Source organism: Levilactobacillus fujinensis (assembly GCF_003946335.1).
Classification (GTDB): Bacteria; Bacillota; Bacilli; order Lactobacillales; family Lactobacillaceae; genus Levilactobacillus; species Levilactobacillus fujinensis.
This window is the reverse complement of sequence record NZ_RHNX01000028.1, coordinates 1-40,918: the sequence shown is the minus strand read 5'-3', so window position 1 is coordinate 40,918 and position 40,918 is coordinate 1. Positions and strand designations below refer to the sequence as shown.

General features: G+C 47.9%; 35 protein-coding genes, 8 tRNA genes and 1 riboswitch. Of the genes, 35 read left to right on the top strand and 8 right to left on the bottom strand.

The genetic code is table 11. The annotated features are described in order from the left end of the window. The first annotated feature begins 227 nt into the window (after positions 1-227). From EKM89_RS10245 to EKM89_RS14315, 4 genes are all read left to right on the top strand, one after another. Entirely contained in the window at positions 228-791 is a 564-nt protein-coding gene (locus EKM89_RS10245; RefSeq protein ID WP_125688261.1) for a sugar O-acetyltransferase, read from the top strand. A 330-nt stretch (positions 792-1,121) separates the two neighbouring features. After that, positions 1,122-2,525: a sugar porter family MFS transporter gene (locus EKM89_RS10240; protein ID WP_125688259.1), complete on the top strand. Its 1,404-nt coding sequence runs from the start codon at positions 1,122-1,124 to the stop codon at positions 2,523-2,525. A 522-nt stretch (positions 2,526-3,047) separates the two neighbouring features. After that, on the top strand, positions 3,048-3,923 hold the full coding sequence (locus EKM89_RS14320) for a DUF2207 domain-containing protein (protein WP_164510566.1): 876 nt from the start codon (positions 3,048-3,050) through the stop codon (positions 3,921-3,923). Between the two features lie 70 nt (positions 3,924-3,993). Continuing rightward, entirely contained in the window at positions 3,994-4,905 is a 912-nt protein-coding gene (locus EKM89_RS14315) for a DUF2207 domain-containing protein (RefSeq protein ID WP_449811571.1), read from the top strand. A gap of 249 nt (positions 4,906-5,154) precedes the next feature. Here the strand turns inward: EKM89_RS14315 and EKM89_RS10225 are convergent, their stop codons facing one another. Next, positions 5,155-6,093, bottom strand: coding sequence for a helix-turn-helix transcriptional regulator (locus tag EKM89_RS10225; protein ID WP_125688253.1), 939 nt, complete (start codon positions 6,091-6,093; stop codon positions 5,155-5,157). Positions 6,094-6,423: 330 nt separating this feature from the next. Between EKM89_RS10225 and EKM89_RS10220 the strand changes: the two genes are divergently transcribed. From EKM89_RS10220 to EKM89_RS10205, 4 genes are all read left to right on the top strand, one after another. Further along, entirely contained in the window at positions 6,424-8,526 is a 2,103-nt protein-coding gene (locus EKM89_RS10220) for an alpha-galactosidase (RefSeq protein WP_125688251.1), read from the top strand. Positions 8,527-9,102: 576 nt separating this feature from the next. Further along, a complete protein-coding gene (locus tag EKM89_RS10215; RefSeq protein ID WP_125688249.1) occupies positions 9,103-10,377 on the top strand; it encodes a glycoside hydrolase family 27 protein in 1,275 nt (424 codons plus the stop codon). Between the two features lie 28 nt (positions 10,378-10,405). Beyond that, positions 10,406-11,767 (top strand): MFS transporter, encoded by a 1,362-nt coding sequence (locus tag EKM89_RS10210; protein WP_125688247.1) that lies wholly within the window; start codon positions 10,406-10,408, stop codon positions 11,765-11,767. A 208-nt stretch (positions 11,768-11,975) separates the two neighbouring features. Continuing rightward, a complete protein-coding gene (locus EKM89_RS10205) occupies positions 11,976-14,177 on the top strand; it encodes an alpha-galactosidase (protein ID WP_125688245.1) in 2,202 nt (733 codons plus the stop codon). An 80-nt stretch (positions 14,178-14,257) separates the two neighbouring features. On the opposite strand, the gene EKM89_RS10200 is transcribed toward EKM89_RS10205, so the two are convergent. Then, on the bottom strand, positions 14,258-14,443 hold the full coding sequence (locus EKM89_RS10200; protein WP_125688243.1) for a hypothetical protein: 186 nt from the start codon (positions 14,441-14,443) through the stop codon (positions 14,258-14,260). A gap of 324 nt (positions 14,444-14,767) precedes the next feature. After that, positions 14,768-14,992: a hypothetical protein gene (locus EKM89_RS10195; protein WP_125688241.1), complete on the bottom strand. Its 225-nt coding sequence runs from the start codon at positions 14,990-14,992 to the stop codon at positions 14,768-14,770. A 239-nt stretch (positions 14,993-15,231) separates the two neighbouring features. Here EKM89_RS10195 and EKM89_RS10190 point away from each other — a divergent pair, with 239 nt between their 5' ends. The 7 genes from EKM89_RS10190 (at position 15,232) to EKM89_RS10160 (ending at position 21,551) form a co-directional block, all read left to right on the top strand. After that, entirely contained in the window at positions 15,232-15,549 is a 318-nt protein-coding gene (locus EKM89_RS10190; protein ID WP_125688239.1) for a glycine cleavage system H protein (lipoate-binding), read from the top strand. A 24-nt stretch (positions 15,550-15,573) separates the two neighbouring features. After that, positions 15,574-16,461, top strand: a complete 888-nt coding sequence (locus EKM89_RS10185) for an RluA family pseudouridine synthase (RefSeq protein ID WP_125688237.1) — start codon at positions 15,574-15,576, stop codon at positions 16,459-16,461. Positions 16,462-16,466: 5 nt separating this feature from the next. After that, positions 16,467-17,222: a DUF1003 domain-containing protein gene (locus tag EKM89_RS10180; RefSeq protein ID WP_125688235.1), complete on the top strand. Its 756-nt coding sequence runs from the start codon at positions 16,467-16,469 to the stop codon at positions 17,220-17,222. Between the two features lie 217 nt (positions 17,223-17,439). Next, positions 17,440-17,976 carry a GNAT family N-acetyltransferase gene (locus EKM89_RS10175; RefSeq protein WP_164510567.1) on the top strand — a complete coding sequence of 179 codons (537 nt, stop codon included), beginning with the start codon at positions 17,440-17,442 and terminating at the stop codon, positions 17,974-17,976. A 417-nt stretch (positions 17,977-18,393) separates the two neighbouring features. Next, entirely contained in the window at positions 18,394-18,801 is a 408-nt protein-coding gene (locus EKM89_RS10170) for a hypothetical protein (protein WP_125688231.1), read from the top strand. Positions 18,802-18,832: 31 nt separating this feature from the next. Then, the gene (locus tag EKM89_RS10165) at positions 18,833-20,041 is read left to right on the top strand and encodes an MFS transporter (protein ID WP_125688229.1); all 1,209 of its coding nucleotides are present in this window, start codon (positions 18,833-18,835) and stop codon (positions 20,039-20,041) included. Positions 20,042-20,276: 235 nt separating this feature from the next. After that, the gene (locus EKM89_RS10160; protein WP_125688227.1) at positions 20,277-21,551 is read left to right on the top strand and encodes a uracil-xanthine permease family protein; all 1,275 of its coding nucleotides are present in this window, start codon (positions 20,277-20,279) and stop codon (positions 21,549-21,551) included. Positions 21,552-22,349: 798 nt separating this feature from the next. Here EKM89_RS10160 and EKM89_RS10155 read toward each other — a convergent pair. Together EKM89_RS10155 and EKM89_RS10150 are read right to left on the bottom strand one after the other, a co-directional pair. After that, positions 22,350-22,682 (bottom strand): AzlD domain-containing protein, encoded by a 333-nt coding sequence (locus tag EKM89_RS10155; protein ID WP_125688225.1) that lies wholly within the window; start codon positions 22,680-22,682, stop codon positions 22,350-22,352. Further along, complete coding sequence (locus EKM89_RS10150; RefSeq protein ID WP_125688223.1) at positions 22,673-23,377, bottom strand: AzlC family ABC transporter permease; 705 nt, start codon at positions 23,375-23,377, stop codon at positions 22,673-22,675. The genes EKM89_RS10155 and EKM89_RS10150 overlap by 10 nt, the downstream gene beginning before the upstream one ends. Positions 23,378-23,564: 187 nt before the next feature. Between EKM89_RS10150 and EKM89_RS10145 the strand changes: the two genes are divergently transcribed. Next, positions 23,565-23,804 carry a MerR family transcriptional regulator gene (locus EKM89_RS10145; protein WP_125688221.1) on the top strand — a complete coding sequence of 80 codons (240 nt, stop codon included), beginning with the start codon at positions 23,565-23,567 and terminating at the stop codon, positions 23,802-23,804. Between the two features lie 260 nt (positions 23,805-24,064). On the opposite strand, the gene EKM89_RS10140 is transcribed toward EKM89_RS10145, so the two are convergent. Beyond that, positions 24,065-24,787 (bottom strand): DUF4811 domain-containing protein, encoded by a 723-nt coding sequence (locus EKM89_RS10140; RefSeq protein ID WP_125688219.1) that lies wholly within the window; start codon positions 24,785-24,787, stop codon positions 24,065-24,067. Continuing rightward, entirely contained in the window at positions 24,787-26,286 is a 1,500-nt protein-coding gene (locus EKM89_RS10135) for an MDR family MFS transporter (protein ID WP_125688217.1), read from the bottom strand. Before EKM89_RS10135 ends, EKM89_RS10140 begins: the two co-directional genes overlap by 1 nt. Positions 26,287-26,507: 221 nt before the next feature. On the opposite strand from EKM89_RS10135, the gene EKM89_RS10130 reads away from it, so the two are divergent. The 7 genes from EKM89_RS10130 to EKM89_RS10100 all read left to right on the top strand — a co-directional run bounded on the left by EKM89_RS10130 (position 26,508) and on the right by EKM89_RS10100 (position 33,180). Next, positions 26,508-26,948, top strand: coding sequence for a MerR family transcriptional regulator (locus EKM89_RS10130; RefSeq protein WP_125688215.1), 441 nt, complete (start codon positions 26,508-26,510; stop codon positions 26,946-26,948). 958 nt (positions 26,949-27,906) lie between these two features. Beyond that, on the top strand, positions 27,907-28,470 hold the full coding sequence (locus EKM89_RS10125; protein WP_125688213.1) for a GNAT family N-acetyltransferase: 564 nt from the start codon (positions 27,907-27,909) through the stop codon (positions 28,468-28,470). Positions 28,471-28,691: 221 nt separating this feature from the next. Next, on the top strand, positions 28,692-29,588 hold the full coding sequence (locus EKM89_RS10120) for a cation diffusion facilitator family transporter (RefSeq protein WP_125688211.1): 897 nt from the start codon (positions 28,692-28,694) through the stop codon (positions 29,586-29,588). Between the two features lie 172 nt (positions 29,589-29,760). After that, positions 29,761-30,408 carry a metal-dependent transcriptional regulator gene (locus EKM89_RS10115; RefSeq protein ID WP_125688209.1) on the top strand — a complete coding sequence of 216 codons (648 nt, stop codon included), beginning with the start codon at positions 29,761-29,763 and terminating at the stop codon, positions 30,406-30,408. A 776-nt stretch (positions 30,409-31,184) separates the two neighbouring features. Continuing rightward, complete coding sequence (locus tag EKM89_RS10110) at positions 31,185-31,940, top strand: threonine/serine exporter family protein (protein ID WP_125688207.1); 756 nt, start codon at positions 31,185-31,187, stop codon at positions 31,938-31,940. A gap of 13 nt (positions 31,941-31,953) precedes the next feature. Then, positions 31,954-32,403 carry a threonine/serine exporter family protein gene (locus EKM89_RS10105; RefSeq protein WP_125688205.1) on the top strand — a complete coding sequence of 150 codons (450 nt, stop codon included), beginning with the start codon at positions 31,954-31,956 and terminating at the stop codon, positions 32,401-32,403. A gap of 108 nt (positions 32,404-32,511) precedes the next feature. After that, positions 32,512-33,180, top strand: coding sequence for a phosphatase PAP2 family protein (locus EKM89_RS10100; protein ID WP_125688203.1), 669 nt, complete (start codon positions 32,512-32,514; stop codon positions 33,178-33,180). Between the two features lie 224 nt (positions 33,181-33,404). Here the strand turns inward: EKM89_RS10100 and EKM89_RS10095 are convergent, their stop codons facing one another. Further along, complete coding sequence (locus EKM89_RS10095) at positions 33,405-34,199, bottom strand: alpha/beta hydrolase (RefSeq protein WP_125688201.1); 795 nt, start codon at positions 34,197-34,199, stop codon at positions 33,405-33,407. A 107-nt stretch (positions 34,200-34,306) separates the two neighbouring features. Here EKM89_RS10095 and EKM89_RS10090 point away from each other — a divergent pair, with 107 nt between their 5' ends. From EKM89_RS10090 to EKM89_RS10035, 12 genes are all read left to right on the top strand, one after another. Continuing rightward, a complete protein-coding gene (locus EKM89_RS10090; protein ID WP_125688199.1) occupies positions 34,307-34,837 on the top strand; it encodes a GNAT family N-acetyltransferase in 531 nt (176 codons plus the stop codon). Between the two features lie 166 nt (positions 34,838-35,003). Then, positions 35,004-35,184: riboswitch (Lysine riboswitch) on the top strand. Between the two features lie 119 nt (positions 35,185-35,303). Further along, the gene (locus EKM89_RS10085; RefSeq protein WP_191988763.1) at positions 35,304-36,809 is read left to right on the top strand and encodes an amino acid permease; all 1,506 of its coding nucleotides are present in this window, start codon (positions 35,304-35,306) and stop codon (positions 36,807-36,809) included. Positions 36,810-37,102: 293 nt separating this feature from the next. Continuing rightward, complete coding sequence (locus EKM89_RS10080) at positions 37,103-37,735, top strand: deoxynucleoside kinase (RefSeq protein WP_125688196.1); 633 nt, start codon at positions 37,103-37,105, stop codon at positions 37,733-37,735. A gap of 286 nt (positions 37,736-38,021) precedes the next feature. Then, positions 38,022-39,293 carry a serine--tRNA ligase gene (gene serS, locus EKM89_RS10075; RefSeq protein ID WP_125688194.1) on the top strand — a complete coding sequence of 424 codons (1,272 nt, stop codon included), beginning with the start codon at positions 38,022-38,024 and terminating at the stop codon, positions 39,291-39,293. A 594-nt stretch (positions 39,294-39,887) separates the two neighbouring features. Next, positions 39,888-39,960: transfer RNA gene (locus EKM89_RS10070), tRNA-Val, on the top strand. 37 nt (positions 39,961-39,997) lie between these two features. Further along, a tRNA-Leu gene (locus EKM89_RS10065) sits at positions 39,998-40,079 on the top strand. A gap of 36 nt (positions 40,080-40,115) precedes the next feature. Then, positions 40,116-40,188, top strand: a tRNA-Thr gene (locus EKM89_RS10060). A gap of 28 nt (positions 40,189-40,216) precedes the next feature. Next, positions 40,217-40,288, top strand: a tRNA-Gly gene (locus EKM89_RS10055). A gap of 11 nt (positions 40,289-40,299) precedes the next feature. Further along, positions 40,300-40,385, top strand: a tRNA-Leu gene (locus EKM89_RS10050). A 20-nt stretch (positions 40,386-40,405) separates the two neighbouring features. Continuing rightward, positions 40,406-40,479: transfer RNA gene (locus EKM89_RS10045), tRNA-Arg, on the top strand. 36 nt (positions 40,480-40,515) lie between these two features. Then, positions 40,516-40,589: transfer RNA gene (locus EKM89_RS10040), tRNA-Pro, on the top strand. A 34-nt stretch (positions 40,590-40,623) separates the two neighbouring features. Then, positions 40,624-40,697, top strand: a tRNA-Pro gene (locus EKM89_RS10035). Positions 40,698-40,918: the final 221 nt, after the last annotated feature.

Genomic DNA, 40,918 nt, shown 5'->3' with positions numbered 1-40,918 from the left:
CTTTAATTCATGGTGGTTTAACCCCAGTCGAGTATTGTCAGAAGATGCTAGTTGCCTAGGTTAGAAAAGTGTCTAACGTTTTGCTTGCACTTCATTCTTCCCGGTTTACATCGTGGACCTGAGAGGCTGGGAGCTTTCAGGCTCGCCTGAGGAGTCGACACGTCCTTACACATAGTGCAGTTAAGTTTAGAAAATACAAAAGACAATCAAGAAATGGAGTGATCGGCATGGTAAAGAGTGAAAAGGAAAAGATGATTACCGGTGAGCTCTTCAACGTTTACGATGAGGCGCTGGTGGCCGAACGGGGCGTTGCACGCGACAAGGTAGAGGCCTTTAATGCGCTGGGAGAGAAACATCCCGAACAGAGCCAGCAACTGATCAAAGAGATGTTCGGTGCGACTGGTAAGGCTGTTGAAGTCCACGCGACCTTTCGCTGCGACTATGGATATAATATTTATGTTGGTGAGGATTTCTTTGCCAATTACGACTGTGTGATGTTGGACGTCGCGCCTATCCGGATTGGGAAGCATTGTCTGTTAGGGCCGAAAGTACAAATCTATTCAGTCAACCATCCGGCCGATCCTCAACTGAGACGCAATGGTGCCATGGGCATCGGCAAGCCCGTGACGCTGGGCGACGACGTCTGGGTCGGTGGGGGCGCCATCATCTGTCCGGGTGTGACCCTTGGTAATAACGTGATCGTTGCTGCGGGCGCCGTAGTGACGAGGTCGTTTGGTAATGATGTTGTTATCGGTGGCAATCCCGCCCGGATTGTTAAGAATTTGAAGTAAACATTGTGTTTAAAAGCACAATCTTCGTGGACGACTTTACGGAGGTTGTGCTTTTTTAGCACTGTTTATAAATGAATACGCTTACATTTGAAATTTAAAACAAAAGAAAACGTTTTAGAAAAGTAATACGAATGAAACAATAAACGGTTGATTTATCCGTATAAATAGTCTAAAATAACATTATTGCATTTGTGAAAACGGTTTACTTCAAAGCTATAATTACCGATATCACAATCATCATAAGAGAGAGTCTTAGTTATCACACCTATTCCCTCGGCAGGGACGGGCGTGCGTCGACAGAGAGAGCAAGAGACATTGGGAGGGAACGTTTTGACAAGCACGAAGAAAATTTCAAGCGGTTTCATTTACTTTTTTGGGTCCTTTGGTGGGATCCTGTTCGGTTATGACATTGGTGTAATGACTGGCGCACTACCATTTCTAGAACATGACTGGGCGTTAACAAACGCCGGCGTGATTGGCTGGATTACATCGGCCGTCATGTTTGGGGCTATCTTTGGTGGGGCGATTTCAGGTCAGCTATCCGATAAACTTGGCCGCCGCAAGATGATTCTGATTTCGGCACTGATCTTTGCTTTGGGGTCCTTACTTTCCGGGATGGCTCCTAACCAGGGAGCCATCTACCTGATTGCCGTCCGTATCTTCTTAGGACTGGCCGTCGGGGCATCGTCGGCACTGGTACCAGCCTACATGTCAGAAATGTCCCCAGCCCGGTTGCGGGGACGTTTAACGGGAATCAACCAGACGATGATTGTTTCCGGCATGCTGATTTCCTACGTGGTCGACTACCTCTTAAAGGGATTACCAGAACTCTTTGCTTGGCGGTTGATGCTGGGTTCGGCGGCAGTACCAGCCATCATTTTATTTGCCGGCGTCTTGCGCTTGCCAGAGTCTCCGCGATTCTTAGTTAAAAATGGCGACTTGGTGGGCGCTCGACAGGTGCTGAGCTTTATCCGACCTGCTGACGAGATCGACGCTGAATTAGCCGATATTCAAACGGCGGCTACGGATGAAGCAACCGTTGCTCAAAATACGTCTTGGGGCACGTTGTTCTCAGGCAAGTACCGTTACTTAGTTATCGCTGGGGTTGGTGTAGCGGCATTTCAACAGTTTCAAGGCGCCAACGCCATCTTCTATTACATCCCCTTGATCGTTCAACAAGCTACGGGTGGTGCGGCTAGTTCTGCGCTGATGTGGCCAATTATTCAAGGCATCATCTTGGTCATTGGGTCGCTGGTCTTCTTGGTGATTGCCGATAAATTTAATCGGCGAACACTGTTGACGTTAGGTGGCGTAGTCATGGGCTTGTCCTTCATCTTGCCGGCCATCCTAAACGTGGTCAACTTGAACAAGAATCCCATGCTGATTGTGCTATTCTTATCGATCTACGTGGCATTTTATTCCTTCACGTGGGCGCCACTGACCTGGGTACTGATTGGGGAAGTCTTCCCCTTGGCCGTTCGTGGACGGGCTTCAGGATTGGCTTCATCCTTTAACTGGATCGGCTCGTTTGCCGTGGGTTTACTGTTCCCAATCATGACGCAGTCGATGTCCCAAGACGCCGTATTCGCGATCTTTGGCCTCATCTGTCTGTTGGGGGTCGCCTTCATTCGACTGTTCGTTCCAGAAACGAAGGGACGGACGTTGGAAGAGATTGAACAACAAGGCACGCAGACCAAAAAGGTTTACGAAACGTCTGAATCGCGGAATCATTAAGTGAACCGTTAGAGAAAACTCAAATGATTCACATAACTTTTGTAATAGTAGGAACTTTCGCTGCTAAATTAGCGAAAAAAGTTGTCCGTAATAGGTATTTTGAAACTTGCAACCTTAAATTGAATAGGACGATTAACGGTTAGTCCAATTTCATGTAAAATTTTATGACCATACTTATATCCGGATTATTCATCAAAGGACTAGAATGCTTTGACTGTTTCTACGGTCTCAAGCATTTCTAGTCCCTTTTTGATTTTATTCGTTGGGTGTAGCCCCCCAAAAACCTCCCATTGTTATTGTGAAGTTGCAAAACTAAAGAGCCAGCAAGACCGCAATGCAACCAGATGGTCGACAGGTTGATTAGTAAGCCGAAATAACGATAATGCTATTGACCGGTTTAAGACAGAAATCTTGCAACTCGTAAGTTAATCATTAAAATGATGGTGATTTTGAAACTAACGTCAGGCTTGAAGCTACCGTTGCAGAATTAATATGACTAGTTCTAGTGAAGGGGGGAGGATTATGAATAAACGTTGGGCAAAGTGGGGGCTTATTCTTTTATTGATTTTTTGGGGTGGCATTTTAAACCACGTAACGGCTAAAGCGGCGGATAATTACACGATTTCTCCCTTTCAGATAAATGCTAAAATTCTGCGAAATGGGGATGCCGATGTCACGGAAACGATGACCTACCACTTTGAGGCTGATTATTATGGCGCCTATAATATCCAAGACATTCGCGGTATTCAAGGTGGAGCTTTAACCGCTGTAAGCTATCAGCTGAATAAAGGCCGCCTTATTACGGCACATGTCTCAAAAACAGAAGCCATAGGGACGTATTTAGTCAGTCAGACAAAAAAACGAATCAAAGTGAAACTCTACCGGCCGGTAAATGTTGATGACCGACTAAAGGTTATCTATCGGTTTCACTTACATGGCGTTGTAAAAAATTATCGCGATACGGCCGAATTAAACTGGAAAATGATTGGTAAGGCTTGGGAAGTACCACTAAATAACGTCAAACTAACCATTCAATTACCTGAAAGAAACATTCGTGGTCTGCAAGCATGGACGCATGGCCCCTTATCTGGATACACTTACGTTAACCGAAGTGCGGGACGGATAACAATGAAAGTGGCCACCAATCCGGCCAATGGTTTTGTTGAGAGCCATCTTCTTTTCCCTAAACAGGTTACGCCATTAAATCAGAATTACAGTAACCAGCTGCGTAAGAAAGCAGCACAGCAACAAGAAGCAAAGTTGGCTGCCGTGGCAAATGAGCAACGCACCCAAAAAAAGGTTACGCGAACTAATCGGGTATTGGGGGTTACTTCTTCTCGTAATCGTTTCGACCATCGCCTCTTGGTGGTGGCTAAAACGACATCCCGCCAGGTATAATCCTGAACCCATTCCTTTAAATCATTTCTTTGAAGTTCCTGACATTTCTCCAGGACAATCAGAAGCTCTTTTGGATTCTCGCGTCCCTAGTTCTGATGCTTTAACCGGCGATATTATGATTGCTGCTGGTCGTCATGAAATGACAATAACGACTCATCAAAGCGACCATAATCAGAATGAAGTAGTCAGATTCACTCAAGTAAAGCCCATTGATAATATCTTTTTACGACAATGTTTTGCGACGTTGGGGAATCAAAATAATAGTTTTACGCTAACGGATCTCGAAGACTTTGCCGAAAATGATAAGAAGGGGCATGTGGGTGATTGGTTCCAAAAGTGGCAGAATCAAACGATTTCATCTGTGAGACAATACCAGGCCAGCGCAAATATTCTTTATCGTCAACGGATGTGGTGGTTTGCGATTTCCATAACTGTTTTGACCGCGTTCTGGCTGATCTTTGCCTTGGTTATTGGCCATACCGAATTAATCTATGCAATCGCTGTAGGTGTCTTATTATTGTCTGCAGTTTGGGGGTACGTATTCACACATAAAAATGTACAAAGATATAATAAGCGTGGGTTACAGCTTGCCAATGAAGTCCGAGGCTTTCAGCGAATGCTCAAGGATATCGGGCACTTTAACACAGCCAAAATTGGTGATCTTCTTTTATGGGAACAAATTCTTCCTTACGCAGTAGCATTCGGTCTATCTAAGCAAGTCACCGAACAACTATCTTTTGATTTTGGACGCGAGACAATTCGTACAAACATGGCCGATTTTTATCCCATCTACTATGCGGCCACTTTAGGCCAACCATTAGCCAATACCATAGGCCATAGTTTAGGCAGTTCAATCCAAACGGCGGATAGCTCCTCATTTGCATCGTCAGCTAGCGGTCGTTCAGGTGGCTTCTCAGGTGGCGGTGGTTTTGGTGGTGGATCTGGTGGCTTCGGTGGCGGATCAGGTGGTGGCGCGTTCTGATTTAGGCCTTTAGCTAGAGCCAATGCATAACACATCAAAGAGCAACTCTGGGCACTTTTTCCTATTCTCAAGAAGCTAATCAGAAAGCCCGCCAAGACCATATTTGTCGGCCGGTAAGGCGATGGTTGGACAATGTTGCCTAATTTTAGACCCAGTATCGTTGTGGCAACGATTATAATGAGTGTTTTGGGACTTTCAGTAATAAAAAAGTTTTGGCGGCCATGGTCGTCAAAACTTTTTTTGATAGCGTTATTCATCACGTTGCTCGTTTTTCGGATCAAGGACTAAAGGGACCTCCGGGTCGAAGTTACTACTATCCAGGAACTTTTTGGTGTAGGTGTGGCGGAACTCGGTAGGTGTGAGGTAGTAGCGCGCCTTGAAGGCTTTCATGAAGCGTTTTTCATCCGAGAAGAAGACGGTGCTGGCGATTCGTTTGATGGGGAAATTAGTCTGTAGCAGAAGTTCTGCAGCCTGCTGCAACTTGAGCTGATTGATGTATTGAATGACGGTCTGACTGGTCTGCTCCTTGAAAATACGAACGAGGTAGTGCGGATTCAGATCAAAGTGATCGGCAACGTCACTAGCCTTGAGGTCGGCACTGAGGTTGGCCCGGATCCATTCCTTGATGCCGTCGATCCTGGCCTCGGCACCGGTTGAATTTTCACCGGATAGGGAGGTATAGAAGTCCTCAGCAATTTCGATCAGTAGGGCAGTTAGGAGATAGTCAACGGACATTGACGTGAAGTAATGGGTCTTCGCCACGTCCAGAACTTGGTAAATGATAATGAGAATCTTTTCTAGGCTGAGCGCACGGTACTGTAGCGGAAGGACGACTTGATTCTTCTTGAACAGTGCGGCAACGGATTGACCGTCGTGACTGTCGACATGGAGGGAGCGCATGGCGTTCTTTTGCGTGAAGAAATGAAACCAGAAATACTGGGTGTCTTCCGGGGACTCCTTGTAACCGTGGAGATGATGAAACGGCGGCAAGGAAAAGATATCGCCCGCAGTGATAACGTAATAATTGTTGTCTACCTGTAAGTAGAGGGTCCCCTTGGTGACAATAATAATTTCAAAGTTGCCATCGTGATACATCGGTTTATGTTTCCAGTGCGGGCCCGCCGTGAACTTGCCAGATGAGAAGTGTAAAACGGGCTCACTAATATCGATACAGGTTACGGTTCGCATGATTATGAACTCCTCTCGTTAGGGAATGACTGCAACGGTGTCCGATGAGCGTGTCAAGAATGATTTCAAACGAGTTAGTTGCCGTTAGGTCTATTTTCTCCTGAATCGCGTAGGTCGTCCATAGAGAAAAGGTGATAAGTGAGAAAAGAACACCAAATAGCAAAGCGATAGTTATAAATAAACACCTTTCCTACAAAATACACCATTTTTAATCATAATGAAACCGTTTACAATAAAGGGCGTAGAAGATAATTATTGCGGAACGCCTAGTTGCTTGGACGTTCTTCAATTCTAACCAAGTTTTGCTTTATTTAGGAAGGGAAGATGATCATGGAAAGTTTTGACGTTAGAACCGCGCAAGCACATCTGGGCTTTGAAATTAATCAGGGGAAAGTTGCCTTGACGGTCATGAATTCAAACGACCTCAGTGCCGCTGACGATGACCTAAAGCAGCATTTACAAATCGCAGAGGTTCAAGTGACTGGCCGGAATTTCCATCACAAGGGAGTTGGGTTCGTCGACACCAATCCAGGACGCGATTTACGTTACGTGCGGCATGAGGTCCACGATGAAACCGATGGTAAACTGTTAACAATCGTTCAAGAAGATGCTGAACGGACACTTCAAGTTAGCAGCTTTTATCGTCTGTATGATGGGTCAGCGGTGGTTAGAAGCTGGACGAAAATTGAAAACATTGGTCAAAAAGACTTGGGTATCGAATATGTTTCTTCATTTGCCTTGAGTGGTATCAATCAAGCCAATGACCTTGATGGCAACTACGCCGAGGACAACGTGGTCTACATTCCGAATAACGACTGGACTGCCGAAGCTCAGTGGAAGGCCAATACCGTAAAGGATGCCGGTCTGGACTACTGGGTCGATGGCGACTTGGCCCAAGCGTCTACTAAACGGATCAGTGTGACCAACAACTCATCCTGGTCCTGCTCAGAATATTCGCCGAACGGTATCTTGACGAATACGAAGACCGGGCAGACGGCTATTTGGCAAATTGAAAACAATGGGGCTTGGCACTATGAGTTAAAGGATATTGGCCGCGGCAACCTCTTGGCTATCAGACTGTCTGGTCCAGAGGAATTCGATAATCAGTGGTGGAAGAACCTGCAGCCGGGGGCAACCTTTACCACGGTACCCGTCGCCTTTGGTCAGTTGATGGGCGATTATGAGGACGGCATTGGTGAAATGACTAAGTACCGGCGCTTGATTCGTCGGGAAAATGAAGACAATAAACAATTGGCCGTCATCTTCAACGATTACATGAACGGTTTGTCGGGGGACCCAACGACCGAAAAAGAAATTCCCCTGATCAATGCGGCCAAGAAGGTCGGTTGCGAATACTTCGTGATCGACTGTGGCTGGTATGCTCCTGGGTACTGGTGGGACAGTGTCGGTGAATGGCAACCTTCTCAGGAACGCTTCCCAGAGGGCATTGAGAAGCTGATCCAGTACATTCGGGATCAAGGAATGACACCAGGGCTCTGGCTGGAACTTGAAGTCGTCGGCATTAAGAGTCCGCTGGCCGATAAATTACCCGACAGCTGGTTTTTCATGCGTCATGGTCAGCGAGTCATTGACGCCGATCGTTACCACTTAGACTTTACGAACCCCGAAGTCCGCGAGTTTGCGGACGGCGTTGTTAAGCGGCTGGTTGAACAATATGGCGTTGGGTACATCAAGATGGATTACAACATTACGACCGGTATCGGGACAGAACAGAATTCAGACAGTTTCGGGGATGGCCTCCTAAAGCATAACCGAGCCTACCTGAATTGGTTGGACGCGGTCTTCGCCCGTTATCCGGATCTAGTTATCGAAAATTGTGGTTCTGGTGGGATGCGGCACGACTATGCCATGCTCCAGCGGCACAGTATTCAGTCGATGACCGATCAGACCAATTACGTACGAAATGGAAATATTGCGGCGGTCGGGGCATCCGTTGTGACGCCAGAGCAGTGTGCCATTTGGTCGTACCCCTTACAAGACGGGGACGATGAAGAGGTCATCTTTAATATGGTCAACGCGATGCTCCTGCGGATTCATCAGAGTGGTTATCTCAATAAGGTCAAGGGTCACCGGCTAGACTTGGTTGCCGAAGGCATTGCGACGTACAAGACCTACCGCGAGAAAATTGCGACGGGGCTACCCATTTGGCCAGAAGGACTTAGCCAATTGGACGACGCTTGGTTTAGCTATGGCTTTAAGCAGGGCCAAGACATCTACCTGGCCGTTTGGCGGGGAGTCGGTCAAGCGACTGACCATACCATTTCACTGGCCAAGTATGGGGAAATCGCTGCCGTTGAACAACTGTATCCGAACAAGGTCGGTGGGGCAACGGTTACCCATGATCGTCGTGACCTGAAGCTAGACTTTACGAAAGAAAAGATGGCACGGCTGTACCATATCCAATTGAAATAGAATCAAGGATTGGGAATCTGAGGTTGAAAGTTTCCCAATACACATGATGACGGTTGGCACAACGATATGGCGCCTAAAATTGGGCCACGTCGGCTAATGATTACCTTGCCGACGACAGATATAGGCTGGAACGAGGCGAACACAGAAAGTACCGAGTCGCCAATCATCGCCTTATTTGGATGTTCTGAGCCCGAGACAGCATGGATTATGCGTCTAGAAACTGATTTGCCAGAAATTGGCAGGTCAGTTTTTTTGCTTGGCCGTGCGCTGCCCGTGGCGGTATCGTTCAGAGCTCACGACAGGCTAGTCGAAGGGGCGTGATCAATTTGAGAGTTGCGCGTGATTTATAAAATTCTACGGCAAAAAAGTGCGGTTAGTGACCACAAAATCGGCTAATGTGAGTTTTAAACACCAAATCGCACTGGCACAGTTACTTTATACCACTAAATCTACAGTTTCACTTGTTGAAAGCGTTTTCTTAGATGCTATGATAATCATGTACATAAGGATATCCAAACGAAATTGTTTTTGACCGACCGGTGGTCAAAAACGGCTAACTCAGAAAGGACAGCAATTATGACTAAGAAATTTAGAACATTTGCTCAGGTCCCGCCTAAGGGGTGGAATAGTTGGGATAGTTACGGTGCTTCGGTTCGGGAGAACGAGGTCAAACGTAATGCCGACTACTTAAGCCAACATTTAAAACAATTCGGCTGGCAATACGTGACCGTCGATATTCAATGGTATGAGCCAACGGCGGACTCTTCTCAGTACCATAATTTTACGCCGCTACTGATGGATGACTATTCACGGTTGATTCCAGACCCAAAACGGTTCCCATCGGCTGCTAATGGGAATGGGTTCAAGCCATTAGGGGATTACATTCACGGCTTAGGATTGAAATTTGGAATTCACATCATGCGGGGCATTCCCCGGCAGGCCGTGCACAATGCGACGCCGATCAAGGGAACGACCAAGACGGCCAGAGACATTGCGGAAAACAATATTTGTCCGTGGAATGCCGATATGTATGGCGTCAATGTCGATATGCCAGAAGGTCAGGGTTACTACAATTCCTTGATGGATCTGTATGCTTCCTGGGGAGTGGACTTCATCAAATGCGACGACATTGCAAATTCAGTCATCTATAACGGTACCCTCAAAAAGGAAGTCGTCGCACTGAGAAAGGCCATCGATCAAACTGGCCGTGAGATGGTCCTCTCCTTGTCACCAGGACCAGCGCCCGTTGAGAATGGGGCGTTTCTCCAGCGGAATGCCAATATGTGGCGCATCACGGATGATTTCTGGGATGAATGGTCATTGCTCCTGAACATGTTTGATTGCGCCGAAAAGTGGTCACCGATTTCACGTCCAGGGAACTGGCCAGATTGTGACATGTTGCCATTAGGGCACATTGGGATTCGTTCAGTAGATGGTCCCGGCGGTAACCGGCAAACACGCTTTACGCGCTCTGAGCAGAAGACCATGATGAGTTTATGGAGTCTAATGCAGTCGCCACTGATCATGGGGGGTGAGTTGCCCGACCTCGACGAATGGACAACGCGTTTGCTGACGAATCAGGACTTGCTCGAAATGGACGATCACGTGACCGAAAAGTATCAGGTCTCACGTGATGAACAGAAGATCACGTGGTACGCCAAAAGTCCAAACCATACTTACTACGCCGTGTTTAATATTTCCGACCAACCGTTAACGTTAACGGGCAAGGAACTTTCTGAGTTGGAAATTCCGTTGGCGGGGCACGACATTTGGCAGAATAGAGACGTTACTTTAGCGGCCAATCAGACCGTTGAAATTGATTCCCATGATGTTTACTTATTAAAAGTTTAGGTCTTAATAGCTAAAGGAGCTGAAAATTATGGAAGAAAAGGCTACTGCCAAACCCAAACGCCAAATCGTCCCTGGGTTGGAGAAACTGAGTTATGCGCAATTAGACTTTGCTGGTCAATTGGTGGCCACCGTTGTCGGAAGTTATCTGATGTACTTCTTCACCGACGTTGTGCTCTTACCCGCCGCAGCTGCCGGGCTGATCTTACTGATTGCTCGGGTGGTTGATGCCGTTGGGGCCCCAGTCTGGGGAACCTTGATCGATATGACCCATACGAAATATGGGAAAGCGCGGCCATACTTCTTGTGGCTGGCATTTCCATATGCGGCCATGGGGGTACTGTTGTTCTGGGCACCACAGTTAAGCGTCACCGGTAAGATTTGGTATTGTGGGATTACCTACATCATTTACGGGATTCTTTATTTAGGAATTAATGCACCAATTACAACCATGTTGCCATTGATCACGTCCGATCCTAAAGAACGGGTCGTCCTCAATTCATGGCGGATGGTTGGGTCGAACTTAGGGGTTTTCGTGGTTAACTCATTGACCTTGCCATTGGTTGCCTTCTTCGGCCGCGGCAATGACGTCAAGGGGTTCCGCATCTTCATTGTGATCTTTGCTATTCTTAACGTGACATTGACATTATTCTCATTCTCACATACTAAGGAACGGGTTTCTTCTAAAAACAGTGAACGGGTAACGTTGAAGCAAGGGGTCCACGCCATGAACAAGAACTGGCCATGGCTCATCTTAGTTGCCGGAAACTTCTTATTCTGGGTTGCCCAACAAAACCGGCAACAAGGGATGGTCTACTACTTCACGTATTATTTCAAGAACAAAGATTTAGTGACGCTATTTAATTCGATTGGTTTAATTCAAGTCATTGGGGTCATTGCAATCCCACTGATGAACAAGCGGATGTCAAAGAGTCATATCTGGGCATTAGGCTTCGTTGTTGCTGTATTGGGTCAGTTGATTATTGCACTGTCCGGTCTCAACATTGCCGGTGCCATCATCGGCTGGTTGATCGCCTTAGTTGGTTCTGGGATTGCCGTTTCCATGCCATTTGCCATGTTAGGTTCCGCTGTTGACTTTGGTGAATGGAAGAATGGTATCAACGCGGCCGGGTTACTGACCACGATTGGGGCGGCGTTCTGTATGTCGATGGGTCAAGGACTTGCCGGCTGGTTAAACGGGACGTTCTTATCTTCCTTTGGCTATGTCGCTAACCAAGTACAATCGGCCCATGCCTTGACCGGGATTAGTATTGACTTTAACTGGATGACGATGCTGTTATACGGCGCCGCAATTATTCCAGCATTGATGTACCAAAAGTACGAAAATATGGAAGATCAAATTACGTCGGAATTAGCTAAGACGCGTGATTAGATTTAAATGATTTTATCTGACCATCAAGCTTGCTTGTGGCAATGAAAACGGACGCCATCGAGCAGAATCGAAGGCGTCCGTTTTGTGAGTCAAGGCGATGATTGGACAATGTTGCCTAGTCTCAGTATTGCTGTTCCAACGGTCATGCTAGGTGTTTTGGACCCTTCAACCTCAGTTAGTTTTGAAAAGAAAGGATAAGTGATCACTAATGGCAGGAACAATTGATCCCGCAAACGTGGTATCAGTTCAAACGCAACGGGCACAGTTAAACTTTATCGTGGACTCTGGCGGGCAGGCAAAACTGCTGTATGTCGGAAGTTTACGAGATGTGGGCGATTGGGTGCAGCGACTTAAGCCAGTTGAGGATGCGTTCAGCCTCACTGAGCTGCAAGTTGCTGGCGGTGATTTTAAACACAAAGGGGCGAAGCATGCGTCAACCTCCGAGTCCTATGAGCTGACGTATGCTGAGCATACTGTGCAAGATTTGGAGAATGGCAAGCTCTTAACGATTCATGAAATCGATGAAACATGTGATTTGGACGTGTACAGTTATTTTCGCCTATACGACAATACAACGGCCATTCGCTCCTGGAAAAAGGTAAGGAATCACGGAACAGGTCCGGTTACGGTCGAATACCTATCCTCATTCAACTATTCGGGCTTACTTCAGCAGGACGATTACCCCGGGAACTACGCCACCCACGATGACATGTACATCGCTCATAACTCATGGACAACCGAGTTACAGTGGCAAAAGGATACCATCCAGCACTTGGGGATGCCCTACTTTGGTCAAGACTACGAAGTGGATGTCAGTGACGATGATACTCAGGACAGCGGTGAACCCCACATGGGCGTGTACTTATCCGGTTCAAGTTCGAAGCGAATCGGGGTCACGAACAACTCGTCTTGGTCCTGCTCGGAGTATTCTCCGAATGGGGGACTCCACAACCGAGCGACGAATCAATCTGCATTTTGGCAGATCGAAAATAATGGTGCCTGGCACTATGAGATTGAGAATCACTATGACGGCTCCATTTTAAATCTTGAACTCTCTGGACCCGAAGAATATGACAATCAATTCTGGACGACGTTACAGCCAGATGATGAGTTTACGACCGTTACGGCAGCCTTTGTACAGATGAACGGACCGTTAGAAACTGCAATTGATGAAATGACAGTTTACCGGCGAAATATTCGACGGGTCAACGCGGACAATCAGAAATTACCAGTGATCTTCAACGATTATATGAATTGCTTGATGGGTGATCCGACATCCGCCAAGGAATTTCCACTGATCGATGCGGCGGCTAAGGCTGGTTGCGAGTATTTCGTGGTCGACTGTGGCTGGTATGATGACGGCTATTGGTGGGATACGGTTGGTGAATGGCAACCATCCAAGAAACGTTTTCCGAATGGCATTGAAGAAGTGACGGCCTATATTGCCTCGAAGGGGATGGTTCCCGGACTATGGCTGGAACCCGAAGTCATGGGAATTCGCAGTGACTTTGCCAATACATTACCCGATGACTGGTTCTTCCTTCGTAACGGGAAACGAATCGTTGATATCGACCGGTACTTGCTGGACTTTAGAAATCCAGCAGTTGTGGATTACGTGACTAAGGTGGTCGATCGCCTAGTCAATGAGTATCACGTCGGTTACATCAAGATGGACTACAACGTGACGACCGGTGTGGGGACGGATTACCATGCTGAAAATCGCGGGAAAGCCTTATTAGACCATAACAGAGCAGTTCTTGCTTGGCGGGATAGTCTCTATCAAAAGTATCCGGACCTGGTTATTGAAAACTGTAGCAGTGGGGGAATGCGTCACGACTATGGTATGTTAAGTAAAGACAGTATTCAGTCCGTTAGTGACCAAACGGATTACACGTTAAACGCCGCAATTTCCGGTGTCGCAGCGACGGCGATCACTCCGGAACAGTCGGCAATTTGGTCCTATCCCTTGCCGAAGGGTGATCAGGAAGAGACCATTTACAACATGTGTAATGCGTTGCTGTGTCGGATTCACCAGAGTGGCTATCTGAATAAGCTCTCGGCGGAACGATTAGCCTACGTAGCCGAGGGGATTACGACCTATAAACAAGAGATTCGGCAGCATATACCACACGCCGTTCCGGTTTGGCCAAAGGGCTTCCCCCATGTTTATGACGATGAAATCGTTTATGGGATTCGAGATGGCCAGACGCTGTACTTGGGGGTTTGGAACAACCTTAAAGCCAACAATCAGATTAAAGTCGATTTGTCAGCATATGGCGAGGTGACTAGTCTGACTCAGGTCTATCCCGGGCCAAAAGATGCCATTCAGGCCACAATGACGAATAACATCGGTTTATTTACATTTCCACAAGCTAAAATGGCTAGAATTTTTAAGGTAACATTGAAGTAGTATACGCGCAACATAAAAGCTTCACGGCAAGTTTAAGCCGTGAAGCTTTTATCGATAAATAAGTTAATGTAGTCAAGCAACTAGCCCTTCAAGCTGACCCAGCTGCCCATAGCCACTAAGAACACGCCAACAAGCACGAAAACGGTCAAGAGTGCCTTGGTGTCCGTATCGTGTTTGGTCTTGGGAATCAGCTTAGTAAACAGTAGAATGAGTAGTGCTAGTCCTGATAATAAAATGAATACCCCGGTAGTTAAATTTTGTGTCATTATAATCTCCCCTTACGGACTTGATTATACCGATAATTGAGTGAACTTACTTACTTATTACGATTTATTAAGAGAAAAATTGAAATAATGACGGTGAATTGGCCAAGTTGGATGTCAACGCATTCAGATCGAGTTGATTATCGGCAAGGCGAATTACCTGAAGATTGTAAGTGTCAAAGTACCTATTAGGACGGGGGAAAACGATGTTGAGACTAAAATTAGGCCGTGTCGGTACTGGATGGTAGGTATGGGCTGGGAGACAGAAAACGAGTCTGGGAGTTCTGTCCCAGACTCGTTGCAGGTTGGTTTCAATTGAAGTTGCACTTACAGCCAGCACCCCATGGCGCTACTGAAGTGGCCCAGTCCCATCAGGCTGACCCAGCCGCCCATGCCGACTAAGAATACAGCAATAACTACAAAAACGGTTAAAAGTGTTGCTGTGTCTGTATCATGTTTCGTTTTGGGAATTAACTTAACGAACAGAAAAATGAGTAGTGCGATCCCCGACACTAGAATAAATGACCCGGTCAATAGGTTTGCCGTCATCATAAGAATCTCCCCCCTTTATTCAACTAATTATACTGATTTGCTAGCGGAAAGGGTGAAATGACTCCCGTGAATTTAGGCCCTATGTTAAAATGATGGTTAGAGACAGTTGCTGGTAGTTTGTAAGTTGCCGGAACAATTTCGGCAAGGGATGCGACGGGTTTAGAACGTATGTTATAGCATACGTGTGAGTGGGTCGCCAGAAGAACCAGCAAACAAATTAGACGATAGGGGTGACGAGCATGATTGATCGAATTGAAGCGAGTGCGGATGCCTTATGGTTAACACCTAATGCAGAAGGTGTCGTCCGTATCGGTTTTGCGGACGATGGGCGTGAACTAGTGGGGCCGGTGACGAAAATTACGTGGCAAAAAACCAGTGGTCAAGTCAGATTGGGAACACCGTTAGTGATTGTGCACGGTGAAAAAGAAGAAATCACATTACGTTCTCCGTTTGCAGGACGGATTGCCGCTGTGAATACGGACCTCGTTGCCCACCCGGAACGTCTGAATAATCGCAATGACAATCTTGACTGGATGATTGATTTGGTCGATGACTAATTGGTTGAAAAGGAGCAAGTCGGTATGGAATTGACCTGGCAGGTAACGCAGCCGGTAACGAGTCTTAAAAAGTTTCTCAACGCACAGGGAGTCAGCCATCGCGTCTTTAGTGACTTGAAGCGCGATGGTACGATTCGGGTCAACGGGACGGTGGTCACCCCAGCAGTCGCCTTGCAGGTCAATGACCAGGTGGTGGTGACATTACCGGCAGAGGCTGCGGATGATGCTGTCGCCGTTAGCCATGGCCCCTTAACCGTGCTATTTGAAAATCGTGACTGGTTGATCGTGGATAAGCCGGCGGGGCTCAACGTGGTTCCTGGTCCCGCGAATCGGACGGATACGCTTGTGAATCGCGTCAAAGGGTCTTGGCTGGATGAAGACGCTGAGAACTTAGTGCCCCATATTATCACGCGTCTCGACCGCTTCACTAACGGTGTCGTGTGGATTGCCCGTCACCGGTTGGCGAACAGTCTGGCCAGTCAAATGCAAGCTGCCCACCAGGTCCAGAAACGTTATTTAGCTGTGGTCAGCGGCCAACTTAAGGCCGACCATGGCATCATTGACCAACCATTGGCGAGTGATCCCGCTGGATTTAACCAGATGGTCTCCCCGGCAGGAAAATCGGCCAAGACAGAGTACTGGGTGCAGCAGCGTTGGTCAAACGCCACGTTAGTTGAGGTCCAGTTACATACTGGGCGGACACACCAGATTCGCGCCCACTTTGCATATTTAGGTCATCCGCTGGTGGGGGATGCGTTGTACGGTGGTCCGCAACTGGGGGGAATGACGCGACAGGCGTTACAGGCCCACACGTTAGCCTTTGAAGACCCTTTTACGCATGATCAGCGAAGTTTCACCAGTACCGTTCCTGCTGATTGGCAGGCAATGATTCAAACCTTGAATGAGGAGTGAGCACAGTGGCAGACGAGGAACAGCTAGGTTGTTTGGTGGACGGTCAGCCCATTTCACTTGAGACCAGTCTCCAGTTGGCCGAGTTAGACGTGGGCTTGCGCAACCGAATTAAGCGTGATTATCCGCAGAGTAAGTCTAGCGATTATATTTGCGGGCACCACCTGTTAAAATATCGGCTGGATCACGTTGATGCGATGATCAATGCCGATTTAAAACAAACGAAAAAAATCAATCATAAACTGACGAAGGCCTTACAGAGTGACGACTACGACATTATCGACGTCAACGACAGTTTGAAGGAGAGCCTGACGTTTGGTCAAAAGGTGTCGGATGATGTTGCGCGTTTTGGCGGCTCGTGGGGGTTTATCTTAGTTTTTATGTTTGTCTTGATTAGCTGGATGATTGTCAATGGTCTTCATTTATTTGGAATCAACTTTGACAACTATCCCTTCATTCTGTTAAATTTAGTATTGAGCTGTGTGGCAGCGATTCAGGCGCCTATCATCATGATGAGTCAGAACCGCTCCGCAGATCGCGACCGAATGATGGCCGAAAACGACTATCACGTGAATCTGAAGGCCGAACACGAGCTGCGTTTGCTACACGCTAAGGTCGATCACTTGGCGCAGAATCAGGTGCCCCATACCATGGAGATCGAACGGTTTCAGTTAGAAATTTTAGGTGAAATTCGTCAAGAACTCGCCGAACTACGGGAAGTAAAATCTCCGGAGTCGACGTCACGAAGGGAGCCTCATCAATGAGAACTTGGATAACTGCCGGCGTTTTGTTTATTGTTGGTCTAGTTTTTGGTCAACGCGCCGCGGGTAGGGTCACCCACTAAGGTTACACGGGTGAACCGGCAAATCCTTTGACAAACTTGCAATCCTCCGTTACTCTAGTGAAAGTACTAGAAATGGAGGATTTTTTGTGATAATTCGTGAAGCTCGACCAACGGATGCCCCTCAGATAGCACCGTTGATGAACTTGATTTACGACGAGATGGAATTGACCGACCTCGAGGACGTTCCCGGCCCCGACTTATTGAAGGTCATCACGGCGGCGTACCGTACCCGGACTTACTTGTCCGGTGCGGCAACCACGGTGGTGGCCGAGGCCAATGGCCAAGTTGTTGGGGTTGCGTTCGGCTACCCCGGCGAAAAAGAAGACATCGTGGAAGATGTAATTACCCGGCTAACCGCCAAGAGTGCGGCATTCGATGAACCGTTAGAGGCTGATTCAGAAACCGCACCGGGCGAGTGGTATTTGGACTCGTTAGCCGTCTCACCAAATCAGCAGGGCAAGGGGATCGGCCGTCAGCTATTGCGGGCCTTACCCGTTTATGCTCAGCGTGACCGCCAGTCGGTCATTGGGTTAAACGTCGACTTCGAGAATCCCGGCGCGATGAAGCTTTACGAGCGCATGGGCTATGAAGTTACTGGCACCCAAATGATTGGTGACCACAATTACTACCACATGCAACTTGAGATTGGGCAACCAATCCGCATCGCAAATTAAACTGAACTGAAATGGTGTGCCCAGGAACGATTCGTTGTTCCGGGCACACTTTTTGATTACCTTCTGAAGGTTGAAAGTTAAAATGTTCGCGTTAGTTTTGCGAACCGAATTATCATGGCTAAATTAGTGAAAACAGCCACACTCCGGCCGCCAGGGATTCCGTCTGCTGTGGGGAACGCCTGCAGCCAGCGGACGGGCTTCCAGTTCGGCTGAAGAGGTCGACCAACTGGCCTGGTACCCCCAGCGTGGCGATCACAATGTTGCGGCTAATTGGGGACGGACACACAACGTGATTTAATTTTGGAGAAGACGCTGGTATAATAGTTTTTAACGTTTGTGTTGCGTCACTGAGGTCTTTTGACCACTAGTCGCGTGACGCCAATTCCAATAACGGAATTATTTTAGGAGGATTAACCGATGAAGGACGACATACAATTAGGCGACAACGAATTTGCCAAGATGATGCTGGTGCTCAAGTCGCCAGTGACCCAAGCCAACCACAAGGAATTCAAGTTTCTTGACGGGACTGAAACCGGTGAGATGCAAGAGATTGCGCCGGATATTTGGGCAATGCCTGCCTATATGCAGGAAGATGATGACTTCACGATGTTCTTCCTAACGACGCAGATTGAATCTGGTGAGACCGTGATGGCCTTTGCGACCGGGGAAACCGATGATGGCAACTTCCGGTTGAGTGTCCCGCTGGTGACGGGTGCGGGGCTGAATCTGTTAAATAGCCAACAGCCGAACCGGGCGAAGCGAGTCTTGAAATTTTTGAATGATATTTCCAAAGCGGATGAAGGTAGCTGGCGGATGGTCGATTAACCGCGAATGATGGCGAAATGGAGGTGGTCGGATGCAACGAGCGACCAAGGCGTTTAACCTACCACTCTTACTGGCTCCTTTCATTTCGCGACTCGGAAGCACACTCTATCTCTTTGGTCTAAACTGGTTCGTGGTACAAGCCACGGGAAATGCGGCGCTGCTGGGGGTGATTCAAGCCATCGGCGGGGTCGTTTTATTTTCTGGTGATCTCCTCTGTGGGGTGGTCGTGGATAATTTCAACCGAAAACGAATCGTGGTCAGTGCTGAATTGCTCAGCGTTTTGGGGTGCTTGGCCTGTGCTTGGTGGCTGGATCCGCTACACATTACGGCGGCACCACTGGTCACACTGACGGTCATTTTGGATGTGGGGCTGGCCTTCAGTCTGCCCGCAGCCAAGGCCATGATTCCAGAACTGATTACCCTGGCCGGACGGCAACGGTTTAACGCCGTCAGCAACACCCTGATTGATTTAGCGGATATCTGTGCACCGTTGCTGGGTGGGGGCTTACTCGCCTTACACTGGCTAAACCTCCGGGGATTCTTACTGTTAAATGGCACCTCATTTCTCTTGTCATTTCTACTATACCTCAGCATTCGTTATCAAAGACCGACTGGGGAATCGTCACAACTGGGCGTGAAGGAGAGCCTACTAACGGGCTGGCATTATGTTTGGCAACGGCCGAAGTTGATCGAGGTTATCGTGCTCGGTGGTCTGATCAATGTCCTGTACGCAGCGGTTCGGCTGGTCTTGCCCTATGATGTCAACCATTTGTACGGTGGTGATTCGGCCCGCTATAGTTATTTACTGGTCATGCTAGCACTAGGTGGTATCCTTGGCGGGGTCCGGTTAACACTGGCGCGTCAAGAACCGCACCGCCGACAGAATTACGCTGACCTGACCTTGGCGGCGGGCGCGTTGCTGGTTGCCGGGCTTTGGGCCAACTACTGGGTCCTCCTGGTGGCGAGTGGCCTTTTCGGTTTCTGTTATTCGTGTTTTGAAATTCGTGCGATTACAATTACCCAAAATTTGACTGCCCCGGATTACTTGGGGCGGATGTTTGGTATTCTCTTTCTGGCAATCGACGCTTTTCAGCCACTGGGGAGTTTCGTCTTTGGCTTCGTGACGGACTGGGTCGCCAACCGGACACTGGTCATTATAGGGGGCCTCTTGGTTTTGGGATTAGCTTTAATTAATCATTGGTATCAACGATTAATCCAATCGAGACGATTAACGAAATAAGCGTTGACAGAGGTGTGAACGGGTCCGTATAATAGTTAAAAATAACGTTTGGCGCTGGTGAATTTTAGCCGACGTCAGACGATAAATAGGTTCCTTTAACGTTGTCCCGTGAGGCAACTAAGGGTGCCCCCTCCGGCAGATGCTGGGCCAAGTCTAGACTTGAAGTGGGCGCGCACGTTTTCTTACGGGAGAACGGGCGCGCTTTTTCTATCTCATGACTTGGAGGTCTTTGTTTATGAAAGAAGCACCATCACGCTACCGCAATCCAGATGCCCTGATCGACATCTGGGAACGACCGAGCTGGGGAAAATGGTTCGGGTTATCGCTCCAACATTTATTTTCGATGTTTGGGTCAACGGTGTTAGTTCCCATCTTGGTGGGCTTAAATCCCGGCATCGCGCTGTTTAGTTCTGGTGTCGGAACATTGATGTACATACTGATTACGCGCGGAAAGATTCCAGCCTACATGGGATCGAGTTTTTCCTTTATCGTGCCCATGGTTGCCTTGATGAAGACGACCGGGTATCCGGGAATCGCGCAAGGAACGTTGGCGGTTGGGTCGGTGTATCTCATTGTGGCCTTGATTGTCGCAATGGTTGGGTCGGACTGGATCAATAAGGCCTTACCACCAATCGTCGTAGGGCCAATGGTCATGGTGATCGGTCTTTCTCTGGCTGGCAGTGCGGCGCAGAAAGCCACGGTGGATAGTCAGGGAACGTATCACTGGCAATTCTTCGCGGTCGCCATGGCAACGCTCCTGCTGACGGTCGGGTTTAACCTGTACTTACGTGGCTTCCTGTCGTTAGTCCCTATTTTACTGGGAATCGTGGCGGGTTATCTGATTGCGGCAATGGCCGGACTGGTTGACTTTAAGCCAGTCATGACGGCGGCGTGGCTTTCACTGCCTAACTTTGAGGTGCCGATTCTCAGTTATCCGCTGCACTTTTATTGGGGGGCCATTATTAGTCTCGCACCAATTGCATTTGTGACGATGACTGAACACATCGGTCACATCACCGTGCTTAATGAACTGACTCACCGTAACTTTTTCGAAGACCCCGGTCTGCACCACACGCTGGCAGGGGATGGTGTGGCTTCAATTATTGCGAGTTTTGTTGGTGGGCCACCGGTGACATCGTACGGTGAAAATGTTGGTGTGCTAGCAATTACGCGCGTTCACAGTGTCTATGTTTTGATTGGGGCGGCGGTCTTTGCCATTATCTTTAGTTTTGTAGGCAAGTTGAGTGCCTTGATCGAAAGTATTCCTAACCCGGTCATCGGCGGGATCAGCTTTCTCCTGTTTGGGGTGATTGCCTCGAGTGGGATGCGCATCCTGATTGAAAAGCACGTAGATTTCAATAAAAAGCGTAACTTGATGATTGCCTCGGCCATCCTAGTTATTGGGATTGGTAACGCCTATCTCAAGGTTGGTCAATACGAATTCTCTGGGCTAGCAGTCGCTGCCGTGCTGGGAATCGTGTTGAACCTAGTGCTGCCACAGGATGACTAGTTTAGTTACAGGAATCAAGTAGACGCATTTAGAATCAAATTTTGACGATTAAAAAATAGTCGCTAATCTCATTGAGATGTGAGCGGCTATTTGGTATTTACCATATTCACTGAAGATTGAAGGGTCTAAAATTAGGCAACAATGACCAGTCATCGCCTTACCGGCCGGCAGATATGGGCTGGATCAGTGCGAACACAACTTGAAGCCTCGAAAATGCCGAGTCTTCAAGCTTGGTTTTCTACTAAGCTAGCGGGAAAAACACCCACTAACTAAGTAGAACGACGCGCCTGAGCCCATATCTGCCGACCTCTCGGCTTACGTAGTTGTTCTGAGGCAGCATAGATCATACCTACAGAAACGCTATTGACTTATGCTTAAACTTTAGTGTCCGCCTGGAATTTAGCTCTTGAGATTGATGTGCACAATCAGAGCTGGAGAATGCCAGGGGTGTAGCTAGCCGTGTCGATAATGTTAGACGGCTTTTTTCCCGGCTTACATCGGGGGACAATCTGGGAGACACATGAACTTGGTGACTTTCAGGCGAGTCGGGAGCCCATCCTTGGCCCCCCACAGCCAGCAGAACCCTTGGCAGCCGGTGCACGCCTGTTTTCCACTATTTTAGCAGTGATAGTCCTTACTGTCGCAAGAGTAGAGTGAACATTTTGGTTTTCAACCTTTAGCTTTCAATCTTGAGCTGAAAGATCTAAAATGTCCATCATGGCGATTGGCACAACAATACGGAGATTAAAATTAGTCAATGTTGTCCCATCATCGCCTTACCGGCCGGCAGATAGGGTACTACCCGATGGAAAAGTAGCGGAGCACAGCCATTGCCATGATGCCGACCACCACGACCATTAGGAGGCTCTTCGTCAGCACCCCTGCGATTGTTGCTGGAATCGCGGCGAGACAGTTGGCAATGTTAAGCGTGGCTAAATGACCGGGGTTGGCGATGAATAGGCTTTGGCAGCACAATGCGGTCATAATGGTAATGGGGACGAAGGACAGAAAGTTGATCAGCCAAGCGGGCATAGTCAGCGATTTAACGAAGGCAAAGGGCAGGGCTCGTGATAGAATCGTGACCAACCCACAACCGAGAATCGTCCACAGTTCAGTTAAGCTCATCGACATTTCTTCATCTCCATTCCAAAGAGGCATCCGGTCACGGTGGCGACGAGTAATGCGAAATTTTGACTCATGATACCAATCATAAAGTAGTAGATCAGGGCCACGAAGAGCATGACCATCAGTTGCAGGGACAGACCCAAGTGGCGATCGCTGATCAACTGCAGATAGACGAGACCAATGAACATGGCGGTTAGGGCGAAGTCAAAGCCGAAGCGCTCCGGGTTGGTGATCAAACCACCCAGGACGGCTCCCACGATGGTCGCAATTCCCCAGACCAGATAGGCAACGACGTTTGCGGCGGACTGCCAGGCAAAGCTCAGTTTACCGTTCGTCTTGTTCTGCTTGTTCATGGCTAGCGCAAAAGTTTCGTCCGTGACCAATGACCCAATTAAAAGGTTGCGGGTCAACGATTCATGCCGGAAATATTGTGCTAGGCTGGTACTCATTAAGATCATTCGAGAATTGACCAAGAAAGTCGAAATAAAAATGGCAGAAAGCGGATCATGTAATAAGAGCATGCTGGTAATAATGAATTGTGCGGAACCCGCATAGACGATAAATGAGAGGCCGGCAACGACCAATAAACTGAGGTGACTGGTGTGGGCAACAATGCCGAAAGCCAGGCCCACGCCAATATAACCAAACACAGTGGGGAGGACGTCATGGACGCCGGCCTTGAAGGTGAGTGAAGGATTCATGCCGAACTTCCTTTCTGAATTCTAATTTAGTTTTAACTTCCATTTTAGTCCTGTCAACGGGGCACGTAAACGTGTAATTTATTTGTAAAATTTGCCATCAAAAAAAGGTAAGAGAAAAGGTTGCATTTCGGTAAAGACGGTTGTATGATACTCACATTGATAAAAGATGAAAGTGAGGGTATGGGCGATGAAGATGAACTTGACTGAACTGGCTGCGGCCGCACACGTCGACGCCAGCGACATTGAAGGTTACGTAAAGAACGGCTTGTTAGGGGAGGCTCACTCCACAACAGAGTTTGACGAGTCTGATCTGTACTGGATCGATATGATTCAATGTTTTCAGCAAAACGGAACGTCTTTAGACGACTTATCCGGGTTAATGCCACGTTGTCGTAAGGGACAAACGCAATTAACTCAGGTGAACTAGTTAAGGTAATGAATCGGTAAAATGGACCACTAAGCAGCTCGACGGAATTTAGTCCGTGAGCTGCTTTTTTAATGCGATTTGAAAGCAGGGTTCCTTCGCGTTACCGGCCGGCAGATATGGGCGGAAACTTGTAGAATCAACCTAACATCTGGCTACACCAAAAAGGGGGTCACCACACAACACATGTTGCGGGTGACCCCCTTTGTTATGGTCGCAGACGCGCCTCACAGGGCGACATTATCTGTTTATTTTAGTTCAGCCTACTTCTTGACCTGAGCAATCAATTGCTGCATTGCTTGGGCTTGGTAAGCAGCCGTTGCTTGCTGGGTAACCTTTTTCTGTTCAGTAGCTGACATGGTTGGGTTCTTGGTCATCGCAGCCATGACTTGCTTCTTGACGTAGGTCATGGCGGCAGTCTTTTGCTTAGCTTGATAACTCTTAGAACTAGCCAGCTTTTGTAGCTTCTTAGCTTGGGCGGCACTTAAGACCGTCCAGTTTTTATTGATGTAAATCGTGTTGGTTTCCTTCACGTATTGGTGACCGTTGCCAGAAAGACCAAACCAAAAACTACTTACGCCGTTTTTGTATTCCCGGTAAACTTTTTTCGTCACAATCCGATTCTCACCAGTCGTTCGCTTGACCACGTTTTTTGTGGTGACCTTGGCAGACGTATGAGTGGTCTTCTTGCTGTTCGCACTAGTCTTGTAAACGTAGACTTGGTGCTTATCGGCCGTCCCAATCGGTTGGTAGACCATCATGGGCAACTGTTTAGAAGGCGATGCGGAGTAGATGGTCCGCGACGAAGTGGTGGTGACGTTGTGCATTCCCAAGTGGTCATGGTCATTTTTAACCATGAAGAAGATGCTCGTCAACAACCCGATTACGGCGACCGCAGTCAGGGTATTGCTTAACGGTTTATTTTCAATGTAAACGAAGAAGATGAAGGACAGGACGGCACAGATAATCAATGAAAAGATAATCATTATGCGGCACCTCCTTGGGTAGTCTTTGCGGTTTCGGAGTCCTCATCGGCTAAGTGAACGGAGCGGTGACTGCCCTTCATGAAGAAGGCAACGACCAGGGCGAGCAGACAGAAGCCAACTGCAATCCAAAAGGCGGCGTGATAACCGGACAGAGTAGCGTTAATGGCACCATTTGCGTAGCTCAAGGGGTTTGTCGTCAAGACGTGCTTGGCAGGCATTTGGCCCTTGGTAACGTTGGTCAGCACACTGATCAGGATGGCAGTCCCAACAGAACTAGCGACTTGCCGTTGCGTGTTGTTGACGGCGGTCCCATGAGAAATCATGTTCAATGGTAGTGCATTCATCCCAGCAGTCGTAGCGGGCATCATGACCATGGCGATCCCGAACATCCGTAAAGCATAGAGCAAGACGATGTAGAGGGTCGACGTATCCTTGGTGATCCAAACGAATGGCAAGGTACCGACAGTCAATAGGAACATCCCCATGATAGATAAGCGTCTTGCACCAAAGCGGTCAAAGGCACGACCGGTGATGGGACTCATGATCCCCATCATTAAGGCTCCGGCCAGCAGCGTCAATCCTGAATGGAAGGCGGACATCCCTTTAACCATTTGGAGGTAAAGGGGAATGACCATTTCGACACCAACCATGGCCATGTTGACCACGGAACTCAGGATGGCGGAGACGGTAAATTCTCTAGATTTGTAAACCCGGAAGTTCAAGAATGGGTTTTCCATTGTCAGTTGACGCCAGACGAAGAGACCGACGAAAACAAAACCAATGGCTAACGTGGAAAGGACGAGGGTACTGCCCCAACCGTCATCACCGACGGAAGAGAACCCGTAAAGCATGCTCCCGAAACCAATCGTTGATAAGGCCACAGAAATCAAATCTAAAGGTTCCTTGCGTGTTTCAAGAACGCTGTGCATAATCCAGAAACTGGCAATCACAACGACGGCGACGATAGGAATGATCATTCCGAAGAGGTCACGCCAAGTCCAGTTGTCAATGACCCACCCGGATAAGGTCGGTCCAATGGCAGGTGCTAGGCCGATAACAATTCCGGCAAGTCCCATGGCAGTCCCACGCTTGTTTGCGGGGAAGATAGTCAGCATCAACGTTTGCAGTAGCGGCATGGAAATCCCGACCCCAACAGCTTGGATTAACCGCCCGATGAGTAGCATTGGGAAGCTAACGGCGGACCAGCAAAGAACAGTCCCTAGTAAGAATGTTGACATGGCACCAATGTACAGCCATTTCGAGCTGATAGTGCTTAGTAACCAAGCACTAATGGGAATCATGATCCCATTGACCAGTAAGAACCCAGTCGTTAACCATTGAACGGTTGACGTTGAAACGTCAAAGGCTTTCATTAAGGTTGGGTAGGCGGTACTTAAAATAGTTTGGTTTAAAACCGTACAGAAAGTCCCCACTAATAGGAGGATAACGAGTAAGGTCCGACTGTAGGACTTCCCGTTGGTATCAATTGCAGTTCCCAATATAAATTCCCTCTTTATCCATAAAATTAATTCTGAAGTAACTATACGCAGATTAAACGATTTTGTCAACTAGCTTGACATGCTTTTTATTTTATCTATACTAGTTAGAGAAAAGCGAACATAAAGCTTAGAAGAACTAATAAAATTCACAAGCGCTTTCATTATGATTAGATTAGTGTTTTGAAATTTGTTAGAGGATAGGAGAGGTGGCGTACAGCGTTATGAATGAAGAGCAAAGAGCGCTTTTAAAAAAAATTCCGATTGAGAATTTAATCTTTGGTATTGGGGATGTGGCCTCCGCAACGGACGTGTCGCAAAGTCAGATTCGGTATTGGGAGAGTAAGGGGTATATCCGTAGTGAGGTCGTTAATGGGAGTAAAAATCGCAAGTTTTCCTATAAGACGGTCCTTAAGGTGGAACAGATCAAGAGTTTTCTGGATGATGGCTATACGTTAGTTGGGGCAGCTAAGCAAGCTCAAAAAAGAAATGACTATTTTGAAACGTTGCGTTCCTTCTTTGAGTCTCGTTTTGAGGGGATGGCGATTACAGATGGGCTGGCTGAAATCGACATGGGGACGTTTGATCCAGAGCCGACTAAGCACTTAATTGCCCAACGAATAGATAACAAGTGGCAGTTTAAGCTGATTGACGCCACGAATTAGGGCGATTTCATTGTGTATCGGTGGTAACAATGGTAACCTGAAGTCACGGGAGAACTTTTCGTGATGGGCAGAAAAAACTTTCGATACCAATCGATCTTCTGGCTGGATTGGTGGTCAATCATGTTGTTGACGTGTTGTGAAACCAGGCGAATAACCAAGAGTAATAGCGCGTTTATCTTGCGCATGGACTACGCTGGCTGATGTCAGCGTAAGCAATCGTGAAACTAAAACGACGTGTTTTTGGAAAATTAAAGTGTTTTGATTTTTCGCTCGCCTATCACCGCTCCCGTACGAACCATCCCAGTTTAGAAAGTTCTGGGGTGGTTTTTTTGTGTGGAGAGAGTGTGGAGCGAGGCGTTTAGGTTCTGAGCATTAACGTCGGTTCAGTGATGACCCCGTTTCTGGGTCATTGCTGAACCGGGGTTAAGCGCAGGAACCTGCCTCGTGGAACTCGTTTCAGAAGCCGCCAGGACCAGCATATAAGCAGGAGAGAACCAAGCTTAACGGCCTAAGACAGAGAGCGGTCAGCAAATAGTGCCAGGGTTAAGCGGAGCCGGCTGCCCGGTAGTAGCACGTTTCAGAAGCCGCCAGGACCCGTAGCACTTAAAAAGCAGTGGCGACGAAACAACAGGCTGAAAAAGCGGTCGTATAAATTATCTCTTGAAGCTAGCTAACGTTCGCGACAAAAAACGTTGGCTTTTTTAAGGTCTAAAATAACATCGAATTCGAAGTTACAGCCCACTATTTGTGCACAAACTCACGTATTTTATGAAAGCAGCTTAAGAAAATGAACGAAAAATTAGAACTCTAAGTAGTCATCAATTTCAATAGCACCAAGCTTTCACTACTTTTTCAAAAAAATAAAGCAAAAAAGTTATCTATTTCGTTGAAATCTGACGCGAACGTGTTAAGATAACAAAATCGCTTTAAAGCAAAAACAAAAAGGATGGTGTTACACATGCTGTTACGACAAGCTACTATGGCTGACTTACCACAAATTGAATCGATTATTCGCGATGGCCGTGAGTTATTGGCGGCCCAAGCAATTGACCAATGGCAAGGAGCGTACCCGAACACGGCGGTCCTAGTCGACGACATTCACCAAGGATGGACGGTCGTTTTGGAAGAGAACAACGAAATTTTGGGAACTGCTGCCCTGATTCCAGGGGAGGACCCAACGTATAAACAGATCGATGGTCAGTGGCTGACTGTGCAGGCACCATACCTGGCAATTCATCGCGTAGCAGTGTCGAGTCACCATCGTGGCCACGGCTTAGCGGGCGAACTATTCCAACGGTTATTCGCACAGATTGACCATGCCCAAAACATCGAAAGTATCCGGATCGACACGCATCCGCAAAATATGGCGATGCAACACGTGATTAAAAAGAACGGCTTTACCGAAACTGGGATGATCGATTTAGAAGCTGCTGGACTGAAGGGTACCAAAGATTATGCGTACGAACGATTGACGGCAAACGTTAAGTCGGTTCATGTCGTTCATGCTGAAATTGTAAAATAAAGACGTGGGATGCCGCAATCATGGGTGACACGCGTTAACAACCTTAAATGAATACATTACTATAGAAGGATTGGTTCCGTTTTCACTCGGAATTGATCCTTTTTACTTGTCTAAGTCACCATTCGCACCAGAAAAATGTCAGGTTAGCTGGAACCCTACTTTTCATTCCCCCTAAACTCTGCGATAATAGAGAATAGAAGTTAGATGCGGAGGCGGTGTGATTGGAGAAGAGTTTATCCGGTGGTCGGTTCTTACTGGTCACAGTGTTGAATGTTATTATTACGATATTTGAATTGTTAGGTGGCTTGCTGTCAGGCAGTTTGTCACTGTTGTCAGATGCCTTCCATAACTTGGGGGATGCGCTCTCAATTGTGTTGAGCTACGCAGCTCACCGAATTGGTGGCCGGCAGCAGACCCGAACCAATACGTTTGGTTATCGGCGAGCGGAAATTTTAGCGGCGCTGCTGAACTCCGGTGTGCTGATTGTGATTTCCCTTATTTTGGCAGGAGAAGCCGTGCGGCGACTGTTGCATCCGGAACCAGTCAAAGGGGATATCATGTTGTTGGTCGCGGTTGTGAGCTTCCTAGCTAACTTGTTGTCCACGGTGCTTTTGAACCGCGGGTCGAAGCACAACTTAAATATTCGGGCGACCTACCTGCATTTATTGAGTGACGCCTTGGCCTCAGTGGGGGTCATTGTGGGGGCCTTACTGATCACCATTTGGCAGATTAGTTGGGTCGACCCTACGATTACGATTTTAGTGGCCTTGTATATTTGCTACGAGTCGTTACCGATTGTAAAGCAGACCTTTGGTATCCTAATGGAAGCCTCGCCGGACCTGGATTACGAGGGGATCGCCAAAGACATCTGTGCTTTGCCCGAGGTGGAAGGGGTCCATCACTTACACGCTTGGCAGATCGACGAGAACAATATCGTGGTGTCGATGCACGTTAACATGGACAATGTTCCCATCAGTGAGATTGAGCCTATTTATCGGCAGATTGAGTCCTTGCTCTGTCAGAAATACAACGTCAATCACGTGACGATTCAGGCGGAATGTCATCGTGGAGAAGACGAATCGCTCTTTTATCAACAAAATGATTGGCGGCATAACTAATTCGGTTGGTTTAGTTCAGCCGCCGTTTGAATCTTTTTTCGGGGTATTTTCTGGCTAGTCTGTGGTAAAATTAGAGCATTAAGCAACAAAAGATGTTAATGAGGTTTTGAACCGCTATCGTTGGTTGGTAGTGGTGGATTGGTAACACACATTCTAGATGAGGTGAACAGTGATGACTCCGATGAAGGAGGATTATTTAAAAATTATTTTTGAGCTGGGCGGGAAGCAAAAGAAAGTTTCCAACAAGCAAATCGCAATTAGCTTGAATATTGCTGCCGGATCCGTGACCGAAATGGTGAACAAGATGTCGGCGGAAGGACTGGCCGAACACACGCCGTATGCTGGTATTTCGCTCACCAATAAAGGAATCCGTTTGGCGGAAGATCTGGTGCGTAAACACCGAATCTGGGAAGACTTCTTGGTCGAAAAATTAGACTATGACTTACCCGACGTTCACGATGAGGCCGAGGTCTTGGAACACGTGACGAGTGCCAAATTGGTGAATTCATTGGACGACATGCTGGGGCATCCCACGCATTGTCCCCACGGTGGCGTGATTCCTGACCGCTACGGCCACTACCACGAAGATAGTCATACGGTTTTAAATGAAGCCGAAGACGGCACTGTGGTGACGGTCGACCGGTTTATTGATAATCATGACCTGTTGACTTACCTTGGGGATCTCAAGTTAGATATTGGCGATCAACTCAAGATTTTGAAACACGATCCGTTCGAAGGTCCCGTGACGGTACAGAACCTGACGGATGACGCCGAACTCATTGTGAGTTATAAGGCGGCACATTACATTTTTGTGAAATAGATTAAGCTAGGAGTCTGGGACAAAAACCCAGACTCCTTTGGTATCTCCGAATTTACATTGCTGAAACGTGGGACAAAAGGCGGCTGACTCAGCTTAAAACTGATAGCTGAAAGTCAAAATGCTTATTCTACTCTTGCAACCGTAGGAATTGTCACCGCTAAATTAGTGGTACTGGCCGCCTCCGGCTTTGATTGTGCAGGTCAATTCCAATCACTGAATCTCAAGTGGTTGCTAAAGCCTAAGCATAATTCAATAGCGTTTCAAACGGTATGATTCATGTTGCCTCAAACCAACTACGTCAGCCGAGAGGTCGGCAGATATGGGCTCAGGCGCGTCGTTCTACTTAGTTAGTGGGTGAATTTCCCACTGGCTTAGTAGAAAACCAAGCTTGGAGACTCGGTCCTTTCGAGGCTTCAAGTTGTGTTCGCACCGATCCAGCCCATATCTGCCGGCCGGTAAGGCGATGGTTGGACAACGTTGCCTAATTTTAGTCCCGTATCGTTGCAACAACAGTCATGATTGGCATTTCAGACCTTTCAGCTGATAGTCAATAATCCAAGCTAGGGATTATTCGGTTATCGGCCTTAATGCTCGCTAGCTAATCGCCTTTTTATATGAAAACTCTCTTTACTAGCACGCTGACCAGGCCTAGATTATTTTAATTTTGGTGGAACACTGATTTTTGTATTTTCCCGGTGCGAGAAGTGCCGTATAATGATAAAAAAGTGTGGTCTGTTTGGCAGGCCAATACGTTGCTGAGAGAAGAGGAAGACGGGATGAGTAGTCAAAAGAAACGGGACCAGTTGATTCTCCACACGGCACTCACTGCCGGCCGAATCATGATTGAAAATGGGTCGGAAATTGAGCGGGTCGAGGATACCATGACCAGAATTGCCCACAATGCGGGGGCCCAGACAAGTCAACTGTTTGTGATGATCACGGGAATCCTGATGGCGATCAATGGTGAGGTTGGCGCGCAGATCGAACCGGTCAAGCGCCGGACATTTGACTTGGAAAAAATTGCTGTAGTCAATGACCTATCTCGGCAATACGCGGATCATAAGATCGATCTGCAACAATTTTCGAACCGGCTCGACCACTTGGATAGCGTCAGCCGCTACTTTCCGTTTTGGCTCCAACTTTTGGCGGCCGCGATGGTCAGTGGGCCACTCGAAGTTGTCTTTCGTCACAATTTGCCGGACTTTTGGATCACTTGTGTCGTGGGGATGCTGGGGTGGCTAGTGTACTACCTGCTGAGCAAGTTTATCCAGATTCGCTTCTTGTCGGAATTTGCTGCAGCGGCCGCAATTGGCGTCTTAGCGGTGTTGGGTGTCCATCTGGGGTTGGGAAACAGTGTCGATGACATCATCATTGGGAGTGTCATGCCATTGGTCCCCGGTGTCCCAATCACCAACTCAGTTAGAGATATTCTAGCGGGAAATCTGGTTAGCGGGCCTGCCCGGGGAGTGGAAGCCCTGGTGAGTGCGGCGGCAATCGGTTTTGGCATCGCCATGGTTTTACAATTCATGTAAGGAGGCGACACGGATGACGGTTATTCAATTTTTGGTTGAGGTTGCGGGGACTTATGTGGCCACATTGGCCTTTGGCATTCTGATCAATATTCCTCGGCGGGCGCTAAATATTGGCGGGTGGATCGGTGTACTGGGCTACCTCCTGTATCGCTTTACGGTACTGGGTGGGGGTGGCTATGTTGTTGGTAACCTGCTGGGTGCGGTCGCCATCGGGGTCGCCTCACTGCAGGCGGCTAAATTTAAAAAAATGCCGATGATTCTCTTTAATATTCCGGCTATTGTCCCCTTGGTGCCCGGTGGCCAGGCGTACCAAATGGTTAAGAACTTTGCGTTGGGACAGAACAATACGGCGTTTAACTATTTACTCCAGGTCGTGATGATCTCCGGGGCAATTGCGTTTGGCTTTCTGCTATCAGAGCTGGTCAATCGTGTGCAGCGGCGGGTTTGGCGACATCGACGGTAGTGTTTAGGAAATTCTTAAGGCGGGGGAACCTAGCAATCTGGTAATGGGGTGGTATACTCATTGCTAGGGGTTTTCCCAGAATCAGGTCTGATGAAAGGAATTAAAATCATGATGTTATTCAATCGGGACCGTGACCGACCATGGAAGTTTGGTCTAGCAACGGTACTGTTTTTAATTGTCGCATTTTACATACAAGCGCAGAATGCCTACGTGGAGTTCTTAGATTCGTCGATTGTTGACGTGATTCAGAAGAATCAGCCCGGGTGGAAGACACTACTTTATCGGGGCGTGACGAGCCTGGCGGAACCGAAGCTAACCATTGTTTGGGTCTTGATTCTCGCGTTTCTTCTGTGGGGTTTTAAATTCAAGATTCCCGCGCTGTGGAGTCTCGCAACGCTAGCTGGCGGGGACGTCATTGCCGCGCTGGTTAAAAATGTGGTTAAGCGTGCCCGACCCACAGCCCATTTAGCTATTGATGATGGCTATAGTTTCCCAAGTGGACATGTTTTTGGGACATTTCTCTTGGTTGCTATGATCTGGTTGATCTTGATTCCCATGATCAGTGCCAGTTGGAAGGCCTGGACCGTCCGCATCATCTTGATCATTTGGATGGGTCTGGTCATGATCTCACGGGTCTATCTCAACGCGCATTTCCCAACTGATACGATTGGGGCGGTCTTATTAGCCTACTTGTGGTTACAGATTGCGCAAGGTATCTACATCAGATTGGCGCCAGTCATGCAAGGCTGGCCATTCTTGAAGAAATCAGAAATTTAGGGTAAATAAAAGAGACATGTGCAATCCCAGTAAGGGAAGGCGCGTGTCTCTTTTGGTAACAAGCTGAAGGTTGAAAGTTCTAAAACGCCTAGTATGACGGGTGTAACAGAAAGACTGCGGCTAAAACTAGGCAACACAGGCCAATCATCACCTTACCGACCGGCAGATATGGGCTGGATCGGCGCGAACGCAATTTGAAGTCACGAAAATGCCAATTCTACCGACTAGTTCAATTCCGCCAGCCATTCGGTAGCGAGGTCCAGCCAGTGGGCGACGTGGGGCAGATCGGTGCCCTTTCGCCAAGCCGTGACGTCGTTGGCCAAAGCCAGCCCATGAGGCCCAGCATGGAACATATGCAGTTCCGTGTCGACATTATGTGCTAAGGAAGCTTGCACGTAAGCGAGCGTGTTTTGCACGGGGACCAGGGGATCGGCGGCCGTGACCCAGACAAAGGTTGGTGCGTTGTCAGTGGTGACCAATTTATCGGCGGCAATCTCAGCGGGGTCATCGGTCCATTCGGCGAGAGTGGTATCATCATTTGGAAAGCCAGCAGCCGGTGTAATGACTGGGTAGCCCAAAATGATGGCGTGCGGTTTGATCTGTGCCGGTGTCGTAGCGGCTACTTGATTGAATTGGGGGTCGTTCCAGGAATCGTTAAAGAGAGCGACGATATGACCACCAACGGAAAAACCGGCAACGTTAATATTAGCCGGATCAATTTGCCAGTCTGTCGCGTTAGCACGAATCAGCGCGAGGCTTTTCGCGAGTTCAACGACTGGAGTTGGTAGGAGTGGCTGACATTCTCCGGTGAAGGAGTAGCGGAGGAAGAAAGCCTGGTAACCCTTGGCGAACCATGCCATGGCTAAGTCTTCAGCCTGTTGCTCGGGAATATGCGTATACGAGCCGCCGGGAACAATGACGATGGCTGGATAAGTCGCCGTATCATCGTGTGGATGACGTAGGTAGCCTTGCAGGTAAGCAGCAGAATCGTTAGCGAGTGCTTGGGTGATAATTTTCAAGTGTGAAACCTCCCAAATAAGCTATAATAAATTCATTGTACCACGTGTTCAGCAAAATGCTTTTGAACGAAACATCAATTTAGTGCTGTTCGAAAAGAGGAATAAAAATGCAGAAAGTGATTGAAACATCGCGGTTGCGACTACGGCCGTTAACGGAAAGTGATCTCCCAGACTATCAGCGGTTAATGATGATGCCGGTCTTAAATGAGGCCAATGGGGGTAACGTGAGCCCCACGCCGGCCGATATTGCGCAATGGCTGACGGCAGACCGTCAAAGCCCATACGCCTTTGCCATCGAGGAGCGGGCCACGTCACGTTTCATGGGAACGATTCTGTACTATGCGCACGATTTGGCGGCCAGTCAGCCGGAATACGACATCGGTTACTTTCTAGATCCTGTAGATTGGGGTCAAGGCGTCATGCCAGAAGCCATTCGGGCGAGCCTAGAAGTGATCAGTCAGGCGCAACGGACGAAACAAATCGTTTGGGCGACCTGCTTACTGGAAAATAAGCGGTCACGTCGCGTTCTAGAAAAGTTAGGGTTTGAAACGGTCGACGACCACTTTATGGCGCCAGGCGGCTCAGGACTGACGCCGGTAGCCCAGTATTTATTTCGGTTGGTGGTCATGCCATCATAGGAGATTAAGGTGAATGGGGACAAGCACCTGATTCGACTTGCCATGGCAATCATAGGCGGAACGGGGAAATCATTCCGTAAGATTAACCAAATATGAGTGAAAATAATTGATTTTAATTGCAATTTAATGTTGCAATCTGAAAAGGACATGCGTATACTACAATGTATCGAATAGAAGAGGCGCGACCAACAAGAGTCGCTTTCCCAAGATGGGTCACATCGTAGCGGGAAAGTTAAAGGGGCGGTCGCCGAAACTTGTACGTGAGGACATAGCGGACAGGTTGGGTCCTGGTTCAACAGATCAGGGACTGTCGCAGCCAAATAGGGTTGCGGGGCGCTTTCAACGATATTGACTTGGAATAATGAATTTTCCAATCTCTTTCGCGGGCTTTTATGGCGAAGGAGATTTTTTAGTTCACTGGGTCGTTTCGAGGAAGTCCTTCTAAAATAAGAAGGAGGAAACATTTATGGAACAGAGTATGACAAACGCAACAACCAGCGAGGCCTCTGATCAGGTTAAGCGGGGACTTAAGACGCGGCACGTTTCAATGATCGCGTTAGGTGGCTGTATCGGGACGGGGCTATTCGTCGCTAGTGGGTCGGCAATTTCAACTGCTGGGCCTGGTGGTGCACTGACTGCTTACGTTGCCATGGGTCTGATGGTGTACTTCTTGATGACCAGCTTAGGCGAAATGGCGACAAACATGCCGATCTCAGGGTCATTTGCCGCTTACTCCGCGAAGTATGTCGATCCAGCGTTGGGCTTTGCCATGGGTTGGAACTACTGGTTTAACTGGGCCATCACTGTGGCCGTTGACATTTCAACCGCTGCTTTGGTTATGAAGTTCTGGTTACCTGGGATTCCCGGTTGGATCTGGAGTGCCATTGCGTTAGGCATTGTCTTCTTGATCAACGCTTTAGCCGTTCAAGCCTTCGGAGAAACCGAATTCTGGATGTCTTTGATCAAGGTTGTGACAATTTTCGTCTTCTTAGCTGTGGGGTTAATGGTCATCGTGGGAATCATGGGTGGCCATGCAACGGGCTTGGAAAACTTTACTTACAAGAAGGCGCCATTCGTTGGTGGCTTCCCCGCAATCCTGAGCGTTTTCGTGGTTGCTGGGTTCTCGTTTCAAGGAACTGAATTGGTTGGGATTACTGCTGGTGAATCTGAAGATCCAGCACACAGTGTTCCCAAGGCGATTAATTCCGTATTCTGGCGGATCATCTTATTCTACATTTTAGCTATTTTTGTTATTGCCGCCGTCTTACCTTATACCAGCAAGGACCTGTTGGGGTCTTCTGCTAGTGACATTGCGATCAGTCCCTTCACGTTGGTCTTCCAGCGTGCTGGCTTGGCTGCTGCCGCTAGTGTTATGAACGCCGTTATCTTGACGTCAGTTATTTCCGCTGCTAACTCAGGGATGTACGCGTCTACGCGGATGTTGTACTCCTTGTCCAAGGAAGGCTACGCACCACAATTGTTCGAACGGACGGGGAAGAATGGGATTCCTTACCCAGCCTTGTTTGCCACGACGATTGTTGCGGCTTTGACCTTCGTCAGCAGTATTGCCGGTCCTCAGATCTACATGTGGTTAGTGGCCGCCAGTGGGTTGACTGGGTTCATCGCTTGGTTCGGGATTGCTTTATCTCACTACCGGTTCCGGCGGGCCTTCATCAAGCAAGGTCACAAGTTATCTGAATTGAGTTACCATGCAAAGTGGTTCCCAATTGGGCCTATCTTGGCCTTGATCTTGTGTGTGGCGGTAATCGTGGGCCAAGATCCACAATCTTTCTTCTCAGGTAACTGGGAACAAGTTCTGATCACCTACATCAGTGTGCCTTTGGTCTTGGTTCTGTACTTTGGGTACAAGCTCAAGAAGCACACGAAGTTAATTCCACTCAGTGAAGTTGACGTGGCACCGGTCCACAAGGACGGCACGTTAAAGGAAGCTAAGACGACTACCAACGATTAATAACGTTTCTCGAAATAAAAACGTGTGGGCACACGAAAAATTTAAATAAATTAAAGCGGCGACTGGTCGGGGAAATCCCCACCGGGCGCCGCTTCTTGTCCGTCAACAACCCAAAACAGGAAAACCGGCCAGACCGAATTTGGGACAACATATTGTCTTTTACGAATGAGGTTGGTACAATATGTGGTGTTGAATTTTTCGGTCCAGGCGTTAGCTGAATGGACTAATAGGAACCGTTAAAACAGTTGTAGTGTCGGAATAGCCGACACGTCGTTATTTAAAGGAGAGATTGCATGCTTGTATTATCCGGAACCATTGGCGCCGGCAAAACGAGTCTGACCACTTTGTTAGCCGAACATTTACACAAACCAGCTTTTTACGAATCAGTCGATGACAATAAAATTTTGCCGTTGTTCTACCAAAATCCTCAAAAGTATGCTTTCTTATTGCAAATCTACTTTTTAAACAAGCGTCTGGACAACATCAAGGCCGCTAACGCCGATGATGAAAGTGTCTTGGATCGTTCCATTTTTGAAGATTCCTTACTCTTTCATTTGAACGCTGACTTGGGCCGTGCAACCAGTACGGAAGTTGATATTTACGACTCCCTGTTGGCGAACATGATGCAGGAATTACCTGATGCCACGCACAAGAAAAATCCAGACTTGCTGATTCACATCAACATCTCCTTCGAGACGATGTTGGAACGGATCAAAAAGCGGGGCCGTTCATACGAACAGATCGACCACGATCCAAGTCTGTACGAATACTACCAACAACTCGATCAACGTTACGTGAACTGGTACAACAACTACGACAAGTCCCCTAAGATGCAAATCGACGGTGACAAGTTGGACTTTGTTGAAAACCCAGCTGCACGTGAAGAAGTCCTACATTTGATCGATGAAAAGATTGCGTCACTTTAGTCGTTGTCAACGCCGTGAAAATGCGGTATGATATGACCAATTAGTAAACACGTGAAGTGCCTATCCAGTAGACGGCCAGAGAAGCGGAGAAAGCTGCAAACCGCGACGTCGAAAATTCCAGCACTAAAGAAGTGGGCGGGTAATGCCGCACGGTGCAAACCGTTATCATGTTCAAGGGTGTAACTGGGCGATCAGCTACGAACTTGGGTGGTACCGCGAAGGTCTTCGTCCCATGTGACGGAGGCTTTTTTTGTATCATCCGTGAAATCGAAGGGAGAAACAGAGTATGTTAGATTTAAAGTTGATTCGGAATGAACCAGATTTTATCAAGGAAAAGTTGGCGACACGTGGGGTTGACCCAGCCGACATCGACAGTCTGTTGGCCTTAGACAAGCAACGTCGTGACCTGATCGTGAAGAGTGAAAGCATGAAGGCCCAACGTAACACGGTGTCCGATGAAATTTCACAACTGAAGCGTGACAAGAAGGACGCTAACGACAAGATTACCGAAATGCGTCAGGTGAGTGCCGAGATCAAGACAATCGATACCGAACTCGATACATTGAAGGAAAAAGTTCATGATGCAGCGGCGCATTTGCCAAACATTCCTAACGACAACGTTCCTGTCGGTCTGACCGAAGATGGAAGCGTGGAGATTCGTAAGTGGGGCGAAAAGCCAAACATGGACTTCACACCTAAGGCCCACTACGACTTGGGTGAAGATCTCGGCATCTTGGACTTCGAAGCCGGTGCCAAGGTTTCCGGTAGTCGTTACCTCTACTACCTCGGCTTGGGTGCGCGTTTGGAACGGGCCGTCTACAACTTCTTCTTGGATGAAAACACCAAGGCGGGTTTCAAGGAAGTGCTGCCACCTTACATTGTTAACGACGACTCCATGTACGGGACTGGCCAATTCCCTAAGTTCAAGCAAGACGTTTACCAATTACGTGACGAGGAAATGACGTTGATTCCAACTGCCGAAGTGCCATTGGTCAACTACTACCGCGACGAAGTGATCCCAGAAGAGGACTTGCCAGTCTGGTTCACGGCCTTAACACCAGCATTCCGGTCAGAAGCCGGGAGCGCCGGTCGGGATACCCGCGGCTTGATCCGGTTACACCAATTCAATAAGGTTGAAATGGTTAAGTTCTGTAAGCCAGAAAACTCATGGGACGAACTTGAGGCGCTGACTAAGCACGCTGAGGACCTCTTACAGAAGTTGGGACTGGCTTACCACGTGATTACCCTGACGACGAGTGACATGAGCTTCACGGCCGCAATGACCCACGATTTGGAAGTCTGGTTCCCAGAACAGAACACCTACCGTGAAATTTCCAGTTGTTCCAACACCACGGACTTCCAGGCACGACGGGCACACATCCAGTATCGTGACGACAATGGCAAGCTCCAATACGTCCATGCGCTGAACGGTTCCGGTTTAGCCGTTGGTCGGACCGTCGCTGCTATCTTGGAAAATTACCAAAACGCAGACGGCACCGTTACCATCCCAGAAGTCTTGGTTCCTTACATGGGCGGCGTCACAAAGATTACCAAGTAAGTTTAAGTTAAAATAAAGAGGCTCCCACCAAGGAAAGTTATCGTTGGTGGGCGTTTTTTTGTGTTGTGGGCGATGCAGAGAAACTGGACGAAAGAAGTTAGACGATGTGCAGCCGGTAACCCTAGTTTAGGGATGATCATTCACGGGGCCACAAACAGAGTACCGTGAATAGTTTAGTTTTAGAAGGGAGAGCATAAAATAGTGAATAAACAGCCGTTGCGGGAATTCTGCTAGTGACCAACGGGATAACGTTCCTTATCTGGGTCAAATGCATAGTTATGCCGAAAGGGAAAGGCAGCAAATTGAGATAAGCGGCTGGTTAGGCCACAATCTTTTTAACCGACAAACCTAGCAATAAAACGGATTCCACTTGAGATGAGTAAGTTTTTAAAACTTTTTGGAAAAAAGTCGCCAAAAGGTCTAGCTTTTTTTCTGGGGATAGGATACAATATTATTTGTTGTTACGAGAGTAGTTATTCAGTTCACGAATATTTATTCAAAATAATTTTAAAAACTGGTTGACAAGTTTTCGTCGGCATGGTAAATTATAATAGTTGTTTCGATTGAGAGAGTTGTTTCTCAGTTCGAATAAATGGAGGATTAGCTCAGTTGGGAGAGCGTCTGCCTTACAAGCAGAGGGTCACAGGTTCGAGCCCTGTATCCTCCATCGGGACTTAGGTCCTTGGCGTTAGTTCGCCAACGTTGCAGGTGTGGCGGAACTGGCAGACGCGCTAGATTTAGGTTCTAGTGTCTTATGACGTGGGGGTTCGAGTCCCTTCACCTGCATTAACCAAATATTGCAAAATATTGTTAAAATATTTTGCCGACTTAGCTCAGTTGGCAGAGCATCTCACTAGTAATGAGGAGGTCGGAGGTTCGAATCCTCTAGTCGGCATGGTTCCAAAAAACCAAATAGCCAATTTGCGGAAGTAGTTCAGTGGTAGAACATCACCTTGCCATGGTGGGGGTCGCGGGTTCGAATCCCGTCTTCCGCTTTTGCCCTTTTGCCGGGGTGGCGGAATTGGCAGACGCACAGGACTTAAAATCCTGCGGTCAGTGATGACCGTACCGGTTCGATCCCGGTCCTCGGCATTTAACTTAATAATAATTATGCACCCATAGCGCAACTGGATAGAGTGTCTGACTACGAATCAGAAGGTTGTAGGTTCGACTCCTACTGGGTGCATTTTTGTTGCTTATAAGTAATTATGGGCAATTTTTTCGGGAAGTAGCTCAGCTTGGTAGAGCACCTGGTTTGGGACCAGGGGGTCGCAGGTTCGAATCCTGTCTTCCCGATTAACTGGCGTAACCAGTCGCCAGCGGGCTATTTCGGGAAGTAGCTCAGCTTGGTAGAGCACCACGTTCGGGACGTGGGGGTCGCAAGTTCAAATCTTGTCTTCCCGATTTTTTTATCCCGAGACTATATATAATAATGTTAGAGAATCAGTTCATTGCGAATTGGTTCTCTTTTTTTCTGCCCTCAGATGGTTGAAAGCCAAAATATTCACCTTACTCTTGTGACTGTAGGAATTGTTGTCGCTAAATTAGGGCTCTTTGTCAACCGGTGTTGATGGAGGGAATTTCGGAGGTTCAATTCATTTACGAATTGGGCCTCTTTTTTGTAC

Bases quoted from the DNA above. Each gene is read 5' to 3' on its own strand.
- EKM89_RS10145 (WP_125688221.1), top strand. From the start codon at position 23,565: ATGAAGATGAACTTGACTGAACTGGCTGCGGCCGCACACGTCGACGCC.
- EKM89_RS10215 (WP_125688249.1), top strand. From the start codon at position 9,103: ATGACTAAGAAATTTAGAACATTTGCTCAGGTCCCGCCTAAGGGGTGG.
- EKM89_RS10085 (WP_191988763.1), top strand. From the start codon at position 35,304: ATGGAACAGAGTATGACAAACGCAACAACCAGCGAGGCCTCTGATCAG.
- EKM89_RS10195 (WP_125688241.1), bottom strand. From the start codon at position 14,992: ATGATGACGGCAAACCTATTGACCGGGTCATTTATTCTAGTGTCGGGG.
- EKM89_RS10185 (WP_125688237.1), top strand. From the start codon at position 15,574: ATGGAATTGACCTGGCAGGTAACGCAGCCGGTAACGAGTCTTAAAAAG.
- EKM89_RS10165 (WP_125688229.1), top strand. From the start codon at position 18,833: ATGCAACGAGCGACCAAGGCGTTTAACCTACCACTCTTACTGGCTCCT.
- EKM89_RS10125 (WP_125688213.1), top strand. From the start codon at position 27,907: ATGCTGTTACGACAAGCTACTATGGCTGACTTACCACAAATTGAATCG.
- EKM89_RS10155 (WP_125688225.1), bottom strand. From the start codon at position 22,682: ATGTCGATGAGCTTAACTGAACTGTGGACGATTCTCGGTTGTGGGTTG.
- EKM89_RS10210 (WP_125688247.1), top strand. From the start codon at position 10,406: ATGGAAGAAAAGGCTACTGCCAAACCCAAACGCCAAATCGTCCCTGGG.
- EKM89_RS10160 (WP_125688227.1), top strand. From the start codon at position 20,277: ATGAAAGAAGCACCATCACGCTACCGCAATCCAGATGCCCTGATCGAC.
- EKM89_RS10130 (WP_125688215.1), top strand. From the start codon at position 26,508: ATGAATGAAGAGCAAAGAGCGCTTTTAAAAAAAATTCCGATTGAGAAT.
- EKM89_RS10140 (WP_125688219.1), bottom strand. From the start codon at position 24,787: ATGATTATCTTTTCATTGATTATCTGTGCCGTCCTGTCCTTCATCTTC.
- EKM89_RS10245 (WP_125688261.1), top strand. From the start codon at position 228: ATGGTAAAGAGTGAAAAGGAAAAGATGATTACCGGTGAGCTCTTCAAC.
- EKM89_RS10190 (WP_125688239.1), top strand. From the start codon at position 15,232: ATGATTGATCGAATTGAAGCGAGTGCGGATGCCTTATGGTTAACACCT.
- EKM89_RS10175 (WP_164510567.1), top strand. From the start codon at position 17,440: ATGAACTTGATTTACGACGAGATGGAATTGACCGACCTCGAGGACGTT.
- EKM89_RS10150 (WP_125688223.1), bottom strand. From the start codon at position 23,377: ATGAATCCTTCACTCACCTTCAAGGCCGGCGTCCATGACGTCCTCCCC.
- EKM89_RS10110 (WP_125688207.1), top strand. From the start codon at position 31,185: ATGAGTAGTCAAAAGAAACGGGACCAGTTGATTCTCCACACGGCACTC.
- EKM89_RS10220 (WP_125688251.1), top strand. From the start codon at position 6,424: ATGGAAAGTTTTGACGTTAGAACCGCGCAAGCACATCTGGGCTTTGAA.
- EKM89_RS10090 (WP_125688199.1), top strand. From the start codon at position 34,307: ATGCAGAAAGTGATTGAAACATCGCGGTTGCGACTACGGCCGTTAACG.
- EKM89_RS10115 (WP_125688209.1), top strand. From the start codon at position 29,761: ATGACTCCGATGAAGGAGGATTATTTAAAAATTATTTTTGAGCTGGGC.
- EKM89_RS10225 (WP_125688253.1), bottom strand. From the start codon at position 6,093: ATGCGAACCGTAACCTGTATCGATATTAGTGAGCCCGTTTTACACTTC.
- EKM89_RS10105 (WP_125688205.1), top strand. From the start codon at position 31,954: ATGACGGTTATTCAATTTTTGGTTGAGGTTGCGGGGACTTATGTGGCC.
- serS (WP_125688194.1), top strand. From the start codon at position 38,022: ATGTTAGATTTAAAGTTGATTCGGAATGAACCAGATTTTATCAAGGAA.
- EKM89_RS10080 (WP_125688196.1), top strand. From the start codon at position 37,103: ATGCTTGTATTATCCGGAACCATTGGCGCCGGCAAAACGAGTCTGACC.
- EKM89_RS10200 (WP_125688243.1), bottom strand. From the start codon at position 14,443: ATGACACAAAATTTAACTACCGGGGTATTCATTTTATTATCAGGACTA.
- EKM89_RS10205 (WP_125688245.1), top strand. From the start codon at position 11,976: ATGGCAGGAACAATTGATCCCGCAAACGTGGTATCAGTTCAAACGCAA.
- EKM89_RS10170 (WP_125688231.1), top strand. From the start codon at position 18,394: ATGAAGGACGACATACAATTAGGCGACAACGAATTTGCCAAGATGATG.
- EKM89_RS14320 (WP_164510566.1), top strand. From the start codon at position 3,048: ATGAATAAACGTTGGGCAAAGTGGGGGCTTATTCTTTTATTGATTTTT.
- EKM89_RS10100 (WP_125688203.1), top strand. From the start codon at position 32,512: ATGATGTTATTCAATCGGGACCGTGACCGACCATGGAAGTTTGGTCTA.